Genomic DNA, 57,671 nt, shown 5'->3' on the forward strand with positions numbered 1-57,671 from the left:
ATACGATATATCCTGCAAGGAAACCAGCAATCAATCCGCCTAGGAATCCTGCTCCAGCTTGTGCAGCTAATAAGCCGCCAACCATACCAGGTGCAAAGCCTGGACGGTCAGCAATACTTGAAGCAATATAACCGGCTAACACAGGAACTAAGAAGAAGAAGGCCCCCATTTTTCCTCCGCCAATATCATCTAAAGCTTTAGCAATAGGGTTATACTCGGGACTTGTTGGATCAGATGCTTCAATGCCAAAGAAGAAGGAAAGGGCAATAAGAATTCCTCCCCCTACGACAAATGGGAGCATATTACTGACACCGCTCATTAAATGCTTATAGATTTGTTGACCAATGCTTGATGATGATGTTTCTTTTTTACTTTCGTTACCTGAGCCTTTGTAAATCGGTGCATCTTGTTTAATAGCTCTATTCAGTAATTCTTCTGGCTTTCTCAAGCCTTGAGCTACAGGAACGATTAGAACATGTTTACCATTAAATCGATCCATTTCAACTTGTTTATCTGCAGCAACAATAATCGCATCTGCTTCTGCAATTTCCTCAGCTGTCAGCGCATTTTTAATCCCAGTTGAACCGTTCGTTTCTACTTTAAAATCAATGTCCATTTCCTTTGCTTTAGCTTTTAACGCGTCAGCAGCCATGTACGTATGGGCAATTCCGGTAGGACAGGCAGTTACTGCCAGTATTTTTTTAGATACGGGTGATGTAGAAGACCTTTGTTCCCTTTCTTCAGCTTCTCTTTTTTCATCTTCAGCAGCTGTTGTTTCTTTTTGATTAATAATGGCAGCAATTTCTTCTTTAGTAGCAGCCGCCATCAGCTGTGATCTGAACGTAGTATCCATTAATAATGAAGATAAACGAGAAAGTGTCTCTAGGTGATCCGTATTAGCCCCTTCACTAGCTGCAATCATAAAGAATAAGTGCGCAGGCTGCCCATCAAGTGATTGATAGTCTACACCCGATTTAGACCTGCCAAAACAAATCGCTGGAGTTCTTACAGCACTCGTCTTCGCATGAGGAATAGCGATTCCTTCGCCAATTCCTGTCGTACTTTGTTCTTCTCTTTTTAAGATGGCAGCCTTAAATTCTGCTTCATCATGTAAACGGCCTGCTTCTGTTAACTGACCAGCTAGTTCATCAATAACGTCTTTCTTTGTAACACTCTTTAAATCTATGATCATCGTATCTACTTTTAATAAGTCTGTAATTTTCATCAAATCAGCTCCCTGTAAGCTCAGTAATTGCTATTTGCGGTAATAAGTATTCAATTGCATCTAGTGAACATAAATCGGCTGAGAAGGCTGTAGCACTTCCTGCTGCCAAGCTATAATGAAAAGCGGAAAGGATGTTTTTAGTCGTTTCATAGTTTCCTATAAATCCTGCCACCATTGAATCACCTGCACCTACTGAATTAACCACATTGCCTTTAGGTACATTCGCAGTATACGCTTTGTTCTTTGTACAAAGGACCGCGCCATCCCCAGCCATGGAGACAATGACATGCTGAGCACCCATCTCCACCAATTTCATTCCATACTTACACGCATCATGTACATGATTGATTTCAGTTGAAAATAGTTCCGCAAGTTCGTGATGATTCGGTTTAACGAGAAACGGTTGATAAGGGATAACCTCTAGTAATTCTTTTCCACTTGTATCGAGGACGACGTTTATTCCCTTTTCAGAACATTTTTTTGTTAGATAACTATATACATTTTTCGGAAGACTAGCAGGAATGCTTCCTGACAGAACCAGTATATCTTCAGCCTGTAAATCATCTATTTTCTTAACTAATTGCTGATAGCTCTCTATCGTAATGTCAGGACCTTGGCTATTAATTTCCGTTTCGATACCTGTCTTTAGTTTAATATTGATTCTTGTATCTCCCGCTGCTTCATTAAAATCGGTCTTGATATCTTCTTGATGTAAAAAGGTTTTTACGAATTCTCCTGTTTGGCCGCCAATGAAACCAAATGCTGTTGTATCATTGCCGATTCTTTTTAAGACTCTAGAGACATTTATTCCCTTGCCTCCTGGAAATTTACGATCATGAGTAGTTCGATTTACGCTGCCCATCTGGAAATTCTCTACTTCGACCAGATAATCAATCGAGGGATTAAGGGTTACTGTATAAATCATTTTACCGTCACGACCTTTACTTTAGGATTTTTCTTGAGTTGTGAAATTGCTTCTTCATCATTATTGTCCGTAATAATAATGGCATCGTTTACATCAGCGACCTTAGCAAAAGTAGCTTCATTTAATTTTGTACTGTCAACTAGTACATAGCTTTCGCTCGACAATCGGATAGCCGTTTTTTTTAAGAGTGCTTCATCAGGATCCGGTGTTGTCAAACCTAGTTCAGGATGTACCCCATTCATCCCAAGAAAACATTTATCCATTCGGTATTCATTTAAAAATTGGACTGCCGTTCCGCCGACAATAGCATTTGTAGAAAATTTAATGCTGCCGCCAACCAAAACCGTTTTGATTTCTAGTTGAATTAATTTGGGTATATGCATAAGTCCGTTTGTTAAAACGGTTACATTTTTGTCCTTTAGATAGGGAATCATTTCTGAGATGGTTGTTCCTGCATCTAGATAAATGCAATCATTATTCTCAATAAATGAGGAAGCAACCTTTGCAATCGCTTGCTTTTCAGCTATGGATTTGGTTTGGTTTTCATATGTTGTTGGCTCAAGACCTTTTCGTTGAAGTAAGGCGGCTCCGCCGTGTACTCGTTTCAGCACTTTCATTTCTTCTAGCTGTACTAAATCTCTTCTAATGGTTGATTCAGATACCTGCAGCTGGTCTACAATTTCCTGTAACTTAACAGTTCCCTGTTTCTTTAATAAGGATTGAATGAATGCGTGTCTTTCTGTTGTTAACAAACTGCTCACCACCACCTTGTAATCACATCATAAATGAAACGGTTTCATAAATCAATCAAAATCCTCTAAAAGTATTCACTTTCATTCATAATAAATCATAAATCATTCACAAACATTCATATCATCCTCTCTAAAAATTGTTTTTACCAGGTGAAGGTGTTGACATTCGGTCGGCATTTTTTAATATTCTATCGAGGTTTTTATTAAAATAACAAGTGGTATTACGCGGTTTCTGTCAATAGATGCCCTCGTATAGTAAGGATTGCATGATATTCTATCGAGAAGAATTTCAAAATATAATTAGGCAAAAAAAAGCCGCTGCATGTTTTTGCAGCAGCTTTTTAATTAAATCACTCTCGCTCGTTCCCAGATTTTCTTTCCCTTGACGTAGACAACGTGTGCATGATTAATCCCGTAATGATAAGGAAGATACTGATAGGTCGGAATATCCCAAATAACGAAGTCAGCTTTTCTCCCCAGTTCCAGCGTTCCTGCTTCTTTGCTCTGACCAATGGCATGTGCCGCATTCACCGTGACTGCGTTCCATATCTCTTCTGCTGTCATGTTCAATTTTAAGGCAGCCAGAGACATAATTACCTGTAAATTTTCTGTTACCGAGCTTCCTGGATTAAAGTCAGTAGCTAGTGCAACGGCTCCTCCTTTATCAATGATTCTTCTCGCCTTCGCATACGTATTTTTGCCTAGATAAAACGTTGTTCCAGGCAGCAGTACTGCCACTGTATTTGAGCTTGCCAGCTTCTCGATCCCGCTATCTGTTGCCGCCACCAGGTGATCAACACTTACCGCTCCTAGTGAGACCGCCAGTTCTGTTCCTCCTAATGAATTAATTTCATCGGCATGCATTTTTAAGCCATAGCCTTTCTCTTTTGCAGCTTCTAAAAAAAGCCTTGATTGTTCGATACTAAATACACCTGTTTCACAAAAAATATCCACAAAATCAGCTAATTCCTCTTCTTTAATCACATCCAATAAGGAAATCATCTCTTCAATAAATGCTGAGACATTTTCTTTATATTCAGGGGGGATAGCGTGTGGACCTAGAAAGGTTGATACGAGTGTAATTGGGTAGACCCTGGACAATGTTTTCACTACTCTAAGCTGTTTTAGTTCCGTTTCTTTATCCAATCCATATCCACTTTTTGCTTCCAGTGTGGTTACTCCATGAGCAATACTCGTTTCAAGATGATGAGCGGCCTTCTTAATTAGTTCTTCCTCTTTAGATTGCCTGGTTGCTGCAACTGTGGATAATATACCGCCGCCCTTTTCCAGTATCTCTAGGTAAGGGATCCCTTGTTGCTTTAGTTCTAATTCACCTTCACGGGAGCCGCCAAACACGAGATGTGTATGTGAATCAACTAGACCAGGAGAAACGACTTTATTATCAGCAGATATAATCAATTCAGCATCAAGTGTTTCTGCCTCTTTGTTCGAACCAATCCATGCTACCTTCCCTTCACTGACCGCAAAGGCAGCCTGCTCCTTAATGCTTAATCCCTTCATTTGTTCCCCTTTTAATGGAGTTAGACTCGATTCCGGTAAAATCAATTGTCCTATATCCTTCACAAGCATGTCATAGTTCATGGTTTTCCCTCCCAAGCATTGGCATATCAATCTTTTTCTCCTTAGCAGCTTCGATCGCTAATTCATATCCCGCATCCGCATGCCGGACAATTCCCATCCCTGGATCCGTTGTAAGAACACGCGTTAACCGCTGCTCAGCCAGGTCACTGCCATCTGCAACAACGACCATTCCTGCATGGAGGGAATACCCCATCCCCACACCCCCGCCATGGTGCACTGAAACCCAAGACCCGCCAGCTGCTACATTAATAAGCGCATTTAAGATTGCCCAATCGCCAACTGCATCGCTGCCGTCTTTCATATTCTCCGTTTCACGGTTTGGCGATGCGACTGAACCACTGTCAAGATGATCACGGCCAATCACAATGGGTGCCTTAAGCTCTCCGTTTCGGACAAGTTCGTTAATAGCGAGGCCCATCTTTAGACGCTCCCCATATCCGAGCCAGCAAATACGTGCCGGGAGTCCCTGAAAGGCAACTTTCTTCTGGGCAAGAACAATCCAACGATGCAAGTCTTTATGGTCAGGAAATAACTCTTTAATCAATCGGTCCGTTCGATAAATATCCTCAGGATCACCAGATAGCGCTACCCACCGAAACGGACCTTTTCCTTCACAGAACAACGGACGGATGAAAGCTGGAACAAAACCTGGAAAATTGAACGCTTCCTTTACGCCATAATCGAAAGCAACTTGACGGATATTGTTGCCGTAATCAAATACCACTGCACCCTTTTTCTGAAAGGCAAGCATACTCTTGACCTGATGTGCCATGGATTGTGTAGAACGGCGTATATACTCGGCTTCATCCTGATTACGCAGGTCTGCTGCTTCTTTAAGATTCATCCCTCTTGGAATGTACCCGTTCAGGGGATCATGGGCTGAGGTCTGATCTGTTACAATATCAATGAAGTTCCTATGAACGAATTGTTCGTAAACATCCGCCGCATTGCCGACTAACCCGATTGATAAAGCCTTACCTTCCTTCTTTGCTTTCATTGCCCATGATGCGGCTTCTTCAAGGGAATCAGTCATACAATCACAATACCCAGAAGCTATTCGTTTCTCAATTCTTGCAGGATCGACCTCTACAGCAAGACAAACGCCGCCATTCATCGTAACCGCTAGCGGTTGTGCACCGCCCATACCGCCAAGTCCAGCGGTTAAGGTGATCGTTCCTTGTAAAGAACCAGTAAAATGCTGTCTGGCTAGTTCAGCCAGTGTTTCATAGGTGCCTTGTAAGATTCCTTGCGTCCCAATATAAATCCAGCTTCCTGCTGTCATTTGTCCGTACATCATGAGTCCCTTTTTATCAAGCTCATGAAAATGCTCCCAATTTGCCCATTTGGGAACAAGTACTGAATTCGATAAAAGCACTCGCGGTGCAGCTGCATGAGTACGGAATACAGCAACTGGTTTACCAGATTGAATCAATAAAGTTTCGTCATGTTCCAGGCGTCGGAGGGCAGCGACAATGGCATCAAATGACGGCCAATTACGGGCTGCTTTTCCAATCCCTCCATATACGACCAACTCTTCTGGATTCTCTGCCACCTCTGGATCAAGGTTATTATAAAGCATGCGCAAAACTGCTTCTTGTTCCCACCCTTTGCATTCAAGCTCCAACCCGCCCTTTTTCCTGCTATTCTTCATCATTATTCCCCCTTTTCAGATTAGATTTGATCCGCTGGTTTTTTAGCCAGCTGTTCAAGGTTTCTATATCATGTGAAAACACACGGTCCTCCGTAATTGGTTTAACAATCCTTCTCATAGATTGATAGAAATGATTGGTTTTTGGAGCCATTTTTTCGATTCCTCGATACTTTACTGCCTCCATGGCACAGATTGCTTCAATAGCAAGAACGCGACGCACATTTTGGATAATAACATAGGCGTGTCGAGCAGCAATCGTCCCCATGCTTACGTGGTCTTCTTGGTTGGCAGATGAGGGAATTGAATCGACACTTGCTGGATGAGCGAGCGTTTTGTTCTCTGAAACCAGTGAAGCAGCGCAGTATTGCATAATCATCGCGCCTGACTGCAAGCCTGGCTTTGCACTTAGGAAAGGGGGTAAATCATTGAGCTGTGGGTTGACGAGCCGTTCAATACGCCTCTCTGAAATACTAGCAAGCTCTGCACAGGCAATTTTCATAAAATCCATCGCAATTGCTATGGGCTGGCCATGAAAATTCCCTCCCGAAATGACGGTCTCTCCATCATCAAAAATTAACGGATTATCCGTTGCAGCGTTGATTTCAATTTCCAATTTTTCTTTTACATAGTCAAGTGCCTGCCATGAGGCACCATGTACCTGAGGAATACAGCGCAGTGAATACGCATCTTGAACCCTTTTTTCCCCTTGTTTTGTCGTAAGCTTGCTTCCAGATAAAAGTGACCGCATGCGCTCGGCTACTTTTATTTGCTGGGGATAACCCCGAGCTTCATGAATGGACGGATGAAACACATCAATAATTCCTTCTAGTCCCTCCATCGTTAGTGCAGCTATTTGTTCACTTTGCAGTGCTAAATCGTTTGCTTCGATCCAGTTGACCGCTCCCTGTGCAGTCATCGCTTGAGTACCATTTATCAGTGCCAGGCCTTCCTTTGCAGCAAGTGTAATCGGCGTAATCCCTTCCTGAGTAAAGACCTTCTTAGCTGTTTTAATTTTTCCTTTATAGTAAACCTTTCCTTCTCCAACAAGCACAAGTGCAAGATGTGATAACGGGGCTAGGTCACCAGAAGCACCCAGTGATCCCTGCTGAGGGATGACGGGATGAATGCCCTTATTAAGCAGCGTCACTAATAACTCTACTAATTCAGGACGTATTCCTGAATAACCCTTAATCAGCGCGTTCAATCTTAATAACAGCATCACTCGCGTAACCGTTTCTGGAAAAAGCTCTCCGACTCCGCATGCATGTGAGCGAATTAAATTAAGTTGTAAATCATTCACGTCCTGCTCATTAATTCTCACCTCGCTAAAGCGGCCGAACCCTGTATTAATCCCATATACTGTTATTTTTTCGGAAACTATTCGTTCGACAGCAGCTCGGCTTTTTTTGACATTTTCCATACTCTCCTTACTAATTCGAACGTTTTCTCCCTCATAGCAAATTCGAGCGACTTCAGTCAGCGTCAAATGATTCCCTGTCAGTTCAATCATCTCTTTCCTCCTAATCCTTCTAAAAACAAACAAAAAGAGACGACAATGGCTTATTCACCATCATCGCCTCCTCATAACTAATGAACTCTAGGCAATGTCTTCCTATATATGATTGATTCCCAGTCCGACTGCTTCATGTTCCAGTCCTTTAACTGGTGCACCGATCGTTCCATAAAATGCGACAGCTATCCATTCACCTTCTGCTTCTTCTGTATAAGGTTTACCGCGGACTACGGCAAATGAAAGACCTACTGTCCGTTTCATTTCACCTATAGCGGATTGGCCGCGGGTAACACCCTCTATAGCTTCTAAAATAGCATGATACAGCGCATGCGTTTCTCGGTAATGTTGATCTTCAATTAACCGCTCTCGTTTTGCAGCCGTCTCTACTGCTGCAATTACCTTTTGCAGGTTCATTGATCCAACCCGTCCCTTACAATAACGAATTTCAGTTAAATTAGGATGTAGAAAGTCCATTTCTTCTTCATTTAGTGAGGCAAGCAATACCGCTAGTTTCCCAATTAAAATTCGCTGTGTCATGAAAACACCCTTTTATCCAGATTATTCACTATTATCTAATAACTATCTCTAGTGTAATTGTCCTTCCCAATAAAAGTCAATCAAAAAAACCAGTGCTAACGAAGCACTGGAACGTTATACCTTATCTTGGTAAATTGAATTTAGCAAATTTCTCCTTGAACAGGGCTTTCCCATTATCTCCAATAAAAGGCCCGAATTCTAATGTAAACTTCTTATAGATGTTAAATTCATCTTTATTAAATAAGAACACATGATATTTTTCACCTTGTGACCCTGCTTTAATTTCCCTTGGATTCACGGGTTCTAACATGCCTTCCGAAAACGCTGTTCCTCGGTTTTCATCGATTCTCATCTTAGAAACAAGTGAAAGATTAATAGGCTGGTCTGATTGATTATCAAGATTGAGTTTTACTGTGAGTGCCACAATTCCACTATCACCAAAGTTTTTGAAGCGAGCTTTGTTTGCATCACCTGGAGTAATTTCAGTGTATTGCACCCCTTCTAATGTTACCTTAACATCACCAATTTGTTTGGTTTCGTTGATTCCTGCCTTTTCAAAAATCATTTTTTTATCCGCAACATTATCTGTTGTCAACTGATCCGGATAGAATTTTTGAGCGCCGGCCACTGCCTTTGCTTGATCATCATTAAAGATAAAATCAAAGTTTCCTTCACCATTAAAGCTGTTTTTAAATTGATTATTATCCGCCATGCCGCCTTCAATAATATATTTCGGCTTTACGGTCTTTAATGATTCAAATTCTTCATTGGTAAATAAGAAATTGACTAAGCCGGTCACCTTTTCCCCAACAGCGTATTTGCCTGTTTCGGTTTCCTTTGTTGATTTAACACGGTCTTTTTCGTTAATAAAATTCATGTGATCAGCAGCTATATAATTATATTCAGAGTCTAATTGAATTTTTTGGCTATTATTGTAATAGGCAGGTTTGTCTGTTCCATTTTCCAACGTTACTTTCGCCGTAACCACATATCCATCTGTTTGATCATCAAATGGAATAGTAACACTTGGAAGCATATCGGTCACCTTTACCACTTGGTATTCGTCTATCAACACTTTAAAACCGTCCATATTATGACTGTACTCTGGATTCTTATTGGTATAAATCACTTCTACTTCGCCTTCAGATTGTTCCGCAATTGCAGGATTCATTACCTCATTGGAATCTGCAGTTTCCGCTTCTACTGGTTCATTTGTTGTTTCTTCAACCGGTTCGGTATTCTCTGTTTCTGCAGCTTTTTCCTTTTTAGGCTCTACAGCTTTTTTCGGTGCCGTTTCTTTTTCTTCTTCTCCACAAGCAGTAAGAAGCAACAATGATGTTAACACAACTGGCCCCATAACCCATTTCTTCAACACATACTCACACCTTTATCATTATGTATTGATCATAATTCCAGCGTAAATACTTACTTTGTTGGAAATTAATCACAATTATTTGTTACCCCCATTTCAAAATAACAAAACCCTTATTTGTAAAAAACATCATTTATTTATCCTCTTTCATCTCTGGCCTTTGTAATGTCAGTTGGTTTTCTTGTTCGAATAATTTGATAGCTTGATTCATGATGTCCTCTTGATTATGATTTGTTCGATTGATAACCCTTACTGGAGCATGGCCATTAGCAAATAAAAAAACTTGGTGTTCATCAATCTGAATACGAGCATGGACAATAATTTTTTTTTCAAAACTTAGTCTAATCGTCTTCATACAAATTCCCCCTATTGATTATCAATTCAACTAGTTTCTAATAAAACCTTTGTTGCGAGAAGATTTATCGCTCGACAATTAATTCAAAACAAGGGAACAAAAAAAGCAGCACCATGGCTGCTTTTTTCGTTATTTTAGAGGGTTGTCATAGCTTCTTTGACCGTTTTCACAATAAACGAATAATCTTCATCCGTAATGGAAAGCGGTGGTGCTAACTGCAGTACATTGTTAAAGCCGGCAACCGTATCTCCATTTTTACCGATTAACAACCCTTTTTGCTTACATGTGCTGATGAGCGCATTCAGTTTATCGACCTCTAATGGTTCTTTGGTCGTTTTGTCTTTGACCAGCTCAATTCCGATTAGAAGGCCTTTACCACGGATATCACCTACTAGGGGATGATCCTTTAACTCGGCGAAATCATTCAACATGCGTTCCCCAAGTTGGGCAGAACGTTCAATCAGTTTTTCATTTTCATAGATTTCCAGATTTTTAATGGCTAGCGCGCAGGCTGCAGGATTCCCACCAAAGGTATTGATATGACGGAAACGATCGTACGTATCTTCTCCAGAAAAGGCTTCAAAAATCTCTTTTTTCACAGCCGTTACAGCCAGCGGAAGATAAGCACTAGTAATTCCCTTTGCCATTGTAATAATATCGGGTTTAACCCCATAATGCATAAATCCAAATGGTTTTCCGGTTCGACCGAAGCCGCAAATAACTTCATCGCTGATTAGCAATGCGCCGTGCTTTTCACAAATTTCTTGAACACGTTTCATATATCCTTCAGGAGGCATCAGAATACCCCCGCCGGTTATGATTGGTTCCATAATGACCCCAGCAACTGTTTCACTTAATTCCCAGGTCATTACCCGGTCAATTTCTTCTGCCGTATGAAGTGGATTCCCTTCATCATAATTACGGTAGGAGTCTGGCGGGGCAACATGCAAGAACCCCTGCGCCAATGGTTCATATTTATATTTTCGCTGAGCTTGACCGGTTGCAGCCAGTGCCCCCATTGTATTTCCATGATAACCCCGGTAGCGGGAAATAAATTTATGACGGGAATGCCCACCGGTTTGCTGATGGTACTGCCGAACGATTTTAAAGGCGGTTTCGTTCGCTTCACTTCCGCTGTTAGAAAAGTAGAATACATATTCATTATTAAGCCAAGAATTAAGCTTCTCTGCAAGCTTAATTGCTGAAACATGACTTTGTACAAGAGGCGCATAGGGCAGATCAAGCAGCTGCTGATAGGCGGCTTCAGCCAACTCTTTACGCCCGTAGCCTACATTAACGCACCAAAGTCCTGACATACCGTCCAGATAACGATTGCCTTTATCATCTGTAACCCAGGCACCTTCACCTTTAACCATCACCGTATGTTCCTGCCCTGGGCTTGAGCCTTTCATCGCATGCCATAGATATTTTTCGTCTGTTTCTTGCAGTGTTGGCGTATGATCCGTATTCGGCATTCCCATTCCCCCTTATATTTACATCAATACCGTGCAGTCAGCATTTTTTTCCTTGTATAAAATTCTACGCCATCTTTTCCGTTGGCATGCAAATCCCCGTAAAAGGATTTTTTATAACCGGAAAACGGAAAGAAGGCCATGGGAGCAGGGACACCTAAATTAATTCCCAGCATGCCTGCATCAATCTCATCTCGGAATGTCCTGACAGCTTTTGCACTATCTGTGTAAAGACATGCACCATTGGCAAACTCCGACTCGTTGGTTAGTTCAATGGCTTCTGACAACGTTTCAACACGTACAATTGATAATACTGGGGCGAAAAGTTCTTCCTGCCAAATTTTCATATCTGTCGTTACATGATCAAAAATGGTTGGTCCAACAAAATAGCCTTGCTCAGGAACCTTATCCTGCCGTCCGTCTCGGACTAATTCAGCGCCTTGTTCCTCACCAATGCCGATATATTGAAGTGTCCGGTCTTTATTTGATTCACGAATAACGGGACCAAGGAACACACCTTTATCCTGACCATTCCCGATTATAATCTCATCCGCAGCATTTTTCAGTCTAACCACAAGCTCATCAGCAACCGTACCTACGGCAACAACCACCGATACAGCCATACAGCGTTCACCAGCTGAACCAAATGCGGCACTCGTAATATTACGGACGGCATTGTCAAGGTCTGCATCTGGTAAAACAATGCTATGATTCTTTGCACCCGCTAAAGCCTGAACACGTTTCCCATTGGCCGCAGCAGTTTTATAAATATATTCGGCTACTGGCTGTGAACCAACAAATGAAATAGCTTTTACATCTGGGTTGGTAAGAAGTCCATTTACGACATCATGTGCACCATGTACGATATTAAGTACCCCATCCGGAAGTCCAGCTTCTTTTATTAATTCGGCCAGCCGGTTGGCTAATAGCGGCGTTCGTTCGGATGGTTTGAGAACAAAGGTATTCCCGCAAGCAATGGCGAGTGGAAACATCCAGCATGGCACCATCATTGGAAAATTAAAAGGAGTAATGCCTCCAATTACACCAATAGGGTACCGGTACATTCCTGACTCAATTCCATTCGCGATATCTGGAAGTTGAGTTCCTTGCATTAATGTTGGTACACCACAGGCAAATTCGACACATTCAATTCCCCGCAAGACTTCTCCATACGCTTCATCGTAGTTTTTCCCATTTTCTGTTGTAATCAGACGTGCAAGTTCTTCCCAATGATCGTGTAATAATTGCTGATAGCGAAATAATACGCGCGCTCTTTGTGGTACAGGAACTTTTTTCCAAGTAAGAAAAGCTTCTTTTGCTGATGTTACTGCCTGCTCAACATCTTCAGTTGTTGAAAGCGGGACTTTGGCTAAGATCTCACCTGTAGCTGGATTAGGAATATCCTCAAATTTATCTGCTTGCGAATCCACCCAAGCTCCACCAATAAAATTTTTCACTTTCTTCACTGTATTAGTTACAATCATGAACATTGCCTCCCGTCAAAATAATCGTTCTTCCTATTTCTTAAGTATAATGATCATTAGAATCATATTCATTAGACATTACGTAAAGCTAACCACCATTTTTCTTACACATAGTGTAAGAAAAGGTACCGTAAGCTGCTACTGCTGTTTTTCGATATTTGTACAATGGTGGTATAAGTTACCCAACTATGTTATGATGAATATAATGTAAAAAAATGGGTTCCTCAGACTTTTTTTAGTCCCTTCCCTTTGTACTATGAAAGGAGACTAACTATGACACTAACACAAATAAAACACATGCTGGAAACGTTGATGTATTATCGTGATTGCCAAATCACACATACCTTTTCGCATAATCAAGAGCAGTTTGTTTCTGTTTGTTATTTTAAAGAAACGAACGCTTACCAAATCAATCAAATTCCTCACAAAATCAGCGAGACTTTATATGATATAGATTCTGCCGCTCTTGTGCTTAACAAGCATCTGAATCCAGTATTCTCTTAACCTAATACGGACACTGCCTACTTAATAGTAAGCAGCGTCCGTATTTTTTTGTAAGCAGTGATTATAGATTTTGCCTAATTGGAATGGATTGTCGGGTGCTGTTTAGGTAATCATAGGCTAGCAGCATAAATTCAATTGCCTGACGCCGTTCTGCCTGCATGAAATTAGCTCCGAGAAGTTTTTCGAGTTTTTCAAGTCTGTGGTATAAAGTTTGTCTGACTATAAATAGTTTTTTGGAGGTCTCTTGTTTTGAACCATTACAAGCCAGATATTCTTTGAGGGTAACCATCAGCTCACCGTTGTGCTGAAGATCATAATCGATGACAGGTTCAAGATATTCATAGACAGTTTCTTGAAGATTACTATGTTTATTAATCAATGATAAAATTCGGTACATATGGAGGTCTTGATAAAAATAGCTGCTGTTTTCTTCTGTTAGAGTTTCTTGCAGCATAATGGTTTCTTTCGCTGTTTTATAACTTTTAAACATGTCCCCCAGTTTGAAAACATATTGTCCGACCCCTACTGAAAGACCAGCCAACCGTTTTTTTCCTGTGCCATCTACTTTGTTAATCCGTTGAAATCCCTCAGACACACGTTCCTTCCAATTTTCTGGTGAACGTCTATCACCTAGGATAAAAATTAAATGCTGATGCAATTCCATTGAAAATAATTGAAAACCTGCTTGTTCAAACACAGTACGAAATAATAACATTAAATACGTATTATCATTAATGGCTGCTGATCGATGACCCTGATGACGAAATTTGCAGATAAAAGCCACGCCGCCCGTCAGCTTTAATTTAGGGTTTAGATAGGAAAGTTGGGCTTGGATAGCTTCTTCACTGTACTCCCCATCAAGCCAATTCCGAAGCCACTTACTTTCTTCAGCGATTTTCTTTTCCTCAACATATAACTCACGAAGGAAATGCTGTGCGAGTGCCGTTGCCGTCCTATCAAGAATAACAGCATCAAATTCAGTCAATTCCCGTTCAGGGGAATATATGTATAATTCAGCATAATTTTGTCCAAGAATCTGGATAGGCTGTGTCAAAACCTGTTCGTTTGAATGATTTTCAATTGTACGTATTTTTTTAAGAAGGGTTTCTTTCTCTGCTTTTCTTCCCGCAGGAACAAAGGTAATTTCATGTTCACGAACGACGGCAAACACCTGAACTTTAAGATAATCATGGAGAATGTGTAAAATCTGCTCGTAATTATTGATTTCAAGCAGCTTTTTATTTAAGTTTTGGGAATAGCTTTCTAAATTAGAAATTAACTTATATTGTTGGTTGATGATCATTGAGTGGATATCTTGGGTTATTTGTACAAAGGGGACTTCCTTTTGAAAGATTATAATCGGAAAGTTATGTTTGTCTGCAAGAAGACGTATGGTTTCAGGTATCACGTTAATATAGGTTCCTAGCTCAATACATAATCCTGTTGCATGGCACTCTATTAATTCCTGAACAAAGGAGAGAAATAGTTTTTCATCATTCCCCCAGCCTATGCCAGTTGACAATATGAGCTCACCGCCATTTAAAAGATTCCTTATTGCTGGATTTTCGACAATATGAACCCATTTAACAGAGCGGTGTATTCCATCCTTTCCTGCAACTAGTATTGTGCCGTCAAAGTGTTTTCGCTGAAGAATTTCACTAATTGTTAGATAGGAATTCATGAATCAACCTCCCTTTCTTCATCCTTACCTCATCCTTATTATACCCTAGGTTCGGCTAGGTAAAAATAGTTTATTGAATTTTTAGTAAATTCAAACTAAAAAAAGGAGCAAATATGGGGAATTCCCATACTTGCTCCTTAGATTCAGCCTAATAAATACCGTGAAAAATATTTTCTTGCATCTGCTGTGGTAATATGAAGTTGTTGTTTTTCCGCTTTATCTGGGAGTATAAAATCGACTAGAGCACCACTAAGGTTTTCAGTAACATGTGTAATAACAAAACCCTTTCCAATTAGTTCATCAATTTGTGTTTTTTCGGAAAGAAAATACTGATAATCAGACATCTAACTCCTCCTCCCATTCAGCTGCTTTTAAGTGCAGACCCATTACACAGGCAGTGTCTCTGTTTTCATCCTGCGTTCGGTGCCATATTTTTCTCTTTTTAGATATTGTCCATTACCTGCACGTCCAACAAATTGTTTATCTCGAATGACAAATTCGCCTCTAGATAATACAGAAACCGGCTCACCTGTCACTTTCATTCCTTCAAACGCACTGTAATCAACTGTTAAATGGTGTGTTTCCGCAGATAGCACACGTTCTACGTTCGGATCATAAATAACAATATCTGCATCTGAACCGACTGCAATAGAGCCTTTTTGCGGGTATAGACCGAAGAGCTTAGCTGCTCTTGTTGACGTGAGATCGACGAATTGATTTAGACTAATCCGATCCTTTTTCACGCCTTCTGAAAAAAGAATGGTCATTCGATCCTCAATAATCGGTCCGCCATTAGGGATTTTCGTAAAGTCATCCCGGCCTAAATCTTTCTGTCCTTTAAAATCAAACGAACATTGATCCGAGCCAATTGTCTGAAGTTGCCCGGTTTTCAAGGCATTCCAGAGAACATCTTGATGATGTTTTTCACGCAGCGGCGGAGACCAGACATATTTTGCTCCTTCAAAGTTTGGTTTTTCCAAATCACTTTGATCAAGAACTAAATATTGAGGACACGTTTCACCCCAAACATCGACTCCTTTATTACGAGCTTCGGTGATTTTTTCGACAGCATCCTGACACGAAACATGAACCACATATAAATGTGAGTTTGTTAATGCTGTTAATTGACAAGCTCTGCCTGTTGCCTCTCCTTCAATCTCAGGCGGACGTGTTAAGGCATGATAGACTGGATCTGTATGTCCTTCTTCAAGAGCCTTTCTAGTTAAATAATCAATGACATCCCCATTTTCAGCATGCACCATGACTAATCCACCATGTTTCTTGGCTGTTTCCAACGTTTGGTAAAGCGTTCCGTCATCAGCCTGAAAAACATCCTTATAGGCCATGAACACTTTAAAAGAAGAAATTCCTTCTTCTTCGATTACTCGTGGAATCTCTTGTAACACTTCATCATTAATTTCAGAAATCATTAAGTGAAATCCGTAATCAATGACGGCTTTATCCTTAGATTTAGCATGCCAAGTAGAAATGGCTTCGCTTAGAGGCTTTCCTTTATCCGTTAAACAAAAATCAATAACGGTTGTCGTTCCCCCGTATGCCGCTCCAATTGTGCCGCTTTCAAAATCATCTTTCGTTACCGTTCCACCAAAAGGCATATCCAGATGGGTATGCGGGTCGATGCCGCCAGGGAATAGATAAGCGCCCTTAGCATCAATGATTTCTGCACGGTCGTCCTCTAAGTTTTTTCCAATTGCTGTAATAACCCCATCTTCAATTTTCACATCTGCCATAAAGGTATCTGCTGCTGTGACAATACAACCATTTTTAATTATTTTCGTCATTTATGTTCCCCCTCCTTTTTCATTTCGCTAAACCGATTTCTGGATTTGCAAATCGTGCTAATACCGCTTGTCGTTCATTCCATGTCATCGGAGGTATTTCATAAGGTACTTCAATCATGTCGATTGCACCCTCGACCGGACAGACAATTGAACATAAATTACACCCGACACAATCTTCCTCACGAACTTGTAAGTAGCTTTTGCCATTAGGATCTTGCAGCATATCAATGCATTGGTGTGCCGTATCTTCACAAGCGATGTGACACTTATTGCAATTTATACAAACATCATTATTGATTTTCGCTTTAATGTTATAGTTCAAATCAAGATTGCCCCATTCTGAATAACGATCAACTGATTTGCCGACGAGATCCATTACTGAGGCTAAATTCTTACTATCCAGATAATTGTTTAAGCCATCAATCATATCTTCGACAATTCGAAACCCATGATGCATGGCAGCTGTACAAATCTGAACGCTTGTCGACCCCATCAACATGAATTCAACCGTGTCCTGCCAATTGGAAATGCCGCCAATTCCGGAAATCGGAACATTCACATATGGATTCCGAGCACAATCTGCGACCATATTCAGGGCAATTGGCTTCACTGCCGGACCGCAGTACCCACCGTGTGCTCCTTTGCCTGCTACATGGGGAATTGTATTCCATGAATCAAGATCTACTCCAGCTAAACTATTAATCGTATTTATCATACTTACAGCATCCGCTCCACCTCGAACAGCTGCTTCGGCAGTCCGCGTGATGTCCGTAATATTTGGTGTTAACTTAACAATTACCGGAGTCTTTGCTGCTTCTTTAGCCCACATTGTCTGCTTTTCGACAAGTTCTGGAACCTGCCCTGATGCTGAACCCATCCCGCGTTCTGCCATACCGTGCGGACAGCCAAAATTCAATTCCAGCCCATCCACCCCAACGTCCTCTACTCGCTTGACGATCTCATGCCACTTTTCCTGCTTTGGTTCAACCATGAGCGAAGCAATGATTGCATGATTAGGAAATCTCTTTTTTGTTTCATAGATTTCCTTTAAATTCACTTCTAACGGTCGATCTGTAATCAATTCAATATTGTTAAAGCCAGCAACCCTCTGCCCATTAAAATTGACGGCAGCAAAGCGTGATGAGACATTTAAAATGGGATCCCCCAGGGTTTTCCATACAGCTCCCCCCCATCCAGCTTCAAATGCCCGCTGAACTTGGTATCCTGAATTAGTCGGTGGTGCTGAAGCCAGCCAAAATGGGTTAGGTGACGTAATTCCTGCTAAATTTATCCTCAAATCTGCCATGAAACTACCTCCTTCTATTTTTCAACGAAACCCTTTATTTAAGCTCCGATGGTAATCCCGCTCTCTAACTTTTGATGTATTTCATAGGCTGCAAGCTTCCCTTGCTGTGCAGCTGATACAACCATGGCTTCTCCTTGTCCCTTACCAAAAATCACATCACCACAGGCATAAATATTTCCAACCGAAGTCTGATAGGATCCCGGCGTCAATAAAACCACTCCATCCTGATGGGCAATGCCAAACTCTTCAATCAAACTTATATAACGGGATTGACCGATCGCACGGACAACGGCATCTGCCTCAAGTACATGTTCAGAACCTATAATAGGCACTGGTCGACGGCGTCCGTCTTCATTTACCTGACCAAGCTCCATCTTCATACATTCAAGACCTATTACCTGGTTATCCTCATTTGTTACTATTTTTGAAGGTGCGGTCAGCCATTGGAACTCAATTCCGTCTTGTTTAGCAAATTCATATTCAAAACCATAGGCAGTCATTTCTTTTTGCGTTCTTCTGTATACGATTTTTACATTTTCCGCACCAAGACGTTTTGAACAAGTGGCGGCATCTATTGCTGTATTTCCAGCCCCGATGACCACAACCTTTTTCCCTACCAAATCCTGTGTCAGTACGTCTGTTTTTGTACTTTTGACAAATTCAATGGCATCAAACACTCCATCTGCATCTTCTCCATCAAGACCCAGTTTAGGTACCTCTGACATGCCAATCGCCAGAACAACTGCATCATAACTAGTACGTAATTCATCGACCGTTATATCAATCCCCACTCTTGTATTCGTTCGTATTTGAACATCAAGGTTTCTCACTTGATCAACTTCCCAATACGAAATGGCCTGCGGTAATCGAAAGGAAACGATTCCGTATGTATTTAAACCGCCTGCTTCAGATTCAGCTTCAAAAATGGTAACTGTATATCCAAGTCTCGCCAGCTCCCGCGCTGCAGATAATCCTGCTGGCCCTCCACCGACAATAGCGGCTGTTCTGCCATTTTTTTCGCCTGCTTTAAATAATTGCTGTTGATTAGCAATCGCCCAATCTGTTGCGTATCGCTGAAGATCACCGATTAAAATGGGCTTTGTTGAATGATTAAGGACACATGCACCCTCACAAAGCTCTTCTGTCGGACAGACCCTCGCACAACTCGCACCGATTGGATTGGCTGACATAATAGTCGTCGCCGATCCTTTTAAATTTTCAGTTGCAATTTTTTTAATGAAAGAGGGGATATCAATCCCTGTTGGACAAGCTTGGATACACGGGGCGTCATAACAATATAAACAACGATTAGATTCTTCCATTGCCTCCTGCCTGGTTAGGCCAGGTTCTATTTCAAGAAAATTTTGTTCCAATATACCAGTTATATTCTCAACTCCATGTTTCATCTACTTACTCTCCTTTCCAACATTCCTTTATTTCATTTACATGTCTCTCAGCTTATACTTAAGTGTACCGAGCTAGATGTTAGATTACATTACACAGAACGTAAATAATCTTATGGCATTTTTATACACAATGTAAAAAAAATAAAAACATGCAGGATTTTCAATCTAGAGATAGAAAACCCCCGGTTCTATGAACCGAGGGAAGATTCATTGTGCTAATTGTTTGGTCACTCTTAAAGCGGAACGGTACAGAAGTTCAGTTCCGGCTGCAATGTCCTCAGGACTAGAAAATTCAAGTGGATTGTGACTAATCCCATCTTTGCTTCGTACAAAAATCATGGCATAATCACAGTAATTAGACATAGTTAATGAATTGTGAAAAGGTCCGCTCATCAATTCAGGGGCAGCTAATCCAAGCGCCTTGCTTTCTTCCCGCAGGACTTCTTTCATCCAGTTTGCCACATAACGCGGTTCAGACTTCATATCTTCTGTTATCTTACATGTTAGCCCGTGAATGGCGGCAATCCTATTAATCTCATTTCGAAGTTGTACTTCATATTGATCACGTCTTGCAAGGTCAATGTCCCGTAAATCGATGGTTAAGGTCACTTTTTCAGGAACAATATTACGAGAATTAGGAAAAACTTTGATATTGCCCACCGTAGCAACCGTGGGCGTGCCTGGTTTCTGCAGTGCAACTTGATTCAAGGCAACAATGACTTTCGCTGCCCCAAGTAATGCATCTTGCCGCATATTCATGGGCACGCTCCCTGCATGGCCGGCAAAACCAGTCAGTTCTAGTGTGAGCCAAAGCGGACCTGAAATCCCTGAAACAATCCCAACTGGACTCCCTGTATTGTCAAGAATCGGACCTTGTTCAATATGCAGTTCAAGGAAAGCGCCCAAACTTCCTTTTTCATACTCAGAAGCTGTAAAATTTTCCGGGTTGCAGCCAAAATCAATTAAAGCCTTACGACGTGTAATCCCTTCACTGTCTTTTCGATCCAGTTCCCCTTCCTCCAACTCACCCCATATTCCTCGGACACCAAAGACTCCTTTATTAAAACGACAGCCGACTTCATCACTAAACGCAGCTACTTCAATAGACACTTCAGGTACAATTCCCTTTTCCTTCATGGTTTGTACGACTTCAATGGCAGCAATCACACCGGTTACTCCATCGTATCGCCCCCCATAAACTTGGGAATCTATATGTGAGCCCATCATTAACTTAGGTAAATCCGGATTCTCTCCACTCTTGATGCCAATCAAATTGCCAAAGTTGTCAATCTTCGCAGACATTCCCGCTTCTTCCATCCACCCTTTCACGATATTTACCGCTGTGTGGTCTTCCTGCGAAAGTGCCAATCGACTGACGCCCGTTTCACCAATTTTCCCGACCATTGATAATCTTTCTATTCGTTCATTCAGTCTTATCGCGTTAATTTCCTCTATTTTCAACATTTGATCACACCTTCCCTGCTATTATTTCCTTTATTATACATTACAAAGGAAAAGTAGGGCTAGACAGATTGTAAGAGATAGCTTCTAAAGCACTTTTTTTCATTATAGATGTTACATAATATGACATATTCCTTATAGAACCGTCTAATGGAACAAGGAGATTTCCACTCCTCATAGGGCATTATAAGACGGCGGTCTATGGTTAAATAGTTGCTTTTAAACAGGTGATTCTCAATCTGTTTCTGGTACCCATTTTCTTTTTACCTAGAAAGGAATCACAGCAGCGATATTTCTTATTTGCTATACTAAATGGTGCTGAACACGATCTAAGGAGGATATACGATGCAAACGTTACAACGACTTTCTAAACATATTGTTTATCTCACACCGGTACAAGAAACCGATCGACCTGTACTCGGTGCGGTAACAGGTAACAACCGGACACTCGTAATTGATGCTGGAAACTCTGTAGAGCATGCGAGACTCTTCCATGATGAATTAAAAAAAGAAAAGATAACCCCTGATTACCTTGTTCTTACACATTCCCATTGGGATCATGTTTTCGGACTGGAAGCTGTGCAGGAACCGGTAATATGCCAAGTTGATACGTATAGGAATATCAAATTGCTCCAAAAATTGACTTGGGACGATACTGCTCTCGATCAGCGTGTACTAGCGGGGACTGAAATAGCCTTTTGCGCTGATGCTATAAAAAAAGAATTTATTGAGAAGCCCAGGAATATTTGTATCCCTCTACCTGATATACGTTTTGAAACAAGAATGACAGTTGATCTTGGCGGCGTAACTTGTGTAATTGAACATGTCGGCGGAGATCACGCAGGAGATTCCTGCCTTATTTATATTCCCGAGGAAAAAGTACTATTCCTTGGTGATTGTCTGTATGCCAATATGTACGCCGATAAATGGCAATTCACATCAAAAGAAGTTCTTCGGCTGCTCACGGAAATTGAAAAGTATGATGCAGACACTTATCTTCTTTCCCATCATCCATACCCCTGTACGAAAAAGGAAATGGAGCATGAGTTTATCCTGATGAAGATATGTGCCGAGCTTGTCATCAGCTGCCAAGGAAACCCAAACCTAATTCAACAGGAACTCATTCAAAAGCTGAACCGTGATTTAACCGAAGAGGAAATGGAAACTGTCGGATATTTTGTAAATGGATATAGTGAATAAACTTATTTTCATTATCTACAGCTAATAGACAGTAAAATTTCTTCCATTCATTTTGTTAACAGGGTTCAGGGCAGCCTTATGAAAATACTCACTAGAAAAACCCCAGTATACATAAAGGAAGTCTATCTTTATAAGAGAATATATATTCATCACGAATCTTATAATGGAGGTGGTCCTGTCGAAAACGTTTAGACAATTCTTTGATTACTACCAGGAAATCTGGAAAACATGCAATTTCGACGGAATGAAGGCACTTATTTCGAAAGATTACCAGGCAAGAGAAATAACCAAAAACGTGTGTGATGATTTTGGTTACGAAGAGTCACTTAAGGGCTGGAGAGAAGGCTTTTCCTTTGTCCAACATAATCATGGACAATGGGATCTGTTCGAAATTGGAGTAATTCCCCTCGGGAAAGATGAATATATGGGCATTCTTGCTGCTTCGATTGTGATTGGTGGAAAAAGTCTTCAAAATGCGAATCTATTTTTCGAAACATTTACCTATCAAGATGAAGAATGGAAAAGAGTCAGAAGCTATATAGAAACAGGTATTCCAGCTGAACAACTAAAAGAGTATCGTGTAAATAGATGATCATGTACAAATCAGTTAATCCCATACAAATCAATAGAAAAAAGCGAAGCCTAAGTGTGATAGGCTTCGCTTTTTTCTATTGATTAATAACAGGTGCTTCATTATTAAGGAATTCTTTAATAGCCGTCCGGTTTGCTTCTAAGTCTACTTGTAAAACAAGCATCCCATTTTTCCCGTTTGCAACACGTACATCTTGGTACGTATCTTTTACTGGAATGGTTAAGCTTTCGATCTTTTCTGGATGATTAGTGAGGACTTCCTTTATTAAGCCAAGGGAATCACCGGTGTTGATATTTGTTTCAATATAGGGTTGGATGGAACCCAGTAATCTTGGTGCTTTTGTAATCCCGTTTGTACTAATTACTTCATCCATTAATACCTTAATCACCTGCTGCTGGCGTCTTGTTCTGCCAAAGTCAGATTCACTATCTTGTCTGAATCGAGCATATCCAAGCAATTCTTTCCCATTTAATTTCTGGACACCAGCATTTAAACTTACTCCAATCCACTTACTCATTGCTTTTTCTACATCGACTTCAATTCCATCTGGATTCAATACATCAACGATGGTTTCAAAGCCCTTAAAGTCAACCATTGCAAAATATTCTACATCGATGCCTAAATTTTCTTTGATCGTTTTACGTAGTAATTCGGGTCCACCTAGGGCATTCGCCGCATTTATTTTATAGTTTTCATTGTATCCGGGAATCGGGACATACATATCTCGCATTAGTGAAAGTAGTTTAACAGACTTCTTTACCGGATCAAATTGAGCGATAATAATAGAGTCAGAATTTGCAGACGTATCATTTTCTCGTTTATCAATGCCAATTAGCAGCACATTTATTTTATCTTCACGACTTTTTTGACCATTAAATTCATAGCTAGTTTGATTGGGTGTAGAAGCAATGGCTTTTTCTGCCTCTTTCTTTCCATCGTAAAACTGATAATAGGTATATCCTAAAATAATAAGTGGAATAAGCAGGACAATTGAAACGAACAGTTTAATTCTCTTTTTCTTTTTCTTTTTCTTATTAAATTTGCTTTGACGACTTGTATGATTGTTCATAAATGCTCCTTTAGTTTCACTAAAATATTCCCATACTATTATTATTTACCAAGATAAAACTTTTGTCATCATATTTTTACACAAAAAGGTATAAAAAGACATAAAAAGATATGTTTTTCTTTATTTACCCGATTTTCTTCATAGTAAAAATAGAGGAGTTTACTAGAATTAATCGAAATTAAACATATAAACTATAACTATGGGGGTCAGAATATGGTTCCACAACGTGTTTCGTTAATAACAATTGGTGCTTTTGATTTGCCTGCACTAAGGTTATTTTATCAACAATTGGGCTGGACTGAGCTAGATTTCAGTTCTGATACCTACGCCGTTTTTAATACAGCAGGCGTCCTTTTGACCCTTTTTCCAGTATCAGAGTTAGCCGATGATGCCGGGGTTGAAATCAAACAGTCAGCAGAAATATATAATAACGTCACTTTAGCTATTAATGTAGAAACTCCTGAACTCGTTGATGCTGCCATTGCGAAGATTCAAGAAGCTGGGGGGAAAATTTTGCGGATGCCTACTGAAGCCTTTTGGGGAGGGAGGACATCTTATTTCGCTGATCCAGAAAACAATCTTTGGGAAGTTGCATGGAATCCTTCATCAGTCTTTAATGACTATGGAGCTATGATCAAATTTTAATCATATGTGTAGTGAAAGATATCATTCTTTCACTTTACACATAATCACCTGAAAATTTCGACCTTTTTCCAGTGTGCTGGCCAGTTTTTTTGAGTTACTCGGTCTAGATAGATTGGCTTTAGTGCTGATTCTTGAAAGGATGGTGTCGGAAATACTTCCATTTCAAGTACATCTCTTACTCCATACGGGGCAGCCAATAGTAGTTTTCGCTGCTCATTTAACCGAACGCCTAGCGCTGTTACTGTCTCCGGAAAATGTGCGATGCCATCCGTTGAAGAGGTATATGGAGTAAAATTATTTAGTACATGCATTCTTGCTTGATTTTTTACTGACCAAGCAAGGGTAGAATCAAGTCCATTCAGTATCCGTTCATACTTCTTTTCCTGCTCCTCCTCGATATTACTAGGATCATAGTATATAACATCTATATCATTCAATTTTGTTCTCACCGAAAAATCATGAAGCGTATCCCAAATTTTCGAGCGGATAAACCCTGCACAAACCCATGCATCAGGGAGTTCAAGCTTTTGAACGGTCTTAAGAATGTCCATCATCCATGGATCCTTTTCTATTAACTCTATAATATTTTCTTCATTTTGAAGCACATTAATCTCCCCCATTTGCATTTAATTATAACAAATAGTGGAATGCGGGAAATGATTTTCTGTGGATTTACCAATGATTATTAAGTTTAGAAAACCGAAGGAAATTGTTGAATAATGATAGTTGAAAGTAGATCTGCCATTTGCAGGGATTCCAACTCAATTCTTTCAAATACGTCAATACTAGACTGGTAATCATGCTGCAGCATATAGACAGCCTCTGCTTTTGTCATAGCCAAGTGATCATAGAACATTTTTCTGAAATCAGTTTGGTGTAAATAAGGATTGATTGAATGCCAAAAAGCAACGATTTCATCTCCATTGGCGTACCATTTTTTCTCCAAAATGGCTGCTGTTGTTTGATCACCGGCTTTTGCAGCTTTTTATTAGCCGCAATGACCAAATGTTCATGGATTAAGTGATCATATCTCTCAGCTGCCTGATCGCCATAGTAAGGCTTCAATAAATACCCATATCCACGGAGTTGCGAAGTAAACGTGTGACCACAGCATCACTATCTGGTATAGAAAAGACGAGGCTTACTATGGTCAGCCTGGTCCAGAATACATGCTGCTCCCAAAGCATCCTCATATGATTTTCCAAGTCACTCGCTGACTTACTTATACACGTTTCAGACATTCCTCTCATTGAGTAATAATACATAGAATCACTCTCCTCCATTGATTGATTCCACCTTATTCAAATTTCATCATTTTGTGTGTTTTTGCCATTCATTATCAGAAAAAATAAGTACGCAGCCCATTTGGGCGCGTACTTCAGACTGTAGACAAACTAAGGTGAGAATTAAAATCGAGATGTTGATTTCCATTCCAGGCGCTTCGCTTTCCGCGGGCGGGCGGTGAGCCGCATCAATGCTCACGCTCCTGCGGGGTCTCACCTGTCCCGCTGTTCCCACAGGAGTCTTCACGCCTTCCACTTCAATCAACCGTCTTTCTAAAGTTAATCAAGATAAAACCTTGCGATTGAAAGGGCTATCCTAGAACAAATACAGCAGGACACAAGTGATTTAAAAAGCGATACTATGTCAATAAAGAATTATAAAATAAAAGTAAGCCTATTAAAAGCCATGATCTGCCTCGATAAGCAGGAAAACATCCATGAAATATGTTCAAAATACCAAAAGAAGTTCGGAATGAAACCATTCCGAACTTCTTTTGTCTACAAACTGAAGTACGCAGCCTATTAGGGCGCGTACTTATTTTTACTTTTTATTGTTCTTTTTCAAAACTGTCATTATCCGTTTCGTACCATAATTGAAAAGCAAGTTTATTCGTATGTTGCGAACGTTTGAGCATTTCAGTTCGCACTTGCAGGAACTCTTCCCAATTTGGAAAACTTCTGAATTGATCGGATTCAATGTACCATGTTCCATTTTCTCCACTCGGTTGATATGCAATGTATTTATGTTTTGAACAATGACGGCGCACTATTTGTGGAGATAAACCTGTCAACCAGGCTACTTCTTTAACAGAAATATATTCTGGAACATCATCGACAATCAAATCCTTAGTCAATTCTTTTACTGCTAATTCTTCTTCTTCAGATAGCTCACCTAGGAGAACCTTTTCTTCAATTAAGGCATTCTCTAATTTTTTCAGGATTAAAGCTTTTCTTGCTTTATCAGTTGGAATCTTATTTTCTTCTTCTTGAGTAATTGGTATCATTTTTAACAGTTCAGACATCTGAATCAACTTTTTCACCTCTCTATTATTATACGATATTTTCATTAAAAAGAAACTATCGAAACATTATTAATGCTTACTTGTCAGTGATTTTTTGACTTTTTCTGCTTATGTAAAGATATCGATTAAGCCATTCTAGTATGTCAAGTCTGTATCCAATTGGATCTTCAAGATTTGTTTGCCTCTGGTAAAGCGAAACTGACATAACAAGGTATGTCGGCTTTTGTGTAACATCATTTTTTTGCACAGTTAAATTTTTTCAATTTCTACAAGTCCAAATAAACATACGGGTGCTGGATATGATCAATTGACTTGAAAGAATAAGACATCTATATCACTCCGATAAAGCCGGGTATATCTTAATAAAGATTATAATAATCCGTACGAATACTTACTTTCGAAGTATTACTGTTTAACGATTTATGGTTATTGTATTTAACCAAGAAAAAGTAGATATTGGAAATAATTGCAACATCCCAATTTCTACTTTTTTGGTTATTATGATTTTTACTACAATTATGCTAATTTTGTAAGGATTATCGATGCGTTTGTAACAATTTGTGTGCCTCCTGCCAGTGTTTGTAGAGTGACAGCTGAAGCAGAAGTATGATTTCGTAGTGTTATAACATCACCAGATGCGATTGAAACAAGCCCTTGGCCGTAATTTGGCTGAGTCCCTGCACCTGAACCACAGACTGTACCTGGTACTGGTGCTCCATTTATAAATAAAGTAAATTGATTTGGTTCTACACCTAAAATGAAGAACGTAACTTCATAGATACCGGCAGTGATAACTGTAATTGAAGAAGTTCCTGGTGCATGAGTAATTCCAGCTGTAATTAATCCATTTGTACTAAAAGTCACATCTGCTTCAATTGCAACCGTTTCTGCAGCTACATTAAAAATATGGGCAAATTCGGATAGACCTCCTCCAGTGGCTCCCGTTGCTCCGGTGGCTCCGATATCTCCAGTGGCTCCCGTTGCTCCGGTTACTCCAGTTCCTGTTGCCCCGGTGGCTCCCGTTGCTCCAGTATCTCCTGTCACTCCAGTTACCCCAGTTCCTCCTGTGGCTCCGATATCTCCTGTAGCTCCAGTTCCTCCAGTTCCTCCTGTGGCTCCGATATCTCCTGTGACTCCTGTTGCTCCTGTGACTCCCGTTGCTCCCGTTCCTCCTGCTGCTCCGGTGGCTCCCGTTGCTCCCGTTGCTCCTGTATCTCCTGTCACTCCAGTGGCTCCCGTTGCTCCGGTGGCTCCGATATCTCCAGTGGCTCCCGTTGCTCCGGTTACTCCAGTTCCTGTTGCCCCTGTTGCTCCCGTGGCTCCGGTTACTCCCGTTCCTGTTGCTCCGGTTACTCCCGTTCCTGTTGCTCCTGTTGCTCCCGTGGCTCCAGTTACTCCCGTTCCTGTTGCCCCTGTTGCTCCCGTGGCTCCAGTTACTCCCGTTCCTGTTGCCCCTGTTGCTCCCGTGGCTCCGGTTACTCCCGTTCCTGTTGCTCCTGTTGCTCCCGTGGCTCCGGTTACTCCCGTTCCTGTTGCTCCTGTTGCTCCCGTGGCTCCTGTTGCTCCCGTGGCTCCTGTAATTCCAGTCGTTCCTGTAGGAGTAGTTATTTGTGTCACTTGCTTTAATTTATTATCTAATATCATTTCTTTTTTTATTGCCAATGCTAGCATGTCTTGTACGCTGCTATTTACAAGTAAGATTTCTTCCAATGTTGCTGGAGTTGTTAATCCTGGCAATGTGCCAAGTGCATATTGAAGTTTTTCTCCTTCTGCGTTAATAATATGGGCCAAGCCTAACTCTTCTAATGCAATTGATGCTAAAAGAAGATTAATAACATCATCCCTTGAAATCGTTATGTTGGGTGAAATATTAGGAATATTTGGTTGTGACATCTTTATTCTCCTTTATAAATAAAATTAACACATTCACAAATTTAAAATCATTTATGGATAACTTATTCATAAATGTTAGAAAAGCATAAGTAAAATACCTATAATACAAAAAAAAACGACTTATCTTCCCTCAAGTTTCTAGAGGGGATAAATCGTTTATTAATCTATAAACTTTTTCATTGCTAAGAAATTATCTTAATGACTTTATGCAATTTGGTTTCTAAAAGCATTTCTTTTTTTATAACCAATTCAAGCATATCTTGAACGCTGTCATTCACTTTGAGAATTTCTTCTGTCGTAGTAACTGATTTCAATCCTGGTAGTGTACCAACTACATATTGTACTTTTTCAGCTTCCGCATTGATGATATGAGCGAGGCCTATTTCTTCAAGGGCTATTGAAGCCAAAAGAAGATTGATAACATCACACCTTGAAATTGAGATCTCAGGAGTTATATTCGGTATATTTGCTTGAGACATACGCCATCTCACTTTCGTTATATTTTTTCGGGGCTCGGGGGAGCATACATTTAGTGAAGGCTATTCCCTTCAAATTCATACGCTTTTTGTGCTTCTTCTGTCCTACCTAAACGTTCTAGACACAATCCTTTATAATGCCATGCTTTAAATGTGCCTACTCCCTTTAATATCAGATATTTAGTATTGTTTTCTCCTAATTCTAGACACTTTTCAAATGATTCTAAAGATCCAATGTATTCTTTTTTTTCATACAAAATATACCCTTTATAAAAATGTAAATCTACATAGTCTGGATAAAGAAGAATGGCTTTATCAATACTGGGCCAAGCTCCATCAAGGCTGTTTGTTTCGATTAAAATGGCATACTTTAATTTGTATAGAAGGGAAGGTGGCATAAGTCCCTTCTGTATAAAGGCAACAATAGCTTGATTTACGTACATAAAGGCCTTTTCATATTTGTTATTTCGATAATGTTCACTTGCAATATGGTATTCAATCCATGGACTATGAGATGGCTCAGACACTTCTTGCTCAAGCAACTGCAGGTTTCGACTGCCCTTTTGTTTTGCTTCTGTAATCTGTTTCAAATAACCATAATGGTGAATAGATACCGCGATGTTTTCAGTAAGATGTTCAAGAGTTTCTGGTGGTAAAACCGTTTCGTGAATACGATTTATAAATTTAATAGATAGATAGTTACGGAATAATCGAGGCTGATAGATTAAAAACAAATTATTTTTATCTACAGGTTCTGCTTGACCATGATAATTTAATACAGGCAGTGCAAGTATATTCGCTTTTGTATTTGACAAAATTTTCGGGAGACTGATTTTTTCAGTTTCATCTAATTCTTCATCTGCATCTAACCATAGAATCCAGTCACCTGTCGCATAACTTAATCCATAGTTACGAGCTTCCGAAAAGTTATTATTCCATTTATAAGGATATACACGAGCTCCATGATTTTCAGCAATTTCGAAGGTAGAATCGGTAGAACCCGTGTCAACGATAATGATTTCATTAACTATTCCATGGACACTATTTAGACACCGATCGATCATCCTAGCTTCATTTTTAACAATCATACATAAAGTTATTGATGGAAAATCACTCATTGTAATACTCACTTCCTGATTAAATTTTTCATTTATATACACGATTTGCCAACCACGGAGCAGGAGGGAAAGTATCTAATTTAAACGAACCACTATCGTTTGAGCTCACGATGTGATACTGGTGAATTTGCTCTAACATTTTCACACTCTGAATTTTGTAATGGTTATTAAAAAATTGATACTTTTCGATACCTTTTTTTAATTGTTGAATCAGGGGCAGCAATATTCTTGTTTGTTTTTCGTCAAAAGTCTGGATAAATACTTGTGAACGTGATCTATGGTGTGATGTGTTTTTAGTAAACATGATCAGATACATATTCCACAATAAAGAAATAGAAGTTACCATATTTAGTTCCAATTGATTCCTAACTTTAACAGGTATTGATTCACCATTCTTAAGTTCCTCGATCGTGTGAATAAGAAATAAAATTAAATACTGAAAGAAATTACTATATTCCTTTTCTTTTTTTTTTTGAAGAGCTGTGTGATTTACTTTCATCGTGTTTCTCCTTTCTTTATTTTTAGTCACCATTTTTACTCTTCGAATTTACTACTTGAACTGTCATATGAACTTTCATCACAGCTTTCGTCACAGCTTTCGTCACAGCTTTCATCGCAGCTTTCGTCACAGCTTTCGTCACAGCTTTCATGTCCGCAATGTGATCTTTTATCAAGTTCAATCACATCCTCGAGCTTAAATTGCAACAAAATTTGCGATTTCACCACTGTACGAAGAGTTTTATTTATGCTTTCGTTTATAATTAAATAATCATCAATACAGTTGGGTGAATGTTTAAGAAAATGTTGAAGTTTTTCTCCTTCAGCATTAAGAATATGTGATAAACCAATTTCCTCCAATGCAATGGAAGATAGTAAAAGGTTAATCGTATCACACCGATTTAAATCAATTATCGGGGTAATATTCGGAATGTTCGGCATGGACATCGTGGCTCACCACTTTCTTTTATTAAATTATTATTAACGGATGGATTTAGATGTTGAAACAATAGACTAAAAGAAGTTTCAACCAATAAAATTATAAGTTAACACCTATAAACAATTTATTCATTGCTAATTATTTAGTGCTAGTACGGGTCAACAATATAGTGACGATAACCTTTCAAGGTGTAATAGTATGTAATACATTTCGATCATATCTAAACTACTTAATTAAAACATAAAAAAATGAAGGTTTACCATTGAGGCAAACCTTCTAGATCTATAATACGCTCTCTTTTTAAGTGATGTTAAGACCTGCACTTGCATACCCTACTACAGTATTTACCAAAGCAAGGCCTGTCGCTGTTGCAGAAAATACCAACAAGAAACGCTCTTGTGCAGTTACAGGAATGCTTAATCCTGTTGCAATTCCATTTCTAGTTGTTCCTAATGTTAGTATACCAGTCAATGCTGGAGTTAATGTTACTGTTGCACCAGGCACAGCCGTAAAGATATTATTTGGTGTAGAAGAGCGATATAATTGTGCAGTAATGGTTACAGCTGATCCTACTAGATTCAATGCTAAAGTAGTACTAAAGTACGCAGCTAACGATGTTATCGTACCAGTACGTGGAGATGAAAATGCAGTATTCAGCAACGTACCAGCAGCACCTGTAAGATCAATAGTTCCACCAGCTATAGCGATATTGTCCACGGAACTTCCAAAGCCTAATGCGGCTGAAGTACCAATAAGACCGCCCGCAATAGTCGTTACTGCTACAGGTAGACCAGACGCAAATGGAATAATCGCACCAGATCCGGTGACTCCGGTTACTCCGGTTGGTCCCGTTACTCCGGTTACTCCCGTTACTCCGGTTACTCCCGTTACTCCCGTTACTCCCGTTACTCCGGTTACTCCCGTTACTCCGGTTACTCCCGTTACTCCCGTTACTCCGGTTGCTCCGGTTACTCCGGTTACTCCGGTTACTCCGGTTACTCCCGTTACTCCCGTTACTCCGGTTACTCCGGTTACTCCCGTTACTCCCGTTACTCCCGTTACTCCCGTTACTCCCGTTACTCCCGTTACTCCGGTTACTCCGGTTGCTCCTGTTACTCCGGTTACTCCGGTTACTCCCGTTACTCCGGTTACTCCCGTTGCTCCCGTTACTCCGGTTACTCCCGTTACTCCGGTTGCTCCGGTTGCTCCCGTTACTCCGGTTGCTCCGGTTGCTCCGGTTGCTCCTGTTTCCGGTTACTCCGGTTACTCCGGTTACTCCCGTTACTCCCGTTACTCCCGTTCCTCCCGTTACTCCCGTTACTCCCGTTACTCCCGTTACTCCCGTTACTCCGGTTACTCCCGTTACTCCGGTTACTCCGTTACTCCCGTTACTCCCGTTACTCCCGTTACTCCCGTTACTCCCGTTACTCCCGTTACTCCGGTTACTCCGGTTGCTCCTGTTACTCCGGTTACTCCGGTTACTCCCGTTACTCCGGTTACTCCCGTTGCTCCCGTTACTCCGGTTACTCCCGTTACTCCGGTTGCTCCGGTTGCTCCCGTTACTCCGGTTGCTCCGGTTGCTCCGGTTGCTCCTGTTACTCCGGTTACTCCCGTTACTCCGGTTGCTCCGGTTGCTCCGGTTGCTCCGGTTACTCCGGTTACTCCCGTTACTCCCGTTACTCCGGTTACTCCGGTTACTCCGGTTACTCCGGTTACTCCCGTTACTCCCGTTACTCCCGTTACTCCGGTTACTCCCGTTACTCCGGTTACTCCCGTTACTCCGGTTACTCCCGTTACTCCGGTTGCCGCGGTTGCTCCGGTTACTCCCGTTACTCCGGTTGCTCCCGTTACTCCTGTGGCTCCCGTTACTCCTGTTTCACCCGTTACTCCGGTAGCTCCCGTTACTCCTGCGAGTCCTGTTGCTCCAGTTGCCCCGGTCACTCCTGTGATTCCGGTTGCACCTGCGAGTCCTGTTGCTCCGGTTACTCCCGTTGCTCCCGTTGCTCCTGCGAGTCCTGCTTCTCCGGTTGCCCCGGTTGCTCCTGTTTCACCTGTTGCCCCAGTTGTTGCTTCTCCGTAACTCCTGCTTCTCCGGTTGCCCCAGTTGCTCCTGTAACTCCTGCTTCTCCGGTGGCTCCAGTTGCTCCTGTTGCTCCTGTTGCTCCTGCTTCTCCGGTTGCCCCAGTTCCTCCTGTTGCTCCTGCTTCTCCGGTTGCCCCAGTTGCTCCTGTAACTGTTGCCCCAGTTGCTCCAGTAACTCCTGCTTCTCCGGTGGCTCCAGTTCCTCCTGTTGCTCCTGCTTCTCCGGTTGCCCCAGTTGCTGTTGGCTCCAGTTGCTCCTGTAACTCCTGCTTCTCCGGGCTCCCGTTACTCCTGTTTCACCCGTTACTCCGGTAGCTCCCGTTACTCCTGCGAGTCCTGTTGCTCCAGTTGCCCCGGTCACTCCTGTGATTCCGGTTGCACCTGCGAGTCCTGTTGCTCCGGTTACTCCCGTTGCTCCCGTTGCTCCTGCGAGTCCTGCTTCTCCGGTTGCCCCGGTTGCTCCTGTTTCACCTGTTGCCCCAGTTGTTCCAGTCCCTCCGGTGGCTCCAGTAACTCCTGCTTCTCCGGTTGCCCCAGTTGCTCCTGTAACTCCTGCTTCTCCGGTGGCTCCAGTTGCTCCTGTTGCTCCTGCTTCTCCGGTAGCTCCAGTTCCTCCTGTTGCTCCAGTTTCTCCGGTAGCTCCAGTTCCTCCTGTTGCTCCAGTTTCTCCTGTTGCTCCAGTTCCTCCTGTTGCTCCAGTTGCCCCGGTTGATCCAGTTCCTCCAGTTGCTCCGGTTTCACCTGTAGCTCCAGTTCCTCCTGTTGCTCCTGTTTCACCTGTTGCCCCGGTTGATCCGGTCGCTCCTGTTGCCCCTGCAAGTCCTGTTGCTCCGGCTTCACCTGTAGCTCCGGCTTCACCTGTAGCTCCAGTTCCTCCTGTTGCTCCAGTTCCTCCTGTTGCCCCAGTTGCTCCTGTAACTCCTGCTTCTCCAGTTGCCCCGGTTGCTCCTGTGGCTCCTGCTTCTCCGGTAGCTCCAGTCCCTCCGGTTGCCCCAGTTACTCCTGTGGCTCCTGCGAGTCCTGTGGCTCCAGTTTCTCCTGTTGCTCCAGTTGCCCCGGTTGATCCAGTTCCTCCAGTTGCTCCTGTTGCTCCTGTTGCTCCTGTAGCTCCAGTTCCTCCTGTTGCTCCTGTTTCACCTGTTGCCCCGGTTGATCCGGTCGCTCCTGTTGCCCCTGCGAGTCCTGTTGCTCCAGTTGCCCCGGTTAATCCAGTTCCTCCCGTTGCTCCAGTTCCTCCTGTTGCCCCAGTTGCTCCTGTAACTCCTGCTTCTCCAGTTGCCCCGGTGGCTCCTGCTTCTCCTGTTGCCCCGGTAGCTCCAGTCCCTCCGGTTGCTCCCGTTGCTCCTGTGGCTCCGGTTTCACCTGATGCTCCGGTCGCTCCTGTTGCCCCTGCAAGTCCTGTTGCTCCGGTTTCACCTGTAGCTCCAGTTCCTCCTGTTGCTCCTGTTGCCCCTGCAAGTCCTGTTGCTCCGGTTTCACCTGTAGCCCCTGTTATTCCTGTGGCTCCCGTTGATCCGGTTGCTCCCGTTACTCCTGTAGCTCCGGTTGCTCCCGGTATACCTCCCGTTGATCCGGTCGGTCCAGTTGGTCCTGTTGGTCCAATCGACGTCGTAATTGAAGTTACTTGTTTTAGTTTACTATCTAATAGTAGTTCTTTTTGTATGGCCATTGAGAGTGTATCTTGCACACTTGAATTGACTTGTAATATTTCTGCTAATGATGCTGGCGAGGTCAAACCAGGCAAAGTACCTAGAGAATATTGAATTTTTTCCCCTTCAGCATTAATAATGTGAGCCAGTCCTAGCTCTTCCATCGCTATGGAAGCTAAGAGTAGATTAATTACATCATCTCTTGTAATTGATATAATGGGCGAAATATTCGGTATATTCGGATTGGACATTCACTTTCTCCTTTATAATTATTAAACTATCTTGATGTAATACAAGTTATCAAGACTTGTTCTATCTGTAATTTATTCATGGTGATTAAAAAGGTATAAGCATTTGCCATGGGTTTTTATAAAAATACCAATTAATCGTATATACCAATAAACCCTTTTACCTTAAAGGTTATTTGTAGTCAATTTATTTAACTCTTAATGAATGTTAACTCTTAATGAAGGGATAGTGAGAATGAAAAGTGGGGAGGTGCTCGTAGATTAATTAAAATGGTTGTATTTATGATAAATAAATGTTGGCTTCCAAAGAACTAGTTAACATTAAAATAACGGAAAAAGAACCTTGAAAATAGAAATCTTCAAGGTTCTTTTCCTGCTCATATTCAGTATTATTTTCTACAAGGTATGACCATAGTAACGTTTGTTTCTATGTCATTGGATTGTATAACCAGTTCACCATTGTATCTATGGACAATTTCATTAACAATAAATAATCCCTGACCTCTTACTTTCCCTGGTACCATTCTTTTTGTGGAGTATCCACTTTTAATTAAATCTTCTTGATTGATATTTTCAATCTTGGATCCAGTGTTCTTCACCACGAATTCATAATTATCGTGGTTCTTTGTACAGGTTATTTTGATTTTGCGATCTTTCTCTGGAATCTCACCGGTTGCTTCAATCGCATTATCAATAATGTTGGATAATAGCTTGATTAGGTCGGTTGTTTTGATTTTATCAAACTCATCATCGGAAAAATCAATGGTTATATCAATATTGTTGTTTTGAGCTGTTAACCTCTTTGTTTCCAAAAGGACTGCTAACCCAGGATTTTTCACTTGCAGCTTGACTGACTCAATGGAATGAATATCTTCTGATAAATTGGTTAAATAATTTAAAGCTTTATCATGTTCTTGAAGTTTTAATAACCCATGAACAACTTGAATATGGTTAGAAACATCATGTCGGAGAGATTGAACGGACGCAAGTAATGACTGAAGTTCAGAATGATAGGTAACTTCTGTTTCGACAATCTCCTTATGCAGCACCATTTGGTACCATTTGTTGAGTAGAAAAAAGAAAACTAAGACAAGAATGACAAGTAAGCCGTTAATAAAGAGATTTGACATACTGCTCTTCAGAACTTTTTCACTTATATCATTAATTACATCAATCCCAACATCTATGGCTAAATAGCCTATTATCTCTGTTTGATCTTTAATTGGTACCCCAACCGTTAGGTATTCACCATAAACAGCGTCAGAAATAATATCGGTGGCAAAACTTTGTCCTTGATAAGCTAGAGTAACTTGTTCTTCAGGTACTGTGCATTCATCGCTAATCGGGATGGCATCAAATTCACTCGGAATCGCAGCAATCATAGATTTTGATATTTTTGGATTTTCAATCTTTAACGTATACACATGTAGAGCTCCCGTTTTTTTTCTAGCATCTTCTAGAAAGGTTTTGATCATTTCGTATTCCTTATTTTTTTCTGGATTTCCCAAAAAGATCTTATAGGTTTCTACATCTAAAGAACGGGCTAATGTCTCTGCTATTTCTAAATTTTGATTTGCAATTGCCTTTTTCGCAGAATCTTTTATTCCTATGTAAGATAAGTAGACATTAAGACTCATAAATAAAAGCATGATTAGAACTGATAGAACGATAATCGATTTTAATTTCTTATTTTTCATAAAGACTTTACCTCATTTTTCACAAACATAAATATAGTTTACTATATTTATGTTTGTGAAACAAATCAATTCCGAGTTAATAAGTCAGGATAGAGCCTTTTATAGGGAATACTGATGAAAAAAAAAAAAGCATCATTTCGAGTCCTTTTAAGGGCCAAGTTATATGTATACTGTCTGCAAGTGTCTACTAATCTTAATGATTAGATGAAAATATTTTTCTAAGTTTTTGCCAGATATTGAGAACTTCAGGTTGAACCTGATTGACAGGCTCATTCTGTTTATTTAGGATGCCCTTTTTAGTTGCTTCCTTTAGCCAGATGGGAAATTCATTTAATAGTAAGTCATATAACTGTTTATCAGGGATCGTGCTGATATCTTCAATTTGAATAAAGTTGGCATTATCTACATAACGACCTTCCATTTTATCTAACTGTTTAAGAAAATCAAAGTTTCCGTTCCCAATCCCTACGAATTGCCAAAAAATCGGTTGATTAGAGGCACCTTCAATAATTGGTTTAATCGTCTTCTTTACTCCACCATCATTAATAAAAACGATATAAGCCGGATCAACACTTGGATCTTCTGCTATATATTTCTTGATTACATCCTTCATTACAGGTACTTCATCGTTTCGTCCGAATTTATGTATAGAATCATTGTTGAGTATTTTTCTATCGACATATCCACTTAGATCCTTTTCATCTACTGAATCTAACCGGGTATATTCATTATCGTACACCCAAACATCCAGTATACCGTCATCATCGAATTGGGAGGCAATGGCAAGAATCCTCTCTACCACCTCTTGCACCGTTCCGTTATTATACATTTTTCTCATTGAACCTGTTAAATCAAGTACTAAACCCACTCTGGCCTTTACTTTAGTTAATTGTTTCTTTTCTAAAACAATTCGCACATTTTTCTTTTGTAAATCGATTGTAGACATATTAACCCCCTCATGATTTCCTACATCATTATTTCTACCATAATGCACCCATATAAAAAGATATACTCGATATATTGAATACCATTTGTGATGCCAAATATAAGAAGAAGCGAATTTCTTCGCTTCAAATGGTTCTTATTTTAACTTGATTTTCTGCAGGCGCAGGGCATTCAATACAACTGAAACAGAACTAAAGGCCATTGCAGCTCCTGCTACCCATGGGGCAAGCAAACCTATCGCAGCAATTGGGATGCCTATTACATTATAGGCAAATGCCCAGAAAAGGTTTTGCTTAATATTCTTCATTGTTTCCCTGCTCATTAAAATGGCATCCGCAATACTGTTTAAATCACCACTGATAAGCGTAATATCAGCTGCTTCCATCGCAATATCTGTCCCAGTCCCAATAGCCATGCCAATATCAGCAGATGCTAGTGCGGGTGCATCATTGATTCCATCCCCAACCATTGCTACTCTCTTACCCGCTTGCTGAAGTTTCGTGACTTCTTCTGCTTTTCCTTCGGGAAGGACTTCCGCAATAACATGGTCAATTCCTACATCTTTTGCTATAGCATCCGCGGTCCGCTGATTGTCACCTGTAATCATTATCACATCTATATTCATAGATTTTAAGCGAACAATGGCATCCTTTGAAGTACTTTTCAACGTATCGGCGACAGCAATGAGTCCGGCATAATGACCATCGATGCTGACCAGCATCGCTGTTTTTCCGTCGCTTTCAAGCGTTTCCATTGTAGTACCAGCTGTTCCAGTTTCAATCTCATTTTCTACCATCAGTTTCCGAGTACCAATTAATACTACCTTTTGATCAATTATCGCCCGAACACCGTAGCCCGGCAGTGCTTCAAAATCAGTCACTGTTTTTAAATAGACACCTTTTGATTGAATCCCCTGGACAATTGCTTTTGCTAGTGGATGTTCGGATTGTTTCTCGGCCGTCGCCACAAAAGATAGAAATTCTGTTTCTTTCCAAGTTCCTTCTATGATTATATCCGTTAATTCTGGTTTACCGTTTGTCACTGTTCCTGTTTTATCGACGATAACTGTATCAATATGATGCGTTGTTTCCAGATGTTCGCCGCCTTTAAAAAGAATACCAAACTCTGCGGCTCGTCCTGAACCTGCCATAATAGAAGTAGGTGTCGCCAAGCCAAGTGCACAGGGACAAGCAATCACGAGGACAGCAATCATGGCTTCTAAGGCTTCTGTAAACTCTCCCGGAAGGACGAAAATAAACCATATCAAGAATGTTACAAGAGCGATTCCGACAACTACAGGTACGAAAATACCGGATATTTTATCGGCAAGTCGTTGAATAGGTGCTTTAGAGCCTTGCGCTTCTTCTACCACTTTAATAATCTGTGCAAGAGCTGTTTCCCGGCCAATTTTTGCAGCGCGTACTTTTAAGAAACCATTCTTATTAACCGTTGAACCGATTACTTCATCGCCGATTATTTTATCAACTGGAATACTTTCTCCAGTTAACATAGATTCATCTACAGCCGAAGTTCCTTCAAGAACCATTCCATCCACAGGAATTTTTTCGCCTGGTTTAACGACAAGAATATCATCTTTGATAACGTCTTCTAATAAAACTTCGATTTCTTTGCCGTCTTTGATAACTACTGCTGTTTTAGCCTGTAAATTCATGAGTTTCTTAATGGCTTCTGAAGAGCGTCCTTTTGCTTTTGCTTCGAATAATTTACCAAGAATAATTAACGTAATTAAAACGGCACTCGTTTCAAAGTATAACTGTGCTGAATGGTGACTATTTTGATAGATAATTGCTTGATAGACACTATAAAAATAAGCAGCTGAAGTTCCGAGAACGACCAATACATCCATATTGGCACTTTTATTCCGTAAAGCCTTGTATGCGCCCATGTAGAACTGCCAGCCAATTAGAAATTGAACAGGTGTAGCCAGAGCCATTTGCACAAATGGATTCATTAAAAAATCCGGTAGATAAATAAAAGAGGTGAAGGAAAAATGGCTCACCATCGCCCATAATAATGGAAAAGACAGTACCGCAGAAACGATTAATTTAGTCGTTTGTTTTTGAATTTCCTTTTGGCGATAGTCACCGGCTCCCTCGGCATCATCAATAATCGCACCGTAGCCAATCTTTTCAATCCGTTGAACAATCTCTGCCGGTGAAGTCTGAGATGGATTATATACAACTGTTGCTTTTTCAATAGCCAGGTTAACTCCTGCAGATGATACTCCTTCCATTTTGTTGAGTACCTTTTCTATTCGTGCTGAACAAGCTGCGCAAGTCATGCCGGTAATGGCGAAATCACGCTTCTCCTTTACCACCTCATAACCGAGATCAAGTATCTTTTGTTCTAATTCTGCAGCACTTATTTGGCCGGAATCATAATGAATCGTTGATCTCTCGAGAGCTAGATTAACATTCGCATCCTCCACACCTGGCATTTTGTTTAATCCTTTTTCTATTCGTGCTGAACAGGCTGCACAGGTCATGCCTTTAATTTGCATAGTTGCTTCCTTTAATGATTCAGCCATGATTCCCACACTTCTTTCTTAAAAATAAATTGAAAAAAAGGACGACATGCGCCCTTCTTACTTAACTTCATATCCTTGATCATCAATGGTCTCTTTTATTGTATCAAGACTCAATTTTTCAGATTCAAAAGCAACCTCGACTTTTCCAGAAGCTAAGTCAACTTTGACTGAATTCACGCCAGTAAGCTTTCCTACATTTTCCTCTACAGCTTTTACACAATGACCACAAGACATCCCAGATACATTTAATGTAACATTTTCCATTCTCTTCACTTCTCCTTTATTTTTTCATCAATTTTTGTATCGTTATGAGCACTTCATCGACAACATCTAAGTCGCCTTCATTGATTCGATCTACGACACAGCTTCTCATATGACGGTCAAGCAAGAGCTTTGCTACTCCATTGAGAGCTGCCTGTGTTGAGGCGATTTGATTAATCACATCGTCACAGTACGTATCTTTCTCAATTAGTCCTTTTATACCTCGGATTTGCCCTTCCACTCGATTGAGACGGGTAATCAAATCCTTTTTTGTTTTCTCGGAATGATGACTTTTCCTGGTTTCATCATCGGTAGTACAGCAAGCACTATCGTCCGATGACAGTATCTCTAAATCCACTTCAATCACCCCTTATTCATATAGTAGCATACCCCCCTACCCTATGTAAACGAATAGACTTTATCATCATTCTGCCCTTTACTCTTTCATAATATCGTTTTGAAATCCAATCCTCTTCCATGATTGCAAAAAAAGACTGTCAGTGGTTCTTGACAGTCTATCCAATAGATTATTCGGCTTTATTTAACGGTACTACATACTCCCGATTTACTTTCGCACATGCTTTTAAAAATTCCTGATCCTTCACGGTCTTTACCATAAATTCATTTGCGTTTTCTTGTAGTTTCATCAACTGCAATGGTTCCAAATCATTGCTAAAGAAAACAAGCTCGATTGTATTGTCTTGATGATCTGTAAAATAAGCTGCCAGCGTAAACACCCATTTTGTTGATCCGCCTTTTTGCCCGGCATGTTTCAACCACGTTTGATTACGCGGATTGGTCATGGCTGTTTCTACGATTTCATCCAAAACAGCCTGCATGTTTTTAGGAAGAATTGTTTTTTGGTTGATGACTTCTAGCAAGTGAAGATAGTCCGAAGTTGTTCCCCTTGGCAGACGGTCTGACCATATTCTCTGCAGATTTTCTGACATAGGCATAACCTTTTGTTTCAGCTCCTGCAGCTTACCATCAGCAAGTTCGTCAGCAAGTTGCCCAGCAAGTAACACATACTCCTCGTGAGACATCTTTGTCAGCTTGTCCAAAACCTGTTCGTTTTCATATTGTTCTTCTAAATAAGCTGGAATCATGACTGCGGCACAAAAATGATACAAGTCATCATGATCTCGAAGATTCAATAATGCTAGCTGTTGATTTATTGCATCAAGTCCCAGCTTCCGCAATAGATACTCTGTATTCGCATTCGAACTGAATGCCATCATCCCTTTTGCTACTTCAATTAGCTTTACATGGTCGTTATGAATTAGTTGTTTTTGTTTAACCTGACTCAGCCATTCGGGATGTGCTCCACCATCAGTATTAGGTATGTAATATAAATCCAGTTCAGTCAACGAAATTTGTTCATCCTTGTTTAATTGTCCTTCAGAAATCTGACGAGCAAATTCCACCGCAATTATTAATTTCACTGTGCTTGCCAGCGGCATTTTTTGATGTTCATGTATTGAACATTGTTCGTTTCCATTATATTTTAAGGAGAAAGAAAAATTGGTTCCTGCTTGTTGCATATATGTATGGAAATACTCAGGGTCTGTCCTTTTAGAGTGTTTTCGGATCATGATGATTGCTGCTGTAAACATAGACATAATCATAACCACAATAATTCCAATTGCTATGACCACCTGCCTGCACTCCCTTTTTTTCTATATTTGAAGTACTTGCCTCTTCAGGTTTTTCATAAAAAAAGAAGGCTTTAGGCCTTCCACTTGATTTTAGATTGTAGTACGTCAGCGGACAATTTTAATCTCATCATGATCATTTTGTTTCACTTCATTAGTGAAAATCAATCTAGTGTGAAAACGATAGCTCAACACATCTGAATGGTAAAGCTCTGTCGGGAGTTTGTAGGAGAACGGAAATTCACACATTGAATTAGATTCAATGACTTTAGACATTAAGATTGTAGTGGCTGCTTCCACCATGGTCTCTTGATTGGTTTCATTGTTTTTGACAATCAAATCGCATTCTAACCGTTTTATTTTTTGTTTCACCCAGCCGCCTTTAAGGTAAAAACACCCTTTTACATTTGCTCCAGGTTCAAATTCAGTTTCATGAAGTACCAAGTCAATCGACGCCGAGCCGATTTTTAAAAAATTCATACATTTTGTTAACAAGTAAAATGAACCTCCATTGTTACTGTCTGCATGCTAGCAGTACAGGTAAAACCCTTCATTACAAATGTTTTCTCAATAGTCATATACTGTAGGATAAGCATATTCTAGTATGCGGAATTAAGAAAGTCAACAAAGATTTACTTGTGGCAGCTTTTCACAATGAAAATAAAATCTTTTCGTATAGGTTTAAACGATTCGGATTCCGGTAATAATAAATACGCAACTACAATTGCGATTTACACAAGTGCTAGGAGGCAACAATAATGGAACGTGGTAAAGTAAAATGGTTTAACAGTGAAAAAGGCTTTGGATTCATTGAGCGGGAAGATGGCGACGATGTATTTGTACACTTCTCTGCTATTCAAAGCGAAGGATACAAATCGCTTGAAGAAGGCGAAGAAGTAACCTTCGAAGTTGAACAAGGCCAACGAGGCCCACAGGCGACTAACGTACAAAAAGCCTAATTCATAAAAAAAACAGACTCTCGTTTGAGAGTCTGTTTTTCTTTTTCATCCTTAAGTTAATGCTGTTTATTAGGAAGCTTAAATTCCGGGTGACCTTTTCCCTGACGTTTTTGATTCTTTTTTTGCTTTTGCTGTTGTTCAACCACTTTTTTGACAAACTCATTCGTGCTATCCATTTTAACCCCTCCTTTAGTGAATGGTCTTACTTTAACCATTCACACTTTAAACCATACAAACTTAGAGGAAAGACAGCTCAGTAAGACAATTCTACCTCAACCCAACCCCGCACACTATTAATAAACCAGATGCTCGATGCTTGATGCAAATCATCCAACGTGACTGTTTTTTCTACAATTTGTTTTGTTATCAACAGTTCTTCTCTAAAAGTTCCCGGTAAGAGTCCGTTATGTACCGGCGGCGTGACATACTCATTATTCATCTCAAGAACGAGGTTACCATTCGTAAACTCTGTCAGTTCCTTTTTCTCGTTGAAGAGAAGAACATCAAAATAACCGGGAAAGCTTGCTTGAAAAGCTTGATACATATTTCGATGTGTCGTTTTATGATACAGAAATGGATTATCTTTACTCATAGGCTTATCCGCCAAGCTTACCTTTTTTACTCCGCTCAGCTTTTCAATATCGGTACATTCTATTGTAACAACTCCACCCTTGTTAATCAGCAGACGAACTTTTTTCAGACCCGTACAGTGTTTTTGCGCAAATGGATATAGTTCATTTTGAATGTCGATTAATTGTAACTTTATCCCGAAATAGTCAGCCGATTTCTGCAGCCGTTTTAAATGATGCTCAAGCAAATAATACTGTCCATTCTCGAGTTTAATGGTTTCAAGTAGTTGAAAGTCGGGTGTACTAGTTGTTAGTAAAGATGCTTTTAGATACGCTTCTTTGTATTCTTCATTAATCTCTGAGTCCCAAGTAATTCCTCCACCCGCGCCATATTCCAGTTCGTCAGTTGCCGTATCGAGTACAACAGTCCGAATGGGAACATTGAATACCGCTTCTCGATTGGGTGTTAAATACCCAATTGCCCCGCAATAGATACCACGGGGAGACTTTTCGGCAGCTGCAATAACCTCCATCGTACTTATTTTGGGCGCCCCTGTTATCGATCCACATGGAAAGAGGGCCTTAAATAAATCAATAAACGTAACTGAAGGATTTGTTTTGGCACTGATGGTAGACGTCATTTGCCACACGGTCGGATATTGTTCAATCGTTAGGAGCTCATCGACATGTACGGATCCATTCTCTGCGATTATACCTAAATCATTACGCAGTAAGTCGACAATCATCAGATTTTCTGCAATGTTCTTTTCTGACTGACGGAGCCATTCCTTCTGCCTCTCGTCTTGTTCTTTTGAATATCCTCTTTTAACAGTTCCTTTCATCGGACGCGTGGTAATTACATCGTTTTTCCAATCAAAGAAAAGCTCGGGAGATGCTGATAATATGGTTATATCGCCGGTATCTAAATAAGCACTATAAGCTGAGTTCTGCGCCTTTGCTAAATCTTGATAATAAGCAAAAGCTTCACCTTTAAAAGAAGAGCGCAGCTTCATTGTATAATTGACTTGATAGGTATCACCGTTTTCAATTTTTTGTTTAATACGCTGAAAGCCCTGCTCATAGTCGGCTGCACAGGTATCACTTTGCCAATCTGTCGTTTCATAATGAGCGGTATTATATGTTAAAGTTTCTCCATTGACTGGAGCTTCAAATATGCCAAACCAGATAAGCGGTACGATGCCTCCTGCTTTTACTTTATAAGAAGAATCAAAGGCAGGCGCTGCTTCATAAGACAGAAAGCCTGCAGCATAATAGCCTTGATCAAGTTCTTTTTGAACCTTCGTCATTATAGCGAGTACTTCATCGAGCTTTTGAGTTTGGTGAATTCTAACAGGTTTCGTAAAAAGCAGTGATTGACCGCTAAACTCAAACAAAAGAGTTGCTGGTGTTTGTGTATTCAAAAACTTCTTCCTTCCTTTTTCAAGACATCACTAGTACTAGCTGTATCGTAACAAATATTGATTCATTCTGCTCAAATGAACGTTCTTGTCCTAAAAAAAAAGAGCCGAAAAAACTGGCTCTAGGGTTCCTCTTATTCCTTAATAACTCATGGGAAATAGACAGATTTCAGATGATTTAGCCTGAGAAATACGGTTGTTCCATTTGCATTGACGAGTTCAATGCAATGATCTTCAATCTGTTTCAGTAAACCAATTTTCTGCATCTCTCCTCCTCCATCAAATACGGCTAATCCCCCTATTTCTTTCTTTAACTGTTCTTCTAGAGAACGCACGAGCGGACCAGATGAAGGCTTTACCGGTAGTTTTTCATTCGAAAGCGTATAGGGACTAATGTTTTGATTGTATGGGGTCAGCCATTTTAAATGTGACAGTGATATATACATCGTTTTATATACTGGCGAATAAAAAACAATATAGTCTGTAAGCACTTGAATAATATAGCCATGATAGGTTATGTTGCCTGTAACATATACCTCGGAAAATACTCCCTTTGCATTGGTTAACATATTTCGATAAGATAATATTTCTGTGTCTTGTACCAATGATTTCTCTTCTGTACTCTCTGTTTGTTCGTCTTTATTTGTATTATGTTGAATACGATGAACATGCAGCAAGGGAATGTAATAAAACGCTTGTCCATTATATAAAACCAATATGTCTGGTCCTACATCTGTTAATATCCCTGTAAAGAAACTTTTGCCTGACAGTTCAATGTCTACATTTTTTCCTATCAGTGTTTTCATATTTCTCACGTATATCTCCTCCCGCCGTTTAGGCAAATATAAATTGCACCCAATAATAGAGTAAAAATAGCGTCAATAGTGTGGTTACTGGTACAACCACCAGTGAAATGGATAAATAATCTCTCCAATGAATTTTTATTTTGTTTTTCTTTAAAATGTCCATCCATATGAGCGACGCCAATGTACCAATTGGCAAGAGTAACGATCCAAAATCACTACCGATAATAGTTGCCAGATAAATCGTTTTTAACGTGACTGGATCTAACCCCATTTCTGTTAAGGTTATGGTACCGATCATTAAAGCAGGATGATTATTAAAGATATTTGATAAAACAGAAACCAAACTGCCCATAATGAACGTGGCTTGGAATAAACCTTGATTAACAATTGGTTCAAACCACTCCACCAGCATGTTCGTCAGACCTGCATTTTGCAGTCCATAAATAATGACATACATAGAAAAAGCGAACAGAAGGATATGCCATGGCGTTTTTTTCAGAATATCAAGTGGACTTGTCCGCAAATGATACCATCTCCAAAACAACATAATCAGCGATCCAGAAACAGCAACCCATTCAATCGGTATTCCAACATACGATGCGGCGAAAATCAGACAGCGGATAAGAAGCACAAAAAGTAAGACTGTCGTCATCAATTTGGTTCGTTTTCGTTTTGTTTCAACTGAAAGTTTCCCCTTCAAGGGATGGAAGTGTTTACTAAAAAATGATTCTTCGATGTCATTGCCAATGCCGGGCAGTGTTTTAGGTAAACGATTTCTAATGACCATATACATGAGCCAAGACATAAATAACAGGCCCAGTGTCGCCGGTACAAACATCATGGCTGTATGCATATAGAGACTCATATCAATGATTCTCAAAGCAATCAAATTAACAATATTGCTGACTCCAATCGGTGCACTTGAGGCGGTGGCAATTAACGCACCCGAAATTAAATAAAGAATTTGTTGATGTGGTTTTATATGGAGTTTCTTTAAAAGAAGAATTAAAATTGGTGTCGTAATTAAGATACTCCCATCATTATTGAATAAAAGGGTCATCAAAAAACATAACAGTTGTATATTCCAGTATAGCCGGTGACCCGATTGCTTCGATAAATTGACCAATCTTGTAGCTGCCCAATGAAAGAATCCAAAACTTTCAAGAATAACAGCCATAACTATCGTTGCGATAATCGTGACTGATGCCCCTCCGATTTTCCCCATGATATCGATAAGGTCAGTGCCTGTTACTACCCCTCCCACTATTAAAATGGCTGCACCAATCGAAGCTGGCCAAGCTTCATTTAATCCTTGAGGTCTCCATAAGATCACAATCATGGTTAGAATGAACACCCCTGTACTCATAGCCATTATGAAGTTCATGATTGTACTCCTTTCTCTTAATAGATCCCTGCCATTTAACACGGCATGTCCATTACCCTACTAAGATATTCACCGCTATAGCAAAGGGGAAGGTTATATGTCCAAGCTTGTTTAAATGTACGTTTGTTAACGCAGTGTATTTGTCCCTTAAAGAGGAAGGCCCAAAAAACAACCCCACGATTATTCCATTAATTGGTATAATAAAGAAAAGCTTGCTGGGAGGGTTTGCGATGAAGAAGTATCTGATCGCTGGAGTAGTACTACTTGCAATCGATTTAGCCGTTCTCCTATTTTTCTGGGAGTGGCGAATGCTGCCAGCCATTACGGCTATAACCGCTTTTCCGTTTATTTTTCTAGCGGGGTTTATTACAGGGGCTTACAAAGACCCAGATCATTACCATCTGGATATACAGGAATCCAGTAGTTCACGTAATAAAAAAACAATGATAGCTACACGAATTTTAGCCATTGCCCTGCCAAGCTTTCTTGTATGCATCCCCTCATTCATTTTCTATTATTGGTAACGTGAGGTTAATCCTTATTAGAAATTATGTGTTTGTCCCAAATAAAAAAGAGCGGCCACTGGCAGCTCTTTAAAGGATTCTATATAACTTAAATATCCAGCTTACGTGAACCAATCCATTTAACCATTTCAGGATCCCTATGAGAAAAGAACAAGCTTTCTTTCCTATCTAATCCAGCAATTTTCTCTATATCTTCCTGACTTAATTCAAAGTCAAAAATATTAAAGTTCTCCAGTATTCTTTCTTTATGAACAGACTTCGGAATGGCAACGATGCCTCTTTGTGTCAGCCAACGTAAAATCACCTGTGCAACTGATTTATTATGTTTTTCACCAATTGAAACTAATATTTCATTTTGGAACATGTTATTTTTTCCTTCAGCAAATGGACCCCAAGACTCTAATTGGACATTAGATTCTTTCATCTGTTTGGCACTTTCTATTTGTTGGTTGAACGGATGAGTTTCAACCTGGTTAACAGCAGGAACAACATCAGTATGAATTATAAGATCCGTTAAACGATCCATATAGAAATTGCTAACACCAATAGCTCTAATCCTACCTTCGTGATACATTTCTTCCATCGCATGCCATGAACCGTATACATCTCCAAATGGCTGGTGTATTAAATACAAATCCAAATAGTCTAATTGCAATCGTTCGAGTGAACGTGCAAATGCTTTTTTCGTGTTTTCATACCCTGTATCCTGAACCCAAAGTTTCGTCGTAATAAACAATTCTTCCCTAGCCACACCGCTCCGTAAAATAGCTTTGCCTACAGCTTCTTCATTTAAGTAAGAAGCAGCTGTATCAATTAAACGATAACCTGCCGTAATCGCTTCATAAACAGCTTGTTCGCATTCTTTTTCATCTTGAATTTGAAAAACTCCAAAACCTAGTATAGGCATTTCAATCCCATTGTTTAAGATGATATTTTGCATACAAGTTCCCTCCTGTTTAGAAAATTAAGCCTCGATCTTTATAACGTAAAAAATACGTACATCCAGAAACAAAAAGAGCCATCCCATATTGGACAGCTCTTTTGATTACCCTATTAGTTCACTTCATAGCCTTCATTTTTCCACGCAGTTGTTCCACCTTCAATGTACGCAACATCTGTGAATCCCATTTGATGAAGAAGGTAAGCGCCTAGAGCGGCTTGTCCACCAGCACCGCATGTAACTAAAACGGGACGATTACGATCAGCTAATTCACTTTCTCTCATTTGTTCTGGCAGTTCAAGATCTGCACGAATACCCAGCATTCCTAGTGAAATATTTAAGCTGCTAGGAATTAATCCACATGCTCCAGCATCTTTTGCATCTTGTACATCAATGACTAATGTGTTCGGATTTTCTTGGATTTTTTCACGAGCTTGTGCAGAAGTAACACCTGGTACATGTTCACGTGCTTCCCCAACCATTTGCATAAACGTTTTTGCCATTGGTAAAACCTCCATATTCAACTAGTATTTCTACCTAACTATAATACATTTCCACATAAAAATGAAATTCCAGGTGTTTTACCTGACCAGTTCATCTAAAAAAGTTATGGTTTTGTGATAAAGAACGGCAAAGAGTCCACTCCAACGATTCGAGCATAGGTGAAAATCTGTCCTTTGTGATGGATTTCATGATCAATCGCAGTTGAAATCCAATTAGCGCCTGTGTCTTTCATTTCATTCATCTCTATGGTCATCTCCAAGTTCTCTGCAGATAAATCTCGAAAGCTCTGAAGTGTTTTTTCTGTTGCCTGATTCAAATACCTTCTTAATTCATCCATCGAATGTGCATTCACTGGTGCAGAAGAGGTATATGGCTTGTTCTGAACCTTTGCTAAAAACATATCAGTGGACCCTGTTAGATGGATCACTAACGCACTCAACGGCATCCCCCCATCCCAAGGGGAAAAATGAAGATATTCGTCATCGATCTTTTCTAGTACTTCTTGAAGGACTTGCCGATGTCTCTCCCATCGTTTCTGTAAATTAGCGACACTTTCCATTTCATTTCCCTCCTGAATTTTAATGCTTCAATTTTTTTTGAAGATCATTTGATAAAACATACCCTTTGTTTGTTCGGTACGGCCGTTTTGTAGCCCAAAGAATCCACCAAATCAACAATGGCTGAAAGAATAGTCTTACCCATAAAGCCCATTGAGGGCTAGATTTAAAGCCAGGTGCCGAAATGCCGGCAAATGCGGCATAAATATTAGCTGGAAAAATCAGCACTAAATACCATGCGATGACCACTCCCGTTATACGACGCATGCTTGGTATAAAAAGAAAAATAGCTAGGAACCATTCAAGCACACCGGTGAGATAAATAATCGCTTCTCTCCACGGAATAAAATCCGGAAGCATATCAGCAAAACCTTTTGCCTCAGTAAAGTGGTAAATGCCTGCAGTAATAAATACAAAAGAAAAAACAATCATTCCGAATAACCTTGCTATTGAAGCAGATGAATTTGACATTTCAGCACAGCCTTTCTTAGTAGTTACGTTAGACCGCGATGGCTATTCTTTGTCAATTCTTCGACAGATCAAGTTAGATAGACAGCGGTAAATATACTTCTACAGTTGTTCCTTTACCCGCTATACTGTTTAATATAATTTTTCCATTATGATTTTCAATAATTTGCTTTGTCAGCATTAATCCAAGTCCTGTCCCTTTTTCTTTCGTTGAATAATAGGGCTCAAATAATCGGTCTTGTCTTTCTTCTGTTAATCCGCAGCCTTTGTCAATAATGGTTAGCAAGAGTTGATTTTCATGAGTAATCTTCAGTGAGAGATAAATGGTTTTATCTTTATCACTTGATTCAATCGCATTTTGAATGAGATGGAATAGCACTTGTTTAATTTGCTGAGCATCGCACATAGCTGTTATTTGTGAAGGAAGTGTTGAATGAATCGTAATGTTTTTTTGTTTCATTTCGTGTTCCAAACTGTGAATGACCGAATGAACCAACTCATTCATACAATTTTCTGTAATTTTGATGTATTCTTTTGGCTTCGCTAAGAACATGAAATCATCTACAATTAAATTGATTCGTTCTAGCTCAGAAACAATAATCGCTAAGTATCTTTCTTTATCTTCATTTCCGATATTTTCTTGCAGCATTTGGGTGAAACCAATAATAGACGTTAAAGGATTTCGAATTTCATGAGCTACCCCCGCTGCCAATTGTCCGACCAGCGAAAGTTTTTCAAGCATTTGTCCGTTTATTTCTTTCTTTCTCTTTTCTGTTACATCAATTGCCGTTCCAGTAATTTCAATAACTTCGTTTCCAGCAAATTTAGGACTCAACGATGCAAGATAATAATGACCATTTAATTTGCCTTCATAACTACCATGTGCACCTTCCCAGACTTTTTCAAATAAAGCTAATTTTTGAGCAGCAAGTTCCTCAGATAAAAACTCGTTTAATTCTTTTCCAATGATATCGTTAGGACAAAGTCCAAGTTTTTGAAGAAACTCCCCTTCAATAAACGTATGAATAAAGGTATCTTCTTTTTTAACCACCTTAAAAACAAAGCCATTTTTCCGTGGAAGCAAATCGCGATAATTCACTACATTGGTCACTGTATTCATGGGTAATCCTTCCTCAAAAAACCATAGTTAATTACTAATATTTTCGATACATTTGGACAAAATCCTTTATTACATTTATGTAACGATGATTACATGTAACTAGCTGTCCAAAGTTACTCCTACTTACTTATTTAATAGCAGTCAGAAATACATGTAAAACGACCTAAATCGAAAAAGATTCAGTCTTATTTTGTCGAATTCTTGTGGTTAGTAGGTTGGTAGGTGTATACTAATCTAAATTAATTGAATAGTATAATAAATGAGGTGCTCTCGATGGAGTATATGATTAGACATATGCTAAAGGAAGATATACAGCAAGTTCAGAATGTCGCAAGAAAAAGCTGGTACTCTACATATAAAAACATTATTCCTCTTGCGATTCAGAAAAGCTTTTTGCAATCTGCTTATTCCAATGAGAGTTTGGAAAGAAGACTAGCAGCTTCCTATTTTTTCGTTGCAGAATCGGATGAAGAAGTAATCGGCTTTGCAAATTTTTCTCCTTTAAAGGAAGACGGCGAGATTGAGCTTGGCTCCATCTATTTAGATCCAGCCTATCAAGGAGTTGGAGTTGGTTCGGCATTATTGAAGAAAGGGATTTCAACAATAGAAGGGATTCAAAAAGTTTATATTAATGTCGAAAAAGATAACCTAATTGGAAAGACCTTCTACATAGCAAAAGGATTTAAACAGGTTGCTGAATTTGATGATCCGTTTGACGGTCATAACCTAAGAACAATCAGAATGGTTTTAATGTTGTAAAAATGCGTCCTGAAAGGACGCATTTTTGTTTATTTCGGGATACCAATTTCCTTCAAAGGATAAAAGCGAATTTTCACTTCTCCAATAACAGAATCCTTTTTGATAAAGCCGTATTCTCTTCCATCAGTGCTGTTTCTGCGATTATCTCCTAATACGAATAAAGACTCATCAGGAACCTTTGCGTTATCTGCCCAGTCATGTAAGTTAAAATCCCCTGTTAAATGCTCTGTCATCGGGATACTTTCTTTATTCATTTGCAGATAGTCTTCTTTGTACTCTTTTCCATTAATATACAACCTGTCATCTTTCATTTCCACCCTATCTCCTGGAAGACCAATCACTCGTTTGATATGGTTTTCCTGGAGATTTTTCGCATGAAACACAATCATATCAAAGCGCTCGATCTTACTGCTTTTTGCGACAATGATTTTGTCGTTATTTTCGAACGTTGGCTGCATCGACTCTCCCTGTACCAAAACCGGTGAAAAAATGAACTCTCGGCAGATAAACGTAATAATCAAGGCGAAAACAATCGCTTTAGTCCATGTATAGATTTCTTTTACCACCTTAGATCCCCCTTTACTCTTTACTAGTTGACGATTCTTTTTCTTCTTCCTTTGCCCGTTCTTTCTTTAATTCAAAATATTTGTCCATCACTTGATAACCTATCTCTTTATTCATACTATGATCTTGATGCCGCTGGTAAGCCCACGGAACAACCACAGCGAAAGCAACTTCGGGGTTATTATAAGGCGCATACCCAACCAGTGATAAATTCATCGTATCCTCAGGAGGTGTTCCTTTTACTCGATTAGGTCCATCATAAAATGCCTGAGCAGTCCCTGTCTTACCCGCCGGTTGGAAGTCTGCTTTACTAAAGCTCGCATACCCCGTTCCCCCAGGCTGCATGACCATTCTAAATCCGTTTTGTACCCGTTTGATCCACTCATCTTTCATATCTAAACGATTTAACACACTTGGTTGAACTTGCTGATAAATTGGACCCAAGCTTTTACTTTCATTTATCGGATTGTGAATTTCTTTAACAAGATGCGGTTTCATCCGGTTGCCGCCGTTGGCAATCGTAGATACATATTGGGCTAATTGCATCGGAGTATACGTGTCATATTGACCTATGGAGAAATCCATTGCTTTACCCGGCAAAGTAATTTCCGAACCTTTAATTCCTGCTGTTTCGTTTGGAAGATCAATCCCTGTACGAACGCCTAAACCAAAGGATGCAAAGGAATTCCGCATGATTGAAAAGGCTTTTTCTGAATCCATCCCCGTCTTTTGGTTATATACATAATGACCGCCGCCAATACCAATCGCAGTTTTAAACATATAAACATTTGACGACTTCTGAAGGGCAGTTAAATCATTAATAGAACCGAAACTTGAATACGACCCTTTGTCCGGTGTACCTTTAATTTTCATTCTTTGGTCATTTAAATAGGAACCTGGATAAATGGCTCCTGCCTGATAACCAGTTAAAATAGTTGCTCCTTTTACTGAAGAGCCGACTGTGTACGAAGTACTGATATTGCCAAGAGCGAAATCTTTGACTGAAGATTTACCAGTCTTTTTATCTACCACATATTGTTTACCAGCCATTGTCAAAACTTCTCCGGTATTCGGATCCATCAGGACGACAAATGCCCGATCCAGATAACGGTTCGCGCCGCCTCGTTTTTTCGCCAATAATTCTTTTTCAAGAATTTCTTCAGCGGCAAGCTGAAGATCCATGTCAATCGTTAGAAGCAGATCCTTGCCTCTTTCTCCTTCTGAAATGACTTCCGTTTCAACGACCTTCCCTTTATGGGTGATGTTTTTCACTTTTGCTTTCTGACCTTGCAGTACATCTTCGTACTGTTTTTCAAGATAACTTTTTCCAACCCGGTCGTTCCGCTTATAGTCTCTTGCAAGATAGTAATCAATTTGATCAGCAGGCAAGCCTTCATCAGAAGATGACACTTTGCCAAGAACGGTTTGAAGGGTTTCGTCGTAGGCATATGTTCGATTCCAGTCCGTTGTAATTTCTACGCCCGGAAGTGTGTCTAGATGCTCACTGACTCTTGCATATTCTTCTTTCGTAACCCCTTTATTTTTGACGATTTGCGGCGTCAAGGACATCCCGCTATTAAATTCTCTAAAAATCGCAAGAATCTTTAAATCTTCACCTATAATTTTCTCAATATCTTCTTGTTTCACTCTGCTGATTTGTAATTTATATTGCTCTTTTGGCTTTAATTCCTTCTCTTTATTTGACAACATTTCTAATGCTTCTTCAGGATGTTTTAACAGCCAAAAATCCTTTTTATCTTGATCTGTTACTCGTTTTGTATCTATTTTAATTAATTTATTGAGTTCTTCAGCCGTTTCAAGCATTTCTTTGGCTGTCGTTCCGCTGTATCTCGTATAGGTAATGGCATTCAGCGGTTCATTATCGACAATAACATTTCCATAACGGTCGTACATTTTCCCTCTTGGAACCGATGTATTGACGGTTACATTCTCCGTACGCTCTAATTCACTAACATAATCATCACCATAAACAATTTGAATGACACCGAGCCTAACAACCAAAAGTGAAAATAACAAAAATACCGCTAGAAAAAGGAGATTCATACGAAATGGTATTTTAGCTTTTTGCTTTTTATCTTTCTTCAACTCTTTACACACTCCCGTATTGCTGCAAAAGTCTCTTATTCTAGTTAACTAGATTTCAGCAAACCCATGTTTGCAGCCTGTTTTATTATCGAATTTACTCTATTTTTAAATTGTACCATATTCAGGCAGGATTAGGCGCTTGTATACAAGTTAAATGCATCATGCTGGCGTTTTTACTAATTAACTCCAACAAAAAAAGCACCAGTAGGCGCTTTTTTTGTATTATGGAAGAACGGTACTGCCCATTAAATAATGATCTACAGATCGTGCAACTTCTCTGCCTTCATTAATCGCCCAGACGATTAAACTTTGCCCTCGTCTAGCGTCACCGGCTGCGAAAACACCTTCGATATTTGTACGGTAATCTCCTTTGGCAGCAACAATTTTTTGGTTAACTGCCTCAACGCCGAAATGATTTAGCAGAGGTTCTTCTGTTCCCTCAAACCCAATGGCGATAAACACATGCTGTGCTGGCCAAATTTTTTCGGAACCGGGGATTTCTTTGAAGTAAAACCTGCCGTTTTCATCCTTTAATTTCTCCATTTGGATCGTATGCAATTCTTTTACCTGGCCTTGTTCGTCAGCCACAATTTTCTTTGTTTGTACTGAATATTTACGAGGATCTTCTCCAAATTTTGCGTTTGCTTCTTCATAAGCATAGTCTAGTGAAAAAACATTTGGGTAGGCCGGCCACATATTATCATCCGTACGAGACGGAGGCAATTGCGGATGTTTACCAAATTGAACGACACTTCGGCATTTTTGACGCATAGCTGTGGCTACACAATCTGCGCCTGTATCCCCGCCGCCAATGACGATAACATCTTTTCCTTCTGTATTGATAAACTGATGATCTTCAAATTGACTGTCCAACATACTTTTTGTCGTTGTTGAAAGATAATTCATGGCTAGGGTAATTCCTTTTGAGTCGCTGCCTTCGATAGCTAGTTCGCGCTGTTTCTGTGCACCTGTACAGAGAATCACCGCATCAAATTGTTCTATTAATTCCGCACGGGTTATGTCCTTACCTATTTCTGTATTTATCACAAAATCTATTCCTTCTTGCGTAAGCAGCCGAATCCGACGTTCAACGATTTCTTTTTCCAACTTCATATTCGGAATCCCATACATAAGCAGGCCGCCAGCTCGATCCGCTCGTTCATAAACCGTAACAGAGTGTCCCGCTTGGTTTAACTGATCCGCACTTGCGAGTCCAGCAGGACCAGACCCGATAATGGCGATTTTCTTACCCGTTCTCCATTTTGGAATACGGGGTGTAATCCAGCCGTTTTCAAACCCTTTATCTATGATTGTCCGTTCAATACTTTTAATGGCCACAGCTGGATTAGTAATGGCCAACGTGCATGAGCCCTCACAAGGAGCAGGACACACACGGCCTGTGAATTCAGGAAAATTATTTGTTTTAAGCAGTCTGTCCAGTGCCTCTCTCCACCTGCCGCGATAGGCAAGGTCGTTCCATTCTGGTATTAGATTATGAATGGGACACCCAGTCGTAACACCTTGTATTTCCATTCCAATGTGGCAGAATGGCGTAGCGCAATCCATGCAGCGTGCGCCCTGTTTTTTTAATGTTTCATCACTAAAAGGAGCCGAGTATTCGTTCCAGTCATTCAACCGAGTACGAGGATTTCGATCAATCGTCTTTTCCCGTGCATATTCGATAAATCCTGTTGCTTTTCCCATTCTTTTCTCTCCCTTCCTACTGAGCCACAGCCTGTTTAGCAGCTTGCTTTTTTTTATTGGTATTTTCGTGGAAGGCATTCAATTCAGCCTGTTCTTCACTAAAACCTGCTTGCTTATGTTTCGTAATGCTTTCAAGCATGCGTTTGTAATCTTTCGGGATGACCTTAACAAACTTCTGTACGAAATCCTCCCAGTTTTCCAGAACATACGCAGCGTTTTGACTTTCGGTATGCTGTAAATGTTTTTCAATCATTGTTTTAACCAACTCTTGGTCTTCTTCATGATAGAGATCACCAAATTCAATCATTTCCTTATTACAAAGGGATTTAAATTCTTCTTGTTGATCGGTAAGGATATAAGCGATGCCTCCAGACATCCCGGCAGCAAAGTTTTTCCCTACATCGCCGAGAATAACTACATGTCCGCCGGTCATATATTCACAACCATGATCACCAATACCTTCGACGACCACATCAACACCACTGTTTCGAACGGCAAAACGTTCACCCGCGCGACCGTTAATATAAGCTGATCCACTCGTTGCCCCATAAAGTGCAACATTTCCTGCAATGACATTCTCACTTGCTCCGATACTGCCACTCGGTGCTTTTACGATAAGCTTGCCTCCAGACATGCCTTTACCAATATAATCATTGGCATCTCCCGTTAAATGAAGCGACATTCCGTTTGGTATAAACGCACCAAAGCTCTGACCAGCCGACCCTGTAAAACGTAGGGTGATCGTATCATCTGGAAGCCCTTTTGCACCATAACGTTTTGAAACTTCACTTCCAACGATCGTTCCAGTCACACGATTAACATTCATGATTGGGAAAGAAACATCTACAGGAGTTTGATTGAGTAATGCCGGCATAACCGCAGGTAGAATTTCCCGCATATCAAGCGATTCATCAATTTTATGAT

General features: G+C 40.2%; 55 protein-coding genes and 1 pseudogene (1 of these 56 running past the window's edge). 7 read left to right on the forward strand and 49 right to left on the reverse strand.

What is annotated here, in order from left to right; all coding sequences use genetic code 11:
* From MHI18_RS00005 to MHI18_RS00055, 11 genes are all read right to left on the reverse strand, one after another.
* A partial coding sequence (locus tag MHI18_RS00005) for a fructose PTS transporter subunit IIA (protein WP_340845348.1) occupies nt 1-1,225 on the reverse strand: 1,225 nt, incomplete at its 3' end.
* A gap of 4 nt (nt 1,226-1,229) precedes the next feature.
* A complete protein-coding gene (gene pfkB / locus MHI18_RS00010; protein ID WP_340845349.1) occupies nt 1,230-2,150 on the reverse strand; it encodes a 1-phosphofructokinase in 921 nt (306 codons plus the stop codon).
* Nucleotides 2,147-2,902 carry a DeoR/GlpR family DNA-binding transcription regulator gene (locus MHI18_RS00015; RefSeq protein ID WP_340845350.1) on the reverse strand — a complete coding sequence of 252 codons (756 nt, stop codon included), beginning with the start codon at nt 2,900-2,902 and terminating at the stop codon, nt 2,147-2,149. The genes pfkB and MHI18_RS00015 overlap by 4 nt, the downstream gene beginning before the upstream one ends.
* Nucleotides 2,903-3,247: 345 nt before the next feature.
* Nucleotides 3,248-4,504, reverse strand: a complete 1,257-nt coding sequence (gene hutI, locus MHI18_RS00020) for an imidazolonepropionase (protein ID WP_340845351.1) — start codon at nt 4,502-4,504, stop codon at nt 3,248-3,250.
* The gene (gene hutU, locus MHI18_RS00025; RefSeq protein ID WP_445669919.1) at nt 4,494-6,155 is read right to left on the reverse strand and encodes a urocanate hydratase; all 1,662 of its coding nucleotides are present in this window, start codon (nt 6,153-6,155) and stop codon (nt 4,494-4,496) included. Before hutU ends, hutI begins: the two co-directional genes overlap by 11 nt.
* A complete protein-coding gene (hutH, locus tag MHI18_RS00030) occupies nt 6,145-7,665 on the reverse strand; it encodes a histidine ammonia-lyase (protein ID WP_340845353.1) in 1,521 nt (506 codons plus the stop codon). Before hutH ends, hutU begins: the two co-directional genes overlap by 11 nt.
* A 102-nt stretch (nt 7,666-7,767) precedes the next feature.
* Nucleotides 7,768-8,205 carry a hut operon transcriptional regulator HutP gene (hutP, locus tag MHI18_RS00035; RefSeq protein ID WP_340845354.1) on the reverse strand — a complete coding sequence of 146 codons (438 nt, stop codon included), beginning with the start codon at nt 8,203-8,205 and terminating at the stop codon, nt 7,768-7,770.
* A gap of 121 nt (nt 8,206-8,326) precedes the next feature.
* On the reverse strand, nt 8,327-9,580 hold the full coding sequence (locus tag MHI18_RS00040; RefSeq protein ID WP_340845355.1) for a DUF5068 domain-containing protein: 1,254 nt from the start codon (nt 9,578-9,580) through the stop codon (nt 8,327-8,329).
* A 130-nt stretch (nt 9,581-9,710) separates the two neighbouring features.
* Nucleotides 9,711-9,932 (reverse strand): hypothetical protein, encoded by a 222-nt coding sequence (locus MHI18_RS00045; protein WP_340845356.1) that lies wholly within the window; start codon nt 9,930-9,932, stop codon nt 9,711-9,713.
* Nucleotides 9,933-10,066: 134 nt separating this feature from the next.
* Nucleotides 10,067-11,407 carry an aspartate aminotransferase family protein gene (locus MHI18_RS00050; protein ID WP_340845357.1) on the reverse strand — a complete coding sequence of 447 codons (1,341 nt, stop codon included), beginning with the start codon at nt 11,405-11,407 and terminating at the stop codon, nt 10,067-10,069.
* A gap of 23 nt (nt 11,408-11,430) precedes the next feature.
* Nucleotides 11,431-12,888 carry a CoA-acylating methylmalonate-semialdehyde dehydrogenase gene (locus tag MHI18_RS00055; RefSeq protein WP_340845358.1) on the reverse strand — a complete coding sequence of 486 codons (1,458 nt, stop codon included), beginning with the start codon at nt 12,886-12,888 and terminating at the stop codon, nt 11,431-11,433.
* A 273-nt stretch (nt 12,889-13,161) separates the two neighbouring features.
* On the opposite strand from MHI18_RS00055, the gene MHI18_RS00060 reads away from it, so the two are divergent.
* Nucleotides 13,162-13,392, forward strand: coding sequence for a hypothetical protein (locus MHI18_RS00060; protein ID WP_340845359.1), 231 nt, complete (start codon nt 13,162-13,164; stop codon nt 13,390-13,392).
* A 61-nt stretch (nt 13,393-13,453) separates the two neighbouring features.
* Here MHI18_RS00060 and MHI18_RS00065 read toward each other — a convergent pair whose 3' ends face one another.
* The 6 genes from MHI18_RS00065 to MHI18_RS00090 form a co-directional block, all read right to left on the reverse strand.
* Nucleotides 13,454-15,073: a PucR family transcriptional regulator gene (locus MHI18_RS00065; protein ID WP_340845360.1), complete on the reverse strand. Its 1,620-nt coding sequence runs from the start codon at nt 15,071-15,073 to the stop codon at nt 13,454-13,456.
* Between the two features lie 143 nt (nt 15,074-15,216).
* Nucleotides 15,217-15,417, reverse strand: a complete 201-nt coding sequence (locus tag MHI18_RS00070; protein ID WP_340845361.1) for a hypothetical protein — start codon at nt 15,415-15,417, stop codon at nt 15,217-15,219.
* Between the two features lie 42 nt (nt 15,418-15,459).
* Nucleotides 15,460-16,875 (reverse strand): dihydropyrimidinase, encoded by a 1,416-nt coding sequence (hydA, locus tag MHI18_RS00075; protein WP_340845362.1) that lies wholly within the window; start codon nt 16,873-16,875, stop codon nt 15,460-15,462.
* A gap of 19 nt (nt 16,876-16,894) precedes the next feature.
* A complete protein-coding gene (gene preA / locus MHI18_RS00080) occupies nt 16,895-18,181 on the reverse strand; it encodes an NAD-dependent dihydropyrimidine dehydrogenase subunit PreA (protein ID WP_340845363.1) in 1,287 nt (428 codons plus the stop codon).
* Nucleotides 18,182-18,219: 38 nt separating this feature from the next.
* A complete protein-coding gene (locus MHI18_RS00085; RefSeq protein ID WP_340845364.1) occupies nt 18,220-19,587 on the reverse strand; it encodes an NAD(P)-dependent oxidoreductase in 1,368 nt (455 codons plus the stop codon).
* A 207-nt stretch (nt 19,588-19,794) separates the two neighbouring features.
* Complete coding sequence (locus tag MHI18_RS00090; RefSeq protein ID WP_340845365.1) at nt 19,795-21,051, reverse strand: M20 family metallo-hydrolase; 1,257 nt, start codon at nt 21,049-21,051, stop codon at nt 19,795-19,797.
* A 342-nt stretch (nt 21,052-21,393) separates the two neighbouring features.
* Between MHI18_RS00090 and MHI18_RS00095 the strand changes: the two genes are divergently transcribed.
* Both MHI18_RS00095 and MHI18_RS00100 read left to right on the forward strand, forming a co-directional pair.
* Nucleotides 21,394-22,248, forward strand: a complete 855-nt coding sequence (locus MHI18_RS00095; RefSeq protein ID WP_340845366.1) for an MBL fold metallo-hydrolase — start codon at nt 21,394-21,396, stop codon at nt 22,246-22,248.
* Between the two features lie 163 nt (nt 22,249-22,411).
* Nucleotides 22,412-22,840, forward strand: coding sequence for a flavoprotein (locus tag MHI18_RS00100; protein ID WP_340845367.1), 429 nt, complete (start codon nt 22,412-22,414; stop codon nt 22,838-22,840).
* A 76-nt stretch (nt 22,841-22,916) separates the two neighbouring features.
* Here the strand turns inward: MHI18_RS00100 and MHI18_RS00105 are convergent, their stop codons facing one another.
* Nucleotides 22,917-23,909 carry an LCP family protein gene (locus MHI18_RS00105; RefSeq protein WP_340845368.1) on the reverse strand — a complete coding sequence of 331 codons (993 nt, stop codon included), beginning with the start codon at nt 23,907-23,909 and terminating at the stop codon, nt 22,917-22,919.
* 213 nt (nt 23,910-24,122) lie between these two features.
* Between MHI18_RS00105 and MHI18_RS00110 the strand changes: the two genes are divergently transcribed.
* Nucleotides 24,123-24,554 (forward strand): VOC family protein, encoded by a 432-nt coding sequence (locus MHI18_RS00110; RefSeq protein ID WP_340845369.1) that lies wholly within the window; start codon nt 24,123-24,125, stop codon nt 24,552-24,554.
* Between the two features lie 44 nt (nt 24,555-24,598).
* Here the strand turns inward: MHI18_RS00110 and MHI18_RS00115 are convergent, their stop codons facing one another.
* The 18 genes and pseudogenes from MHI18_RS00115 to MHI18_RS00195 all read right to left on the reverse strand — a co-directional run bounded on the left by MHI18_RS00115 (nt 24,599) and on the right by MHI18_RS00195 (nt 42,845).
* The gene (locus tag MHI18_RS00115) at nt 24,599-25,174 is read right to left on the reverse strand and encodes a nucleotidyltransferase family protein (protein WP_445669971.1); all 576 of its coding nucleotides are present in this window, start codon (nt 25,172-25,174) and stop codon (nt 24,599-24,601) included.
* 71 nt (nt 25,175-25,245) lie between these two features.
* On the reverse strand, nt 25,246-25,500 hold the full coding sequence (locus tag MHI18_RS00120; RefSeq protein ID WP_340845371.1) for a hypothetical protein: 255 nt from the start codon (nt 25,498-25,500) through the stop codon (nt 25,246-25,248).
* A 115-nt stretch (nt 25,501-25,615) separates the two neighbouring features.
* A complete protein-coding gene (locus tag MHI18_RS00125; protein WP_340845372.1) occupies nt 25,616-25,837 on the reverse strand; it encodes a hypothetical protein in 222 nt (73 codons plus the stop codon).
* Between the two features lie 548 nt (nt 25,838-26,385).
* Nucleotides 26,386-26,904 carry a hypothetical protein gene (locus tag MHI18_RS00130; protein ID WP_340845373.1) on the reverse strand — a complete coding sequence of 173 codons (519 nt, stop codon included), beginning with the start codon at nt 26,902-26,904 and terminating at the stop codon, nt 26,386-26,388.
* A gap of 471 nt (nt 26,905-27,375) precedes the next feature.
* Nucleotides 27,376-28,752 (reverse strand): collagen-like protein, encoded by a 1,377-nt coding sequence (locus tag MHI18_RS00135; RefSeq protein WP_340845374.1) that lies wholly within the window; start codon nt 28,750-28,752, stop codon nt 27,376-27,378.
* Nucleotides 28,753-28,934: 182 nt separating this feature from the next.
* Complete coding sequence (locus MHI18_RS00140) at nt 28,935-29,231, reverse strand: hypothetical protein (RefSeq protein WP_340845375.1); 297 nt, start codon at nt 29,229-29,231, stop codon at nt 28,935-28,937.
* A 50-nt stretch (nt 29,232-29,281) separates the two neighbouring features.
* A complete protein-coding gene (locus tag MHI18_RS00145) occupies nt 29,282-30,346 on the reverse strand; it encodes a glycosyltransferase (protein ID WP_340845376.1) in 1,065 nt (354 codons plus the stop codon).
* Nucleotides 30,347-30,374: 28 nt separating this feature from the next.
* Nucleotides 30,375-30,845, reverse strand: a complete 471-nt coding sequence (locus MHI18_RS00150; protein WP_340845377.1) for a hypothetical protein — start codon at nt 30,843-30,845, stop codon at nt 30,375-30,377.
* Nucleotides 30,846-30,880: 35 nt separating this feature from the next.
* The gene (locus MHI18_RS00155) at nt 30,881-31,291 is read right to left on the reverse strand and encodes a hypothetical protein (RefSeq protein ID WP_340845378.1); all 411 of its coding nucleotides are present in this window, start codon (nt 31,289-31,291) and stop codon (nt 30,881-30,883) included.
* Between the two features lie 292 nt (nt 31,292-31,583).
* Nucleotides 31,584-33,224, reverse strand: a pseudogene (locus MHI18_RS22080) (exosporium glycoprotein BclB-related protein).
* Nucleotides 33,225-33,330: 106 nt separating this feature from the next.
* A complete protein-coding gene (locus MHI18_RS22085) occupies nt 33,331-35,265 on the reverse strand; it encodes a hypothetical protein (RefSeq protein ID WP_445669920.1) in 1,935 nt (644 codons plus the stop codon).
* 386 nt (nt 35,266-35,651) lie between these two features.
* Complete coding sequence (locus MHI18_RS00165; RefSeq protein WP_340845379.1) at nt 35,652-36,959, reverse strand: sensor histidine kinase; 1,308 nt, start codon at nt 36,957-36,959, stop codon at nt 35,652-35,654.
* A gap of 193 nt (nt 36,960-37,152) precedes the next feature.
* Complete coding sequence (locus MHI18_RS00170; protein WP_340845380.1) at nt 37,153-37,905, reverse strand: vWA domain-containing protein; 753 nt, start codon at nt 37,903-37,905, stop codon at nt 37,153-37,155.
* Between the two features lie 135 nt (nt 37,906-38,040).
* Nucleotides 38,041-40,452, reverse strand: coding sequence for a heavy metal translocating P-type ATPase (locus MHI18_RS00175; protein ID WP_340845381.1), 2,412 nt, complete (start codon nt 40,450-40,452; stop codon nt 38,041-38,043).
* A gap of 57 nt (nt 40,453-40,509) precedes the next feature.
* Nucleotides 40,510-40,716 carry a copper chaperone CopZ gene (copZ, locus tag MHI18_RS00180; RefSeq protein WP_340845382.1) on the reverse strand — a complete coding sequence of 69 codons (207 nt, stop codon included), beginning with the start codon at nt 40,714-40,716 and terminating at the stop codon, nt 40,510-40,512.
* Between the two features lie 16 nt (nt 40,717-40,732).
* On the reverse strand, nt 40,733-41,071 hold the full coding sequence (locus tag MHI18_RS00185) for a metal-sensitive transcriptional regulator (RefSeq protein WP_340845383.1): 339 nt from the start codon (nt 41,069-41,071) through the stop codon (nt 40,733-40,735).
* Between the two features lie 169 nt (nt 41,072-41,240).
* Nucleotides 41,241-42,368, reverse strand: coding sequence for a serine hydrolase (locus MHI18_RS00190; RefSeq protein ID WP_340845384.1), 1,128 nt, complete (start codon nt 42,366-42,368; stop codon nt 41,241-41,243).
* A 105-nt stretch (nt 42,369-42,473) separates the two neighbouring features.
* Nucleotides 42,474-42,845 (reverse strand): sporulation protein, encoded by a 372-nt coding sequence (locus tag MHI18_RS00195; RefSeq protein WP_340845385.1) that lies wholly within the window; start codon nt 42,843-42,845, stop codon nt 42,474-42,476.
* A 278-nt stretch (nt 42,846-43,123) separates the two neighbouring features.
* On the opposite strand from MHI18_RS00195, the gene MHI18_RS00200 reads away from it, so the two are divergent.
* Complete coding sequence (locus tag MHI18_RS00200) at nt 43,124-43,324, forward strand: cold-shock protein (protein ID WP_040375127.1); 201 nt, start codon at nt 43,124-43,126, stop codon at nt 43,322-43,324.
* 56 nt (nt 43,325-43,380) lie between these two features.
* On the opposite strand, the gene MHI18_RS00205 is transcribed toward MHI18_RS00200, so the two are convergent.
* The 4 genes from MHI18_RS00205 to MHI18_RS00220 all read right to left on the reverse strand — a co-directional run bounded on the left by MHI18_RS00205 (nt 43,381) and on the right by MHI18_RS00220 (nt 47,501).
* Nucleotides 43,381-43,500: a DUF4023 family protein gene (locus MHI18_RS00205; protein ID WP_081704892.1), complete on the reverse strand. Its 120-nt coding sequence runs from the start codon at nt 43,498-43,500 to the stop codon at nt 43,381-43,383.
* 77 nt (nt 43,501-43,577) lie between these two features.
* A complete protein-coding gene (gene pabB, locus MHI18_RS00210) occupies nt 43,578-45,314 on the reverse strand; it encodes an aminodeoxychorismate synthase component I (RefSeq protein WP_340845386.1) in 1,737 nt (578 codons plus the stop codon).
* A 146-nt stretch (nt 45,315-45,460) separates the two neighbouring features.
* Nucleotides 45,461-46,117 carry a DUF2642 domain-containing protein gene (locus tag MHI18_RS00215; protein ID WP_445669972.1) on the reverse strand — a complete coding sequence of 219 codons (657 nt, stop codon included), beginning with the start codon at nt 46,115-46,117 and terminating at the stop codon, nt 45,461-45,463.
* A gap of 28 nt (nt 46,118-46,145) precedes the next feature.
* Entirely contained in the window at nt 46,146-47,501 is a 1,356-nt protein-coding gene (locus tag MHI18_RS00220) for an arsenic transporter (RefSeq protein WP_340845388.1), read from the reverse strand.
* Nucleotides 47,502-47,731: 230 nt separating this feature from the next.
* Here MHI18_RS00220 and MHI18_RS00225 point away from each other — a divergent pair, with 230 nt between their 5' ends.
* Nucleotides 47,732-48,025, forward strand: a complete 294-nt coding sequence (locus MHI18_RS00225) for a DUF5316 family protein (protein ID WP_340845389.1) — start codon at nt 47,732-47,734, stop codon at nt 48,023-48,025.
* Nucleotides 48,026-48,113: 88 nt separating this feature from the next.
* Here the strand turns inward: MHI18_RS00225 and MHI18_RS00230 are convergent, their stop codons facing one another.
* The 5 genes from MHI18_RS00230 to MHI18_RS00250 form a co-directional block, all read right to left on the reverse strand.
* Entirely contained in the window at nt 48,114-48,965 is an 852-nt protein-coding gene (locus tag MHI18_RS00230) for an aldo/keto reductase (RefSeq protein ID WP_340845390.1), read from the reverse strand.
* A 113-nt stretch (nt 48,966-49,078) separates the two neighbouring features.
* Nucleotides 49,079-49,468 carry a rhodanese-like domain-containing protein gene (locus tag MHI18_RS00235; RefSeq protein ID WP_340845391.1) on the reverse strand — a complete coding sequence of 130 codons (390 nt, stop codon included), beginning with the start codon at nt 49,466-49,468 and terminating at the stop codon, nt 49,079-49,081.
* Nucleotides 49,469-49,572: 104 nt separating this feature from the next.
* Nucleotides 49,573-50,028: a DinB family protein gene (locus MHI18_RS00240; RefSeq protein WP_340845392.1), complete on the reverse strand. Its 456-nt coding sequence runs from the start codon at nt 50,026-50,028 to the stop codon at nt 49,573-49,575.
* Between the two features lie 19 nt (nt 50,029-50,047).
* The gene (locus MHI18_RS00245; RefSeq protein ID WP_340845393.1) at nt 50,048-50,497 is read right to left on the reverse strand and encodes a DoxX family protein; all 450 of its coding nucleotides are present in this window, start codon (nt 50,495-50,497) and stop codon (nt 50,048-50,050) included.
* A 73-nt stretch (nt 50,498-50,570) separates the two neighbouring features.
* On the reverse strand, nt 50,571-51,614 hold the full coding sequence (locus tag MHI18_RS00250; RefSeq protein WP_340845394.1) for an ATP-binding protein: 1,044 nt from the start codon (nt 51,612-51,614) through the stop codon (nt 50,571-50,573).
* Nucleotides 51,615-51,887: 273 nt separating this feature from the next.
* Here MHI18_RS00250 and MHI18_RS00255 point away from each other — a divergent pair, with 273 nt between their 5' ends.
* Nucleotides 51,888-52,373 (forward strand): GNAT family N-acetyltransferase, encoded by a 486-nt coding sequence (locus tag MHI18_RS00255; RefSeq protein ID WP_340845395.1) that lies wholly within the window; start codon nt 51,888-51,890, stop codon nt 52,371-52,373.
* Between the two features lie 29 nt (nt 52,374-52,402).
* Here the strand turns inward: MHI18_RS00255 and lepB are convergent, their stop codons facing one another.
* The 4 genes from lepB to gltB all read right to left on the reverse strand — a co-directional run.
* Nucleotides 52,403-52,939, reverse strand: a complete 537-nt coding sequence (gene lepB / locus MHI18_RS00260) for a signal peptidase I (protein ID WP_340845396.1) — start codon at nt 52,937-52,939, stop codon at nt 52,403-52,405.
* 13 nt (nt 52,940-52,952) lie between these two features.
* Nucleotides 52,953-55,043, reverse strand: a complete 2,091-nt coding sequence (locus MHI18_RS00265) for a peptidoglycan D,D-transpeptidase FtsI family protein (RefSeq protein ID WP_340845397.1) — start codon at nt 55,041-55,043, stop codon at nt 52,953-52,955.
* A 222-nt stretch (nt 55,044-55,265) separates the two neighbouring features.
* Nucleotides 55,266-56,747 (reverse strand): glutamate synthase small subunit, encoded by a 1,482-nt coding sequence (gltD, locus tag MHI18_RS00270; protein ID WP_340845398.1) that lies wholly within the window; start codon nt 56,745-56,747, stop codon nt 55,266-55,268.
* A 16-nt stretch (nt 56,748-56,763) separates the two neighbouring features.
* Nucleotides 56,764-57,671 carry the 3' portion of a glutamate synthase large subunit gene (gltB, locus tag MHI18_RS00275; RefSeq protein WP_340845399.1) on the reverse strand. 3,634 nt of this gene lie beyond the right edge of the window, so 908 of the gene's 4,542 nt are visible here — the last part of the coding sequence; its start codon lies beyond the right edge, outside the window; it ends in the stop codon at nt 56,764-56,766.

Source organism: Peribacillus sp. FSL H8-0477, from assembly GCF_038002765.1.
Classification (GTDB): Bacteria; Bacillota; Bacilli; order Bacillales; family DSM-1321; genus Peribacillus.

Bases quoted from the DNA above. Each gene is read 5' to 3' on its own strand.
- pfkB (WP_340845349.1), bottom strand. From the start codon at position 2,150: ATGATTTATACAGTAACCCTTAATCCCTCGATTGATTATCTGGTCGAA.
- hutI (WP_340845351.1), bottom strand. From the start codon at position 4,504: ATGAACTATGACATGCTTGTGAAGGATATAGGACAATTGATTTTACCG.
- hutU (WP_445669919.1), bottom strand. From the start codon at position 6,155: ATGAAGAATAGCAGGAAAAAGGGCGGGTTGGAGCTTGAATGCAAAGGG.
- hutH (WP_340845353.1), bottom strand. From the start codon at position 7,665: ATGATTGAACTGACAGGGAATCATTTGACGCTGACTGAAGTCGCTCGA.
- hutP (WP_340845354.1), bottom strand. From the start codon at position 8,205: ATGACACAGCGAATTTTAATTGGGAAACTAGCGGTATTGCTTGCCTCA.
- MHI18_RS00045 (WP_340845356.1), bottom strand. From the start codon at position 9,932: ATGAAGACGATTAGACTAAGTTTTGAAAAAAAAATTATTGTCCATGCT.
- MHI18_RS00050 (WP_340845357.1), bottom strand. From the start codon at position 11,407: ATGCCGAATACGGATCATACGCCAACACTGCAAGAAACAGACGAAAAA.
- MHI18_RS00055 (WP_340845358.1), bottom strand. From the start codon at position 12,888: ATGATTGTAACTAATACAGTGAAGAAAGTGAAAAATTTTATTGGTGGA.
- MHI18_RS00060 (WP_340845359.1), top strand. From the start codon at position 13,162: ATGACACTAACACAAATAAAACACATGCTGGAAACGTTGATGTATTAT.
- MHI18_RS00065 (WP_340845360.1), bottom strand. From the start codon at position 15,073: ATGAATTCCTATCTAACAATTAGTGAAATTCTTCAGCGAAAACACTTT.
- MHI18_RS00070 (WP_340845361.1), bottom strand. From the start codon at position 15,417: ATGTCTGATTATCAGTATTTTCTTTCCGAAAAAACACAAATTGATGAA.
- hydA (WP_340845362.1), bottom strand. From the start codon at position 16,875: ATGACGAAAATAATTAAAAATGGTTGTATTGTCACAGCAGCAGATACC.
- preA (WP_340845363.1), bottom strand. From the start codon at position 18,181: ATGGCAGATTTGAGGATAAATTTAGCAGGAATTACGTCACCTAACCCA.
- MHI18_RS00085 (WP_340845364.1), bottom strand. From the start codon at position 19,587: ATGAAACATGGAGTTGAGAATATAACTGGTATATTGGAACAAAATTTT.
- MHI18_RS00090 (WP_340845365.1), bottom strand. From the start codon at position 21,051: ATGTTGAAAATAGAGGAAATTAACGCGATAAGACTGAATGAACGAATA.
- MHI18_RS00095 (WP_340845366.1), top strand. From the start codon at position 21,394: ATGCAAACGTTACAACGACTTTCTAAACATATTGTTTATCTCACACCG.
- MHI18_RS00100 (WP_340845367.1), top strand. From the start codon at position 22,412: ATGGAGGTGGTCCTGTCGAAAACGTTTAGACAATTCTTTGATTACTAC.
- MHI18_RS00105 (WP_340845368.1), bottom strand. From the start codon at position 23,909: ATGAACAATCATACAAGTCGTCAAAGCAAATTTAATAAGAAAAAGAAA.
- MHI18_RS00110 (WP_340845369.1), top strand. From the start codon at position 24,123: ATGGTTCCACAACGTGTTTCGTTAATAACAATTGGTGCTTTTGATTTG.
- MHI18_RS00115 (WP_445669971.1), bottom strand. From the start codon at position 25,174: ATGGGGGAGATTAATGTGCTTCAAAATGAAGAAAATATTATAGAGTTA.
- MHI18_RS00125 (WP_340845372.1), bottom strand. From the start codon at position 25,837: ATGGAGGAGAGTGATTCTATGTATTATTACTCAATGAGAGGAATGTCT.
- MHI18_RS00130 (WP_340845373.1), bottom strand. From the start codon at position 26,904: ATGAAAATATCGTATAATAATAGAGAGGTGAAAAAGTTGATTCAGATG.
- MHI18_RS00135 (WP_340845374.1), bottom strand. From the start codon at position 28,752: ATGTCACAACCAAATATTCCTAATATTTCACCCAACATAACGATTTCA.
- MHI18_RS00140 (WP_340845375.1), bottom strand. From the start codon at position 29,231: ATGTCTCAAGCAAATATACCGAATATAACTCCTGAGATCTCAATTTCA.
- MHI18_RS00145 (WP_340845376.1), bottom strand. From the start codon at position 30,346: ATGAGTGATTTTCCATCAATAACTTTATGTATGATTGTTAAAAATGAA.
- MHI18_RS00150 (WP_340845377.1), bottom strand. From the start codon at position 30,845: ATGAAAGTAAATCACACAGCTCTTCAAAAAAAAAAAGAAAAGGAATAT.
- MHI18_RS00155 (WP_340845378.1), bottom strand. From the start codon at position 31,291: ATGTCCATGCCGAACATTCCGAATATTACCCCGATAATTGATTTAAAT.
- MHI18_RS22085 (WP_445669920.1), bottom strand. From the start codon at position 35,265: ATGTCCAATCCGAATATACCGAATATTTCGCCCATTATATCAATTACA.
- MHI18_RS00165 (WP_340845379.1), bottom strand. From the start codon at position 36,959: ATGAAAAATAAGAAATTAAAATCGATTATCGTTCTATCAGTTCTAATC.
- MHI18_RS00170 (WP_340845380.1), bottom strand. From the start codon at position 37,905: ATGTCTACAATCGATTTACAAAAGAAAAATGTGCGAATTGTTTTAGAA.
- MHI18_RS00175 (WP_340845381.1), bottom strand. From the start codon at position 40,452: ATGGCTGAATCATTAAAGGAAGCAACTATGCAAATTAAAGGCATGACC.
- copZ (WP_340845382.1), bottom strand. From the start codon at position 40,716: ATGGAAAATGTTACATTAAATGTATCTGGGATGTCTTGTGGTCATTGT.
- MHI18_RS00195 (WP_340845385.1), bottom strand. From the start codon at position 42,845: ATGAATTTTTTAAAAATCGGCTCGGCGTCGATTGACTTGGTACTTCAT.
- MHI18_RS00200 (WP_040375127.1), top strand. From the start codon at position 43,124: ATGGAACGTGGTAAAGTAAAATGGTTTAACAGTGAAAAAGGCTTTGGA.
- MHI18_RS00205 (WP_081704892.1), bottom strand. From the start codon at position 43,500: ATGGATAGCACGAATGAGTTTGTCAAAAAAGTGGTTGAACAACAGCAA.
- MHI18_RS00215 (WP_445669972.1), bottom strand. From the start codon at position 46,117: ATGAAAACACTGATAGGAAAAAATGTAGACATTGAACTGTCAGGCAAA.
- MHI18_RS00220 (WP_340845388.1), bottom strand. From the start codon at position 47,501: ATGAACTTCATAATGGCTATGAGTACAGGGGTGTTCATTCTAACCATG.
- MHI18_RS00225 (WP_340845389.1), top strand. From the start codon at position 47,732: ATGAAGAAGTATCTGATCGCTGGAGTAGTACTACTTGCAATCGATTTA.
- MHI18_RS00230 (WP_340845390.1), bottom strand. From the start codon at position 48,965: ATGCAAAATATCATCTTAAACAATGGGATTGAAATGCCTATACTAGGT.
- MHI18_RS00235 (WP_340845391.1), bottom strand. From the start codon at position 49,468: ATGGCAAAAACGTTTATGCAAATGGTTGGGGAAGCACGTGAACATGTA.
- MHI18_RS00240 (WP_340845392.1), bottom strand. From the start codon at position 50,028: ATGGAAAGTGTCGCTAATTTACAGAAACGATGGGAGAGACATCGGCAA.
- MHI18_RS00245 (WP_340845393.1), bottom strand. From the start codon at position 50,497: ATGTCAAATTCATCTGCTTCAATAGCAAGGTTATTCGGAATGATTGTT.
- MHI18_RS00250 (WP_340845394.1), bottom strand. From the start codon at position 51,614: ATGAATACAGTGACCAATGTAGTGAATTATCGCGATTTGCTTCCACGG.
- MHI18_RS00255 (WP_340845395.1), top strand. From the start codon at position 51,888: ATGGAGTATATGATTAGACATATGCTAAAGGAAGATATACAGCAAGTT.
- gltD (WP_340845398.1), bottom strand. From the start codon at position 56,747: ATGGGAAAAGCAACAGGATTTATCGAATATGCACGGGAAAAGACGATT.